The 57,671-nt window shown below is 36.2% G+C and carries 60 protein-coding genes (1 of these 60 cut by a window edge); 45 read left to right on the plus strand and 15 right to left on the minus strand.

The features are described 5' to 3' along the window. From AB8P06_RS14060 to apaG, 6 genes are all read left to right on the plus strand, one after another. Positions 1-491: the 3' portion of a glucose-1-phosphate adenylyltransferase gene (locus AB8P06_RS14060; protein WP_369842682.1), read on the plus strand. It extends 778 nt beyond the left edge of the window; only the last 491 of its 1,269 coding nucleotides appear in the window; its start codon lies beyond the left edge, outside the window; it ends in the stop codon at positions 489-491. A gap of 257 nt (positions 492-748) precedes the next feature. Then, positions 749-1,906 (plus strand): hypothetical protein, encoded by a 1,158-nt coding sequence (locus AB8P06_RS14065; RefSeq protein WP_369842684.1) that lies wholly within the window; start codon positions 749-751, stop codon positions 1,904-1,906. A gap of 60 nt (positions 1,907-1,966) precedes the next feature. Next, complete coding sequence (locus tag AB8P06_RS14070; RefSeq protein WP_369842686.1) at positions 1,967-3,007, plus strand: SRPBCC family protein; 1,041 nt, start codon at positions 1,967-1,969, stop codon at positions 3,005-3,007. Between the two features lie 123 nt (positions 3,008-3,130). After that, positions 3,131-5,947 (plus strand): 2-oxoglutarate dehydrogenase E1 component, encoded by a 2,817-nt coding sequence (locus AB8P06_RS14075; protein ID WP_369842687.1) that lies wholly within the window; start codon positions 3,131-3,133, stop codon positions 5,945-5,947. A gap of 40 nt (positions 5,948-5,987) precedes the next feature. Continuing rightward, on the plus strand, positions 5,988-7,247 hold the full coding sequence (gene odhB / locus AB8P06_RS14080; RefSeq protein ID WP_369842689.1) for a 2-oxoglutarate dehydrogenase complex dihydrolipoyllysine-residue succinyltransferase: 1,260 nt from the start codon (positions 5,988-5,990) through the stop codon (positions 7,245-7,247). Positions 7,248-7,329: 82 nt separating this feature from the next. Further along, positions 7,330-7,719, plus strand: coding sequence for a Co2+/Mg2+ efflux facilitator ApaG/CorD (apaG, locus tag AB8P06_RS14085; RefSeq protein ID WP_369842691.1), 390 nt, complete (start codon positions 7,330-7,332; stop codon positions 7,717-7,719). Positions 7,720-7,770: 51 nt separating this feature from the next. Here the strand turns inward: apaG and AB8P06_RS14090 are convergent, their stop codons facing one another. From AB8P06_RS14090 to AB8P06_RS14100, 3 genes are all read right to left on the minus strand, one after another. Next, positions 7,771-8,325 (minus strand): 3'-5' exonuclease, encoded by a 555-nt coding sequence (locus AB8P06_RS14090; protein ID WP_369842692.1) that lies wholly within the window; start codon positions 8,323-8,325, stop codon positions 7,771-7,773. Positions 8,326-8,480: 155 nt separating this feature from the next. Next, a complete protein-coding gene (locus AB8P06_RS14095; protein ID WP_369842693.1) occupies positions 8,481-9,461 on the minus strand; it encodes a glycosyltransferase family 2 protein in 981 nt (326 codons plus the stop codon). Between the two features lie 4 nt (positions 9,462-9,465). Beyond that, the gene (locus AB8P06_RS14100) at positions 9,466-10,353 is read right to left on the minus strand and encodes a lysophospholipid acyltransferase family protein (protein ID WP_369842694.1); all 888 of its coding nucleotides are present in this window, start codon (positions 10,351-10,353) and stop codon (positions 9,466-9,468) included. Between the two features lie 79 nt (positions 10,354-10,432). Here AB8P06_RS14100 and AB8P06_RS14105 point away from each other — a divergent pair, with 79 nt between their 5' ends. After that, entirely contained in the window at positions 10,433-11,005 is a 573-nt protein-coding gene (locus tag AB8P06_RS14105) for a thioredoxin family protein (RefSeq protein WP_369842696.1), read from the plus strand. 30 nt (positions 11,006-11,035) lie between these two features. On the opposite strand, the gene AB8P06_RS14110 is transcribed toward AB8P06_RS14105, so the two are convergent. From AB8P06_RS14110 to AB8P06_RS14130, 5 genes are all read right to left on the minus strand, one after another. After that, positions 11,036-12,397, minus strand: coding sequence for an aldehyde dehydrogenase (locus tag AB8P06_RS14110; RefSeq protein WP_369842697.1), 1,362 nt, complete (start codon positions 12,395-12,397; stop codon positions 11,036-11,038). Between the two features lie 42 nt (positions 12,398-12,439). Further along, positions 12,440-13,570, minus strand: a complete 1,131-nt coding sequence (locus tag AB8P06_RS14115) for an MFS transporter (RefSeq protein ID WP_369842699.1) — start codon at positions 13,568-13,570, stop codon at positions 12,440-12,442. Continuing rightward, on the minus strand, positions 13,552-14,001 hold the full coding sequence (locus AB8P06_RS14120) for a hypothetical protein (protein WP_369842701.1): 450 nt from the start codon (positions 13,999-14,001) through the stop codon (positions 13,552-13,554). The genes AB8P06_RS14115 and AB8P06_RS14120 overlap by 19 nt, the downstream gene beginning before the upstream one ends. A gap of 165 nt (positions 14,002-14,166) precedes the next feature. Then, positions 14,167-15,216 carry an HlyD family secretion protein gene (locus AB8P06_RS14125; RefSeq protein WP_369842703.1) on the minus strand — a complete coding sequence of 350 codons (1,050 nt, stop codon included), beginning with the start codon at positions 15,214-15,216 and terminating at the stop codon, positions 14,167-14,169. A gap of 5 nt (positions 15,217-15,221) precedes the next feature. Continuing rightward, positions 15,222-16,559, minus strand: coding sequence for a TolC family protein (locus tag AB8P06_RS14130; protein WP_369842705.1), 1,338 nt, complete (start codon positions 16,557-16,559; stop codon positions 15,222-15,224). A gap of 74 nt (positions 16,560-16,633) precedes the next feature. Between AB8P06_RS14130 and AB8P06_RS14135 the strand changes: the two genes are divergently transcribed. Continuing rightward, complete coding sequence (locus AB8P06_RS14135; RefSeq protein WP_369842707.1) at positions 16,634-17,359, plus strand: AraC family transcriptional regulator; 726 nt, start codon at positions 16,634-16,636, stop codon at positions 17,357-17,359. A gap of 38 nt (positions 17,360-17,397) precedes the next feature. Next, positions 17,398-17,493 carry a hypothetical protein gene (locus tag AB8P06_RS14140; protein ID WP_369842831.1) on the plus strand — a complete coding sequence of 32 codons (96 nt, stop codon included), beginning with the start codon at positions 17,398-17,400 and terminating at the stop codon, positions 17,491-17,493. A gap of 268 nt (positions 17,494-17,761) precedes the next feature. On the opposite strand, the gene rplI is transcribed toward AB8P06_RS14140, so the two are convergent. From rplI to AB8P06_RS14170, 6 genes are all read right to left on the minus strand, one after another. Beyond that, positions 17,762-18,271: a 50S ribosomal protein L9 gene (rplI, locus tag AB8P06_RS14145; protein ID WP_369842709.1), complete on the minus strand. Its 510-nt coding sequence runs from the start codon at positions 18,269-18,271 to the stop codon at positions 17,762-17,764. 163 nt (positions 18,272-18,434) lie between these two features. Continuing rightward, positions 18,435-18,737 carry a 30S ribosomal protein S18 gene (gene rpsR, locus AB8P06_RS14150; RefSeq protein WP_007844708.1) on the minus strand — a complete coding sequence of 101 codons (303 nt, stop codon included), beginning with the start codon at positions 18,735-18,737 and terminating at the stop codon, positions 18,435-18,437. A gap of 31 nt (positions 18,738-18,768) precedes the next feature. Continuing rightward, the gene (gene rpsF / locus AB8P06_RS14155; RefSeq protein WP_007844709.1) at positions 18,769-19,110 is read right to left on the minus strand and encodes a 30S ribosomal protein S6; all 342 of its coding nucleotides are present in this window, start codon (positions 19,108-19,110) and stop codon (positions 18,769-18,771) included. 137 nt (positions 19,111-19,247) lie between these two features. Continuing rightward, positions 19,248-20,612, minus strand: coding sequence for a chloride channel protein (locus tag AB8P06_RS14160; RefSeq protein WP_369842711.1), 1,365 nt, complete (start codon positions 20,610-20,612; stop codon positions 19,248-19,250). A gap of 282 nt (positions 20,613-20,894) precedes the next feature. Next, entirely contained in the window at positions 20,895-22,202 is a 1,308-nt protein-coding gene (locus AB8P06_RS14165; protein ID WP_369842712.1) for a dihydrolipoamide acetyltransferase family protein, read from the minus strand. A gap of 63 nt (positions 22,203-22,265) precedes the next feature. Beyond that, a complete protein-coding gene (locus AB8P06_RS14170) occupies positions 22,266-23,093 on the minus strand; it encodes an SAM hydrolase/SAM-dependent halogenase family protein (protein ID WP_007844713.1) in 828 nt (275 codons plus the stop codon). A 131-nt stretch (positions 23,094-23,224) separates the two neighbouring features. Here AB8P06_RS14170 and AB8P06_RS14175 point away from each other — a divergent pair, with 131 nt between their 5' ends. The 4 genes from AB8P06_RS14175 to AB8P06_RS14190 all read left to right on the plus strand — a co-directional run bounded on the left by AB8P06_RS14175 (position 23,225) and on the right by AB8P06_RS14190 (position 26,572). Then, the gene (locus AB8P06_RS14175; RefSeq protein WP_369842713.1) at positions 23,225-24,181 is read left to right on the plus strand and encodes a PhoH family protein; all 957 of its coding nucleotides are present in this window, start codon (positions 23,225-23,227) and stop codon (positions 24,179-24,181) included. Between the two features lie 222 nt (positions 24,182-24,403). Beyond that, complete coding sequence (locus tag AB8P06_RS14180; RefSeq protein ID WP_369842715.1) at positions 24,404-24,901, plus strand: hypothetical protein; 498 nt, start codon at positions 24,404-24,406, stop codon at positions 24,899-24,901. A gap of 210 nt (positions 24,902-25,111) precedes the next feature. Then, positions 25,112-25,717 (plus strand): outer membrane beta-barrel protein, encoded by a 606-nt coding sequence (locus AB8P06_RS14185; RefSeq protein ID WP_369842717.1) that lies wholly within the window; start codon positions 25,112-25,114, stop codon positions 25,715-25,717. Between the two features lie 219 nt (positions 25,718-25,936). Further along, positions 25,937-26,572: an OmpW family outer membrane protein gene (locus AB8P06_RS14190; RefSeq protein ID WP_369842719.1), complete on the plus strand. Its 636-nt coding sequence runs from the start codon at positions 25,937-25,939 to the stop codon at positions 26,570-26,572. Between the two features lie 79 nt (positions 26,573-26,651). On the opposite strand, the gene ffh is transcribed toward AB8P06_RS14190, so the two are convergent. Further along, on the minus strand, positions 26,652-28,013 hold the full coding sequence (gene ffh / locus AB8P06_RS14195) for a signal recognition particle protein (RefSeq protein ID WP_369842721.1): 1,362 nt from the start codon (positions 28,011-28,013) through the stop codon (positions 26,652-26,654). A gap of 469 nt (positions 28,014-28,482) precedes the next feature. On the opposite strand from ffh, the gene atpB reads away from it, so the two are divergent. The 32 genes from atpB (at position 28,483) to AB8P06_RS14355 (ending at position 57,510) form a co-directional block, all read left to right on the plus strand. Continuing rightward, complete coding sequence (gene atpB, locus AB8P06_RS14200) at positions 28,483-29,613, plus strand: F0F1 ATP synthase subunit A (RefSeq protein WP_007844724.1); 1,131 nt, start codon at positions 28,483-28,485, stop codon at positions 29,611-29,613. A gap of 50 nt (positions 29,614-29,663) precedes the next feature. Beyond that, positions 29,664-29,882, plus strand: coding sequence for an ATP synthase F0 subunit C (locus AB8P06_RS14205; protein ID WP_007844726.1), 219 nt, complete (start codon positions 29,664-29,666; stop codon positions 29,880-29,882). A gap of 100 nt (positions 29,883-29,982) precedes the next feature. Then, positions 29,983-30,477 carry a F0F1 ATP synthase subunit B gene (locus tag AB8P06_RS14210; protein WP_007844728.1) on the plus strand — a complete coding sequence of 165 codons (495 nt, stop codon included), beginning with the start codon at positions 29,983-29,985 and terminating at the stop codon, positions 30,475-30,477. Between the two features lie 2 nt (positions 30,478-30,479). Then, positions 30,480-31,019, plus strand: coding sequence for an ATP synthase F1 subunit delta (atpH, locus tag AB8P06_RS14215; RefSeq protein ID WP_369842724.1), 540 nt, complete (start codon positions 30,480-30,482; stop codon positions 31,017-31,019). An 18-nt stretch (positions 31,020-31,037) separates the two neighbouring features. Beyond that, positions 31,038-32,615, plus strand: a complete 1,578-nt coding sequence (gene atpA / locus AB8P06_RS14220; protein ID WP_369842726.1) for a F0F1 ATP synthase subunit alpha — start codon at positions 31,038-31,040, stop codon at positions 32,613-32,615. A gap of 68 nt (positions 32,616-32,683) precedes the next feature. Further along, positions 32,684-33,547, plus strand: a complete 864-nt coding sequence (gene atpG, locus AB8P06_RS14225) for an ATP synthase F1 subunit gamma (protein WP_369842728.1) — start codon at positions 32,684-32,686, stop codon at positions 33,545-33,547. Between the two features lie 102 nt (positions 33,548-33,649). Continuing rightward, positions 33,650-35,005, plus strand: a complete 1,356-nt coding sequence (locus AB8P06_RS14230; protein ID WP_369842730.1) for a hemolysin family protein — start codon at positions 33,650-33,652, stop codon at positions 35,003-35,005. 10 nt (positions 35,006-35,015) lie between these two features. Further along, complete coding sequence (locus AB8P06_RS14235) at positions 35,016-35,321, plus strand: ATP-dependent Clp protease adaptor ClpS (protein ID WP_369842732.1); 306 nt, start codon at positions 35,016-35,018, stop codon at positions 35,319-35,321. A gap of 120 nt (positions 35,322-35,441) precedes the next feature. Further along, on the plus strand, positions 35,442-37,286 hold the full coding sequence (locus tag AB8P06_RS14240) for a T9SS type A sorting domain-containing protein (RefSeq protein ID WP_369842734.1): 1,845 nt from the start codon (positions 35,442-35,444) through the stop codon (positions 37,284-37,286). Between the two features lie 131 nt (positions 37,287-37,417). Beyond that, positions 37,418-38,032, plus strand: coding sequence for a uridine kinase (gene udk / locus AB8P06_RS14245; RefSeq protein WP_369842736.1), 615 nt, complete (start codon positions 37,418-37,420; stop codon positions 38,030-38,032). A gap of 1 nt (position 38,033) precedes the next feature. Further along, positions 38,034-38,387, plus strand: coding sequence for an FtsB family cell division protein (locus AB8P06_RS14250; protein WP_369842738.1), 354 nt, complete (start codon positions 38,034-38,036; stop codon positions 38,385-38,387). 112 nt (positions 38,388-38,499) lie between these two features. Continuing rightward, positions 38,500-39,663 (plus strand): methylmalonyl-CoA mutase family protein, encoded by a 1,164-nt coding sequence (locus AB8P06_RS14255; protein WP_369842739.1) that lies wholly within the window; start codon positions 38,500-38,502, stop codon positions 39,661-39,663. Positions 39,664-39,670: 7 nt separating this feature from the next. After that, positions 39,671-40,120, plus strand: a complete 450-nt coding sequence (locus AB8P06_RS14260; RefSeq protein ID WP_369842740.1) for a hypothetical protein — start codon at positions 39,671-39,673, stop codon at positions 40,118-40,120. Positions 40,121-40,129: 9 nt separating this feature from the next. Beyond that, positions 40,130-40,570: a DinB family protein gene (locus AB8P06_RS14265; protein ID WP_369842742.1), complete on the plus strand. Its 441-nt coding sequence runs from the start codon at positions 40,130-40,132 to the stop codon at positions 40,568-40,570. Between the two features lie 128 nt (positions 40,571-40,698). Further along, entirely contained in the window at positions 40,699-40,905 is a 207-nt protein-coding gene (locus AB8P06_RS14270; RefSeq protein ID WP_369842744.1) for a GxxExxY protein, read from the plus strand. A gap of 97 nt (positions 40,906-41,002) precedes the next feature. After that, positions 41,003-42,151, plus strand: a complete 1,149-nt coding sequence (locus tag AB8P06_RS14275) for a class I SAM-dependent methyltransferase (RefSeq protein WP_369842746.1) — start codon at positions 41,003-41,005, stop codon at positions 42,149-42,151. A 55-nt stretch (positions 42,152-42,206) separates the two neighbouring features. Then, positions 42,207-42,485: a hypothetical protein gene (locus tag AB8P06_RS14280; RefSeq protein WP_369842748.1), complete on the plus strand. Its 279-nt coding sequence runs from the start codon at positions 42,207-42,209 to the stop codon at positions 42,483-42,485. A 152-nt stretch (positions 42,486-42,637) separates the two neighbouring features. Further along, complete coding sequence (locus AB8P06_RS14285; RefSeq protein WP_369842749.1) at positions 42,638-44,017, plus strand: dipeptidase; 1,380 nt, start codon at positions 42,638-42,640, stop codon at positions 44,015-44,017. 111 nt (positions 44,018-44,128) lie between these two features. Next, on the plus strand, positions 44,129-45,001 hold the full coding sequence (locus AB8P06_RS14290; protein WP_369842751.1) for a T9SS type A sorting domain-containing protein: 873 nt from the start codon (positions 44,129-44,131) through the stop codon (positions 44,999-45,001). Positions 45,002-45,076: 75 nt separating this feature from the next. Then, positions 45,077-45,781, plus strand: coding sequence for an SDR family oxidoreductase (locus tag AB8P06_RS14295; RefSeq protein WP_369842753.1), 705 nt, complete (start codon positions 45,077-45,079; stop codon positions 45,779-45,781). Positions 45,782-46,129: 348 nt separating this feature from the next. Then, positions 46,130-47,137, plus strand: coding sequence for a T9SS type A sorting domain-containing protein (locus AB8P06_RS14300; RefSeq protein ID WP_369842755.1), 1,008 nt, complete (start codon positions 46,130-46,132; stop codon positions 47,135-47,137). Between the two features lie 242 nt (positions 47,138-47,379). Beyond that, the gene (locus AB8P06_RS14305; protein WP_007844777.1) at positions 47,380-48,126 is read left to right on the plus strand and encodes an electron transfer flavoprotein subunit beta/FixA family protein; all 747 of its coding nucleotides are present in this window, start codon (positions 47,380-47,382) and stop codon (positions 48,124-48,126) included. 99 nt (positions 48,127-48,225) lie between these two features. Further along, entirely contained in the window at positions 48,226-49,173 is a 948-nt protein-coding gene (locus AB8P06_RS14310; protein WP_369842757.1) for an electron transfer flavoprotein subunit alpha/FixB family protein, read from the plus strand. A 176-nt stretch (positions 49,174-49,349) separates the two neighbouring features. After that, complete coding sequence (locus AB8P06_RS14315) at positions 49,350-49,949, plus strand: bifunctional nuclease family protein (RefSeq protein WP_369842759.1); 600 nt, start codon at positions 49,350-49,352, stop codon at positions 49,947-49,949. Between the two features lie 16 nt (positions 49,950-49,965). Further along, entirely contained in the window at positions 49,966-51,348 is a 1,383-nt protein-coding gene (locus tag AB8P06_RS14320; RefSeq protein ID WP_369842760.1) for a nucleoside permease, read from the plus strand. A gap of 112 nt (positions 51,349-51,460) precedes the next feature. Then, positions 51,461-52,015 (plus strand): RNA polymerase sigma factor, encoded by a 555-nt coding sequence (locus AB8P06_RS14325; protein ID WP_369842762.1) that lies wholly within the window; start codon positions 51,461-51,463, stop codon positions 52,013-52,015. Next, entirely contained in the window at positions 51,981-52,721 is a 741-nt protein-coding gene (locus AB8P06_RS14330) for a hypothetical protein (RefSeq protein WP_369842764.1), read from the plus strand. Before AB8P06_RS14325 ends, AB8P06_RS14330 begins: the two co-directional genes overlap by 35 nt. 78 nt (positions 52,722-52,799) lie before the next feature. After that, complete coding sequence (locus tag AB8P06_RS14335) at positions 52,800-53,861, plus strand: hypothetical protein (RefSeq protein WP_369842765.1); 1,062 nt, start codon at positions 52,800-52,802, stop codon at positions 53,859-53,861. 76 nt (positions 53,862-53,937) lie between these two features. Continuing rightward, positions 53,938-54,324: a hypothetical protein gene (locus AB8P06_RS14340; RefSeq protein WP_369842767.1), complete on the plus strand. Its 387-nt coding sequence runs from the start codon at positions 53,938-53,940 to the stop codon at positions 54,322-54,324. After that, positions 54,321-54,740 (plus strand): hypothetical protein, encoded by a 420-nt coding sequence (locus AB8P06_RS14345; protein WP_369842769.1) that lies wholly within the window; start codon positions 54,321-54,323, stop codon positions 54,738-54,740. Before AB8P06_RS14340 ends, AB8P06_RS14345 begins: the two co-directional genes overlap by 4 nt. Positions 54,741-54,762: 22 nt before the next feature. Then, positions 54,763-55,944, plus strand: coding sequence for an acetyl-CoA C-acyltransferase (locus AB8P06_RS14350; RefSeq protein WP_369842771.1), 1,182 nt, complete (start codon positions 54,763-54,765; stop codon positions 55,942-55,944). A 75-nt stretch (positions 55,945-56,019) separates the two neighbouring features. After that, positions 56,020-57,510 carry an MFS transporter gene (locus AB8P06_RS14355; protein WP_369842772.1) on the plus strand — a complete coding sequence of 497 codons (1,491 nt, stop codon included), beginning with the start codon at positions 56,020-56,022 and terminating at the stop codon, positions 57,508-57,510. The last annotated feature ends 161 nt before the right edge of the window (positions 57,511-57,671 follow it).

Here is a 57,671-nt window from a genome sequence, read left to right on the forward strand (position 1 = left end):
CTTTTTACGAAGCCAATTTAGATTTGTGCCAGGATTTCCCGCAGTTTAATTTATTCTCTTCATCACCCATTTATACGAGAGCAAGAATGCTTCCCCCATCAAAAATCAATGGCTCTTATGTAAGTAAAGCCGTTTTTGGAGATGGCTGCATCATTATGGCAGATAAAATTGAAAACTCTGTGATTGGAAACAGAACAAGAATAGACAAAGGAAGCACCATCGTCAACTCCTATGTGATGGGTGCGGATTTCTACCAGAATACTACCGAAATTGTGCTGAATGACAGAAACGGTCGTCCTAATATGGGAATCGGGAAATACTGTTATATAGAAAAAGCGATTCTCGATAAAAACTGCTACATCGGGGACAATGTAAGAATCATTGGCGGAAAACACCTGCCGGATGGTGATTTCGGAACCCATTCCGTACAGGATGGTATTGTAGTGGTGAAGAAAGGTGCCGTGCTGCCTCCGGGAACTCATATCGGGTAAAATGAAGATATAGTTTTATTCTATATCCTTATTCTTAAAAAAATAGCTCATTGAGATTTTAAGAACATCAACAATTTTCATGAGATAAAAAAATAGAAAGAGGTATCAATACTTCTTTCTATTTTTTGTGATTTGAGAAATTTATATATCTACGATAATGGCAAGTTCTTTTTGTGTAACACTCCTTTGCCGGCACTAGTTCCTGAAGTCTGTTTACAAAACAATAAAATAAAGTCTCTATAAGGAGGCTTGTCTAAATGATGAAACAAATATTATTTTTTTCAGTTTTTATATCTGTTCATTTTAATTCTCAGGCTATTAAAGATTCAATTTTTGGTAAGTCTAAATTAGTGAAAGAATATGTAGTTTTTCTGAATAATTCTGGTCCATTTACTTTTATGGAAGGTGATGATGAGTACGGGCATGCCACAATTATGAAACCTGAAAATTTAAGAAAAAGTATGGCCGGTTCTTGGTTTGAAACAGACTTTTGTCGATATATAAACAATGAAACATATTATAATAAAAATCGAAATATTATAAAAGAAACCTGGTACTACAAATCCGGAAAAATTGTTGATGACTATGTTTATACATATGATAATTTGAATAGATTGATTACAAAAAAATCTAAAAATGATTATTCAGAAAGTACTTATCGTTTTTTTTATGATAAGAATAGTGGAATAGTAAAGTTTCGCGAATATTATTCTAAATGGAAAGATGAACACATGAAAAAATATGTGAATAATTCTGAAAGTTTTAAACCTTTATTCGTTACAGAATTTGATACAATTACAAAGACAGACAGTATTTTTGCAATTACAAACAATATTTGGAAAAAAATAGGTAATGGCTATAGTGAAGGTAAAGACTCTATTTATCATAAGAAATTAAGTATGATAAAAGTATATGATAATCTGTATAGAGTAATTGAAGAGAAATATTTTAATTATAAGGATGATTATCAAAATAAAAAAATATATTTAAGCAGACATCTTAAATATGAGTATGATAACTCTGGAAATGTGACACGGCAAACTGACTTTAAAGATGGGAAAATCTCCTCTTATGTTATATATGAAAATGGTAAAATAATCAAAGAAGAAAGTATTGATGATGATGGAAAAAAAAATTATACTATTTATACATATACTAAAGATCAAAAATTACAGCAAAGAACAATTTATTATAAGGGAAAAGTTTGGCATGATGTAAAGTTCGAATATAAAGATAATTATATAAGCAAATTGTATTATTTGGACAAATTTGGACGACAGGAACAAAAGGTAGAACCAACAATAATCACTTTCAAATATATCTTTGACAAACAAAAAAACTGGAAAGAAGTTATTAAGAATGTAAACGGAAAAGATTTGTATAAGTGGGTCAGAGAAATCGAATATTATAAATAAATTACCTATCAAAGTGACCAACATATTGGTCACTTTTTTTATTTGTATTACTTTTGTGCGATGCGTTTTTTTAAAATCATAGCCGTAATTATTCTCTTACTGGTAGGTGCCTATGCACTTTCCATGTATTATTTTGTGGAAGAAAGCAAAAATTTTAAAATAGAAAAAGAGATAGATTATCCCGTGGATAAAGTCTTTTCCCAATTTAATAATTTGCAGAATTTCACACGCTGGAATAATTTTTTTAAGAGCTCCCAGTCGATAGATATCGATTATTATACCCCGTATGAAGGGCAGGGAAGTGCCATAAGCTATGTTGATTCCAAAAAAGATACCAATGGCGAAATGTTTATCCGCTACGAAAACCCAAATGCTACCCTAAGATACCAGCTTTTTGAAGACAGAAATGAAAATCCGACTTTGGTGGATGTAAAATTCAAAGCTTTGTCTGCAGAAAAAACGAAAATCACCTGGTATGTGCATACCCCAAAATTATCAGTATTAAGAAGAGTGGAAAACTTCTGGACGGAAGACCGGTTTGCTGAGAATATAGATAAAAGCATGGTAAACCTGAAGAATGTTTTAGGAAATAAAGTGGAGAAAGACAACCAGATGGCTGCAATTAAATACGACAGTCTGATGGTGGAAAATGAAGAAGAAAAATTACTGCTGGGAATCAATGTAAGCACCTCCAACAAGAAAGATGCATTGTATAAGAACATTGTGATGAATTACAATAAAGTGTACAACTATGTAACGATGGATCTTGGCAAAAAAGATGACGAATTCGGTTTTCCGGTAATGATTACGGATGCTGACAATTATAAGGATAAAGAAGTGTCTTATTTCCTTGGAATTCCTTTATCTAAAAAGTTCGGCGTTACCGATAATAATTTTAATTTCAGATCGGTAAATCCTACCCAGAATTACGTAATGTATTACAAAGGAAGCTACGAAGGAAGAGTGAAAGCAATTCAGCAGCTGATCCAAAAAGCTAAGAAAGATGAAATGCGTTTCGGGGATATCCGCCAGACTTTTATTGAGCGCCCGATGGAAGATCAGAATGTGAATGTGAAGCTCTCTTTATCCGTCTTTAAGTAAATTCTTGGAAATTATTTCTTTTGGCTTTTTTTTAATAGTTTGAGACTGTCCCAAGTCGGTTTTTTTTATTAAATTTGAAGATTAATTCTACAAACAAAATTTAATAATAGATAAACTGTAATAATGGACAGATTTTCATTCCTAAACGCAGCTCATTCTCAGTTAATTGAGGATTTATACCAACAGTACTTAAAATTCCCGGATTCTTTAGAACCATCATGGAAAGCCTTCTTTCAAGGCTTCGATTTTGCTTTGGAGAACTACGGGGATGATGATAACATCCAATATATCCAAGCTCCGGCTAATTCTGCCCCGGCAGTACAGCAAATATCTCAGGCGGTATCAAACGGTGAGGTTCCTGAGCATATCAAGAAAGAATTTAAGGTAGTAAACCTTATCGAAGCCTACAGAACGAGAGGGCACCTGTTTACAAAAACAAACCCGGTAAGAGAAAGAAGACATTATACGCCGACTTTAGACATCGAAAACTTCGGTCTTAGTAACGAAGATTTAAATACGAAATTCAACTGTGCCGTTGAAACAGGTATGAAAGAGCCTGCAACGCTGAAGGATCTTATCACTCACCTGGAAAACATCTACTGTGATTCTATCGGGGTAGAATATACCTATATCAACAATGTTGAAGAAAAAGACTTCATCAAAAAATGGTTACAGGTAAACGAAAACCATCCGAGCCTTTCCGCTAATGAAAAAACTGAAATCTTATTGAAGTTGAATCAGGCGGTAGCTTTTGAAAACTATCTTCACACAAAATTTGTGGGACAAAAAAGATTCTCGCTGGAAGGAGGGGAAACATTAATTCCTGCTTTGGATCAGCTGATTTCAAGATCTTCCCAACTGGGAGTGAATGAAGTGGTTTTAGGGATGGCACACAGAGGAAGGCTGAATGTATTGTCAAATATTTTCGGGAAATCTTACAAACAGATCTTCTCGGAATTTGAAGGAAAAGAATTCGAAGAAGATGTATTTTCCGGTGACGTTAAATATCACCTGGGATCTTCTAAAAAAATACAGACTGCTTCCGGAGAAGAGGTTGCTATCAACCTTACTCCGAACCCGTCTCACCTTGAAACAGTAGCTGCCTTAGTAGAAGGAATCTGCCGTGCAAAAGTAGATGATAAATATAAAGGAGATTACTCTAAAATTTTACCGATCGTGATTCACGGTGACGGTGCCATTGCAGGGCAGGGTATTGCTTATGAAGTGGCACAGATGATGACCCTGGAAGGATACAGAACAGGAGGAACTGTTCATATCGTGGTAAACAACCAGGTTTCATTTACCACCAACTACGCAGATGCGAGATCTTCAACATACTGTACAGACATTGCAAAAGTTACGGAATCTCCTGTAATGCACGTAAATGCAGACGATGCTGAAGCAGTGGTACACGCTATTCACTTTGCTGCTGATTTCAGAGCGAAATTCGGAAAAGATGTTTATATCGATCTGTTAGGATACAGAAAATATGGTCATAACGAAGGAGATGAACCAAGATTTACGCAGCCTAACCTATACAAACTGATCTCAAAACACCCGAATCCAAGAGAGATTTATAAAGATAAATTAATCAACGACAGCGTAGTTTCTAACGATATCCTTAAAAAAATGGAAACAGATTTCAAAGCTCTTTTAGATAAAGACTTTGATGCTTCCAAAGAAATCGAGAAAAACGTAATGGATCTGTTTATGGCGGAAGACTGGACGAATTATCCCATCGGAAAGAGAGGAGCAGTTCAGCTACCGGTAGATACAAAATATGATGCAGCAAAACTGAAAGAGCTGGCAATTAAAATGTCAACACTTCCGGCTGATAAAAAATTCATCAATAAAATTACAAGGCTTTTCGAAAACCGTATCAAGGCAATCGAAGGAAATTCATTAGACTGGGCTTTAGGAGAATGGCTGGCTTATGCTACATTGCTTACTGAAGGGCACAACATCAGAATTTCCGGAGAGGATGTGGAAAGAGGTACATTCTCTCACAGACATGCTGTGGTAAAAACAGAAGATACGGAAGAAGAATATATCCCGTTAAGACACGTTTCAGAAAGCAGATTTGATGTGTTCAACTCTCACCTTTCAGAATACGGGGTTTTAGGATTTGATTACGGATACGCAATGGCTTCTCCCAATACATTAACCATCTGGGAAGCTCAGTTCGGTGACTTTGTAAACGGAGCTCAGATCATTGTTGACCAATACCTGGCTGCGGCAGAAGAAAAATGGAAAATCCAGGACGGATTGGTAATGCTGTTGCCTCACGGTTCGGAAGGACAGGGAGCAGAGCACTCTTCAGCAAGACTGGAAAGATTCTTAACACTTTGTGCCAATGAAAATATGGTAGTAGCCAATATCACTTCGCCTGCCAACTATTTCCACTTACTAAGAAGACAGTTGAAATGGACGTTCAGAAAACCGTTGGTTGTCATGAGTCCGAAATCTTTATTAAGACATCCGAAAGTAGTTTCTCCACTGGAAGATTTCTCAAACGGAGGTTTCCAGCCGATCTTGGACGATCCTACTGCAGATCCTAAAAAAGTAGAAAAATTAGTTCTTTGTTCAGGTAAATTATACTTCGAGTTATTAGCGAAAAAAGAAGAATTAAACTGTGAAAATATTGCATTGGTAAGATTCGAGCAGCTATATCCGCTTCAGGCAGATGCTATAGAAGCGATCTTCAGCAAATACGAAAACAGAAAACAACTGGTGTGGGCTCAGGAAGAGCCTGAAAACATGGGAGCTTGGTCTTTCATCTTAAGAAACTTCAGAGATACGGGAATCCAGGTGATTGCTCCTGTACCAAGCGGTGCTCCGGCTCCGGGAAGTCATAAAATGTTTGAGAAAAACCAGAATGCGGTAATCAACAGAGTTTTTGACAGAGATGATGCTCCTGCAAAAAGACCTGTAACAGCTTAATTATAAATAATATTCAATTAAAAAATAAAAAATACTCAATATGTCAATTTTAGAAATGAAAGTTCCTTCACCGGGCGAATCAATTACAGAAGTTGAAATTGCAACTTGGCTTGTAAAAGATGGTGATTATGTAGAAAAAGATCAACCTATCGCTGAGGTAGACTCAGACAAAGCAACTCTTGAATTGCCTGCAGAACAAAGTGGTGTTATCACTTTAAAAGCAGAAGAAGGTGATGTGGTACAAGTAGGCCAGGTAGTTTGTTTAATTGATATGGATGCTGCCAGACCGGAAGGTGCGGCTGCTCCTGCTGCTGAAGCTCCTAAACAAGAAGAGGCTCCCAAAGCTGCCGAACCGGCAAAACAGGAAGCTCCAAAACCTGCGGCACAACCGGCTGCAGCTACTCAAACCTATGCAACCGGAGCTCCGTCTCCTGCAGCTAAGAAAATCCTTGATGAAAAAGGAATTGAATCAGGGCAGGTTTCAGGATCAGGAAGAGATGGCAGAATTACTAAAACAGATGCAGAATTGGCTGCAGTTCCTGCATTGGGAGGAAGCCCGTTCACCGCAACAGGTGCAAGATCTACCACTACGACTAAACTTTCAGTTTTAAGAAGAAAAATTGCTCAGAGATTAGTTTCTGTAAAGAACGAAACAGCAATGTTGACGACTTTCAACGAAGTTGATATGTCTGAAATCTTCAGATTAAGAAAGCAATATAAAGAAGAATTTGCTCAAAAGCACGGAGTTGGACTTGGTTTCATGTCTTTCTTTACAAAAGCAGTTACAAGAGCATTACAAATGTATCCTGATGTAAATGCATCAATCGATGGAGATTTCAAAATTAACTATGATTTCTGCGATATTTCAATTGCAGTTTCAGGCCCTAAAGGATTAATGGTTCCGGTATTGAGAAATGCTGAAAACATGTCTTTTAGCGGAATTGAAGCTAATATTAAAGATCTTGCCACAAAAGTAAGAGACGGTAAAATCACAGTTGACGAAATGACCGGCGGTACTTTCACAATTACAAACGGAGGTACATTCGGATCTATGATGTCTACACCGATCATCAACCCGCCACAATCTGCGATCTTAGGAATGCACAATATCATCCAGAGACCGGTTGCCGTGGACGGACAGGTGGTAATCAGACCAATGATGTACGTAGCAATGTCTTACGACCACAGAATTATCGACGGTAAAGAATCTGTAGGATTCCTTGTTGCGGTAAAAGAAGGTATCGATAATCCTGTTGAAATATTAATGGGAGGTGATGAAAGAAAAGGTCTTGGATTATAAGTTTTTAATAAAATTATAATATAAATGTACAATCTCGCCTCTAAAAAGGCGAGATTTTTGTATATATTTAAGAAATACTAAGATGATGTTCTCAAAAATAACTTCCAATATCAGAGTTTCAGTGATTCCTGAATATGATAGTAAAAACAGTTACCCATCAGAAAATCGTTACGTTTTTAAATACAACATCACGATTGAAAATGACGGTGATTTTCCCATAAAAGTGTTGAAAAGAAAATGGCTGATTTTTGACGTCGGATTCGGATACACAGAGATTATAGGCGACGGAGTAATCGGTCTAACTCCCGAAATTCAGAAAAGCGAAAATTTTGCTTATTTTTCCAATGTAATGCTTCGTTCCGGAGTAGGGAATATGAGCGGAAAATACCTTGTAAAAAACATGGATACCCAGGAAAATTTTGAGATTGATATCCCGAAATTCAACCTGTTGTCTGAAGTTTTAAGCAATTAAATTATTGTACAAAGTAAAATGTACAATGTATTCATGACGTGGGATTAAACTTTAAAGTTTTTTAATCTTTAGTTTCATTACATCCGAAATTTCTTCATTGCTGCTGAGGAATAGTTTTTCAAAAGCCAGTAGAGAAATTTTGGCACATACTTCTGCATCATCACCGGCTCTGTGATGGTTGAATTTGATCTGATGATATTCAGCCAGATGTTTCAATCCGTATTTAGGAAGGTAATTCCATGATTTTTTAGCCAGTTGAATGCTGCACAGGTAATCAATTTTTGGAGTAAACATTCCATAATGATCCAGGCAGCCCTTTAAAACCCCGGCATCAAAACTGGCGTTATGGGCAATCATTAAAGTTCCGTACATCATGTCTTCTATCTCATACCAGATTTCATCGAAAGTAGGAGCATCCTTTACATCTTCAGGTAAAATACCATGAACATCGATATTATACTGACTGAAAAAAGGAAAACTGGGCGGTTTGATCAGCCAGGTTTTCGTTTCCACAATCACAGAATTCTGCACAACACAGACTCCAACCTCACAAGCTGAGCTTCTTGCGTTGGTTGCCGTTTCAAAATCTATTGCACAGAAATCCATTTTTTTAATAAGTTATGAGTTAAATTATGAGTTATAAGTTTTGAATTATGAGTGATGAGTTTGGAATTAAGAAGTTTAATGTAAGAAACTTTATTTAATTTCAGAAATACTATCCTAATCCCTAATCCCTAATCCCTAAATCCTAAATCCTTGTCCTAATTCCTGCCACCTAAAAAATGCCTGAAAATAAGCCATTTCGATTGGTAAAACCGATTCTTCTGATGTTTCTGACGAAGCTTCAAAGTTCCCGGAAGCTGGCCATAAAAACCAAAATGTGCTCTTACCACTGCCCAGAGATGTGGAAACCCGTTTTTTACTCCGAAATAAATTCCTGCTACACCGTCTAAGCAAAGCCTGAAAAAGATAAGCCAGATCAGTTGTGGAAAAGGAAGGTTCTTCAGCATCATCGAAAGATTATTCCGGATGTTTAAATACGTTTTTTGAGGACTTTGCTTATTTAAAGTTCCGCCGCCTACATGATATACCCTGGATTTTCCGGTATAATAAATCTTTTTTCCTGTATTGATCAGTCGCCAGCACAGATCTATTTCTTCCTGATGGGCAAAAAATCTTTCATCAAAACCGTTTTGTTCACAAAAATCTTTTGAACGGATAAAAAAGCAACATCCCGAAGCCCAGAAAATTTCTGTCTCATCATCATACTGCCCATGATCTTCTTCAAGGTCATCAAACACACGGCCCCTGCAATACGGGTATCCCAGATTGTCAATCAAACCGCCACCGGCTCCTGCAAATTCAAAGAAATTTGGATTATGGTAAGATAATATTTTGGGTTGGATTGCTAAAATTTCCGGATCTTTTTCAAATAAATCCAAAACCGGTTCTATCCAGTTTTCCGTTACTTCAACATCAGAATTTAAAAGACAATAGTATTCTGCCTCAATATGCTTTAAGCCTTCATTATATCCTCCTGCAAAACCGTAGTTTTTATTATTTCTTACTGTTTTCACAGATGGAAAGTGAGCATTCAGGTATGCTACAGAATCATCAGTAGAAAGGTTGTCAATAACGTAAATATCCGCATTCTGAGAAAAACGGATTACATTGGGAAGGAACTTTTCAAGCCAGCTTTTACCATTCCAGTTTAATATGACAACTGCTAATTTTTTTGACATGGAATCATCTGTTTTTTTCTGAATCATATGATTTTATGGAATCCTGATATTTCCATTTTCTGTGTGACCAAAGATAATTGTCGGGGTGTTTGTGCAAAGTATTTTCCAGTAACTTATGGAATTTTTTTACGACTTCATTTTCCACAAATTTTTCACCATCCGGATAGATTCTGTGATAATTGACCTGGTAAAACCCGCGCTTTACTTTTTTCATTTCACAATAAATAAAAATCAGATCCATGCGGGTCGCCAGTTTATCATAACCAATAAAAACAGGAGTCCTCTGATTAAGAAATTCCAACCCATAATTTACGTGTGAGACATGAGGCGTCTGATCTGCAACAAACATATAAACAGAATCTCCGTTGTTTTTATTTCTGAAAATATTAAGGATTACTTCATTAGCTTCCAATGCTTCATTCCCGAATTTATTCCGCACTTTTTTCATCTGGTTTTCCCAGAACTCACTGTTTACTTTTCTATAGACCGGATGACAGTGATCCTGAGGGATAATTTTTGCCAAAGCATTGATCCATTCCCAATTAAAAACATGGCCTGCCAGTAAAATGATATTTTTGCCTTCTTTTTTAGCTTCGTGAAACAGTTCCTGATTAATGTGCTGCATCCTTACTCTTGATTCCGTTTCGGAAATGCTGAAAGATTTTACGGTTTCCACAAGATAATCCGAGAAATTAAGATAGAATTTTTTGGTAATTGCCCTGATTTCCTTATCAGATTTTTCAGGGAATGAGTTGCGTAAGTTTTGCGTAATTACATTCTTTCTGTAGCCGACGATATAATAATTCAAAAAGAAAATAATATCCGAGAAAATATATAATATTTTGAGCGGAAGCTTAGAAATCAGGTATAGTATTTTGATCAGAAAATTCATAAAACAGGCAAATTTAGTGATAAAAAAAATATGGTTTCATTTTTGTAGACAATAACTAATATTTTTTTAATTTTATAGTATGAAAAAATTATCAATTTTAGCTTTCCTGGCATTAGGAACGGTTGTTTTTTCGCAAGAAGTGAAAAGAGCTCCTGAAGATAAAAACTCCGGAGATAAAGCGTTGCTTGTAAAAACCGATGCTGCAGAATTGGAAGCGAAAAAGAAAGCTGCTGAGGAAAAGACTAAACTACCGAAACCTTATGATCCTAAAGCAGACGCGCAGAAAGATATCAATGATTTAATAGCTAAGGCTAAGAAGGAAAATAAAAACATTCTTATTCAGGCCGGCGGAAACTGGTGTATCTGGTGTCTGAGATTCAACCAGTTTGTACAGACAACTCCTGAATTAAAAGATATTGTTGACAAGAATTATTTGTATTATCATTTGAATTATTCTCCGGATAATAAAAATGAGAAAATTTTTGCCCAATATGGAAATCCGGGAGATAAGTTTGGGTATCCTGTTTTTATCCTGTTGGATAAGAATGGTAAAATGATTCACGTTCAGCAAAGTGATGTGCTCGAAGAAGGTAAAGGTTACAGTAAAGAAAAAGTAAAAGAATTTTTCAACAGCTGGACTCCAAAATCATAAATTAAAACCGGGAAATTCCCGGTTTATTTTTTATAGAAATCTTTTAATCCAATGTAGTTTTTTTTCAGAATAAGGCGGATATTTAATATTCGGTTCTCCCCATGTTGCTTTTTCTAAAACAGGTTTCTGATGTGAAAAGGTTTCAAAACCGAATTTCCCGTGATAATTTCCGATCCCTGAATTTCCAATGCCACCAAAAGGGAGGTTTTCATTTCCCAAATGCATCACAACATCATTGATACAACCGCCACCGAAGGAAAGTTTTTGGGTGAAAGCTTCCTTTTCCTCAGAATTATTGGTAAACAGATAAGCGGAAAGCGGTTTTTCAAGTTCCAGCAAAGTGTTTAAAATATGATTAAAACTGACGTATGAAATCACAGGCAGGATAGGACCGAAAATTTCTTCCTTCATGACATCGTTTTCCCAGTCGATCTGGGTTAGAATTGTCGGCTCAATATATAATTGTTCCTGATCATAGTTTCCACCGAAATAAATGTTATCCTTGTTAATGAGTGCGATAAGCCGCTGAAAGTTCTTTTGGTTGATAATCCGTGTATAATTTTCGGAACCGGGTTCATATTTAAAGTCTTTGATGTATTTTCTTAGAGTCTCTAAAAACTGTTCCTGAACCGATTCTTCGATCAAGACATAATCGGGAGCCACACAGGTCTGGCCAGCATTCAGGAATTTTCCCCAGACAATCCGTTTGGCAGCTACATCCAGATTGGCATCTTTTGTAACAATAGCAGGGGATTTTCCGCCCAATTCCAATGTGACAGGGGTAAGATTTTGCGCTGCAGCCTGATAAACAATTTTACCGACCTTTGTGCTTCCCGTGAAAAATATTTTATCAAACCTCAGTTGTAAAAGCTCAGTTGTTTCATCAATTCCACCTTCGAAAACATACAGATATTCCGATGGAAAATTTTCATTGATGAGCTTTGACATTATTTTCATTGTATTTTCTGCAATTTCGCTGGGCTTTACAATACAGCAGTTTCCTGCGGCTAATGCAGCGATCATTGGCGAAAGAGATAGCTGATAAGGATAATTCCAGGCACCGATCACGAGTACGCAGCCTAAAGGTTCAGAATAAATCTTACTCTTTCCGATCTGATTGACGAGATTGGTTCTTACTTTTTTAGGTTTCGCAAGGGCTTTTAAATTATTCAGATAATACCTGATATCATTTAAAATAAAGGAAATCTCAGTGGTGAATGTATCGAATTCAGATTTACCGAAATCTTTATGAATGGCTTCATTTAATAAGCTTTGATTTTCAGTGATAAGATCTCTCAGTTTTTCAAGATACATTTTCCGGAACTTAAGGTTCTTTGTTTTCTGTGTTTTGAAAAACTCTTTCTGCCTGAACAGAACTTCCTGGATATTCATAAAACTAAATTTCAGAAAACACAGCAAATCTTTTGCCTAAAATCACATAATATTTCTTACAGCAATTCTTACAGGATGATAGAGTAATAAAAGTAAGGCCGTAATCAAAGCAAGCCAGAATAATCCGGTGAAAATTTCCATATTCGAAAGCAGGATCGACTGTGCCGAAATTTTTGCTTTAAATGCTCCTGTAGTGATAGATAAGGATTCATTAACCGGTAATTTGGCAATATTGGCTCCGAAAATCTGGTTCCATTGTGAATAAAAAACAGGATTGGTATCGGTAAACCGGGAGCTTAAAGTATCTGAATGTTTTAATGTTAAGAATAAGATCAGATTCTGCATCAATGCATATCCTATGGCGGTTGTCCAGAAACGGGTTGTGGTTCCCAAAGCGGTGGCATTGGCCACATATTCTTCAGGCATTCCGGAGATCAGGAAGAAAACCAGAGGAGTAAATAATAATCCCTGTGCAATCCCCTGTAAAAACAAAGGCGGACAAATTGTTGAAAGCGTGGTGTCCGGATAAAAAGTATAGGTGAACCAGGCACAGTCTACAGCCAGTAGTAAAAATCCGGTGAAGAAAACAATTCTTGAGGAAACACCTTTTACCAGACAGATTCCGGATAAAAAGACTCCTATAAGCGTTCCTGCAACATTCCAGTACTGAATATTGACAATATAATCCCATGGCCATTTCCAGACGGTTGCCATCACGCTGTAAACATTATTTAAACCGGAACGGATGAGATAGAAAATAAAGAATAAGAACATTCCGACAATGACATTTTTTGAACTGAAAACCTCAAAGTGGAAAAGTGGCCTCTTGGAATTTCTCTGTTTCAGCATAAATAAACCACCCGAAATAAGGAAAATAAATAAACACAGAATAATAACATCCGATTCAAACCACATCAGCCGTTTTCCGTAAATAATTGCATATCCTCCGGACTGCAGGCAAGCCCACAATAGAAACCAGCTTGGTATATCCAGCTGATACAATGGTTTTTTAGGGAAGAATCTGTTTCTGTTGAAAATAGCAATACCAATGATCAGAACAAAAATGTGGAAATAAACGATCATTAAAATCATATGCTGAAAATCATAATCTTCTATGCTTGATTTCAGGAAAGAGGTTGTAACGGTTCCTCCTGTCAGCATAATCGTGTACATAAAAGATAGGCAATTACCTTGGCGTGTTTTGTTTTTAATTCTGCAATAATTAAAGGCAGGAAAATAGCGCCTTCCAATAACCCGAAAATCCCTTCCAGAAAGCGGATCACCAGAATAACGTGATAGTCATGAGTGACCGATAAGATATAGAGAATAATAACGGAGACCGATGACATGAGCAGAACATAATACTTCACGCTGAAATAGGCCATAAATCTCTGTAAAACCAAAAGGGTAACCACAAAGGTCCCATACATCAAAATCATTAAGTATTGGATGTCATCTGAATCTACATCCATAAAAGAAGATGTGAAGGCGCTGTTTGAATGAAAGAGCGACAACAGCATCAGGTGGGGAAACAATGCCAATACAAGAAGCGGCAGTTTCAGCCATTGTGGTACCCATTTATGATATATTGTGTTATGTTGCATCTTTGACGAGTTATGAGTTATGAATTATGAGTTATGAATTATGAGTTATGAATTATGAATTGAAGGTTGAAGTTGAGAGTTGACGGTTTAGAGTTTGTGGTTTAAAGTTTTAGCATGTTTAGCACCTAACTAATAACTCATAATTCATAACTCATAATTCATAACTCATAATCTCTTTTTCGCGCTTACCAGAACATTCATCCCGGAGAGCAGTTTTTCATTGTCCTGTTGGTTGTTCAGAATAATCTTCACTGGAAATCTCTGTTCGATTTTCACGAAATTACCCGTTGCATTATCCGGTTTTACTAAAGAAAACTGAGATCCTGAAGCCGGTGAAACGGAGACAATTTTTCCTTTAAATTCAATATCCGGAAAGGCGTCGGCGGTAATGGTTACTTCCTGCTCCTGATCGATTTGGCCTAATTGAGTTTCCTTATAATTGGCAATGATCCATTTTTCTTTGCTTACCATCTGAACCAGGGCCTGACCTTCTTTGATCAATTGCCCTTCCTGAATCGTCTTTTTCCCGACCCAACCGTCGTAAGGCGCTGTTACGATAGTGTAGGAAAGGAAAAGCTTAGCGTTATTCAGGTTGGCAGAACTTTGCTGAATCTGGCTTTTTGCAGGGGCAACTTTTGTTTCCTGCTCGTTGGCACCGGCTCTCACCGCGTTTTTCTGTTGTTCCAGAGCTAAAAGATTGGCTTTAGCCTGGTCATAGGATGCTTTTACATTTTCAAACTGTTGTTCGGTAGCGGCATCTTCAGCCACCAGGTTTTTATATCTCTTATAATCCTGCTCGGTTCTCCAGATGTCAATCCGGGCAGAAGCGATTTTAGCATCAATTATCTTTGTGTCACTTTCTTTGGTATTTACTCCGCTTTGGATGGTTGTAATGTTTTCAGAATTGGCATTAAGACTGGCTTCAGCCATTTTAACCTGATTTACAAATTCTCTGTTATCAATGATGATCAGGGTATCTCCTTTGTGAACAAACTGGTTTTCATTGAACCGTATGGTTTTAATAAATCCTGAAACCTTACTCGAAACCGGAGTAATATATTGCTCGATCTGCGCATCATTGGTTGTGACATTTTTTCTCGAAAAAAGATAAAAGCTTATCATCCCTGTGATCCCTGTGATAATAAGGATCCAGGCCAATAAAGTAATCGTTTTGTTGATTCTTTTCTCCTTTTGTGTCAGTTGTTTCTGTGCCATAGTTTTTAGAGATTTCCAATAGTGTATTGGAGCTGATAATATTTTAGTTGTCGGTTTATTTTTACGGAAATAAGATTGGATTGTGCCTCCAGATATGCATTATCTGCATCAATAAGCTCTGTGATCAGACTTAATTTATTGATATATTTCGTTCTTACAATACGGTAATTTTCTTTAGCCTGGTTAATGGCTTCCTCTGCGATTTTCACCTTCTGGTCGGTTTCTTCAAACTTCTTGTATGCTTCATAAACATTGTGTCTTACATTTTCTTCATTCTCTTCGATCTGTAGCTTTGCAAGATCAATATTTTCCCTGGCTTCCTGCATTTTATATTTGTTTTTATAAAGACTTTCGATGGGATAGGTAAGGTTTACGCCAATCATTCCCAAACGGTAAGCATAAGGTTCAGGCGGGAAAAACATCATATTCGGATATTTCAGGAAATATTCTCCGCCGGCGGTTATTTTTGGGAGATAATTCGCTTTTGTAATTTTCTGATCCAACTCCTTTAATGAAAGGTTTTTCTGGGTAATTTCTACAGATTCATTCTTATCCAAGGCGGTTTTTGTTAGTTCATCCACATATGGGATTTCTGCTCTATCAGAGACAAGATCTTCGGTGTCAACGTGCATTTCCTGATTTTCCGGAAGTGAAAGAATGGTCTTAAGCTTGTGTTCGGCAATCTGAATATCATTATCAAGTTCAGTCCAGCTCATCGTATGGTTTGAAAGCTGTAAAGAGGTTCTTAGAACTTCATTTACGGTTACCACACCGTTGGCTTTTAAAGATTTCACCTGTTTAATATTTACCGAATCTTCCTTCATCTTTTCATTAATGAGGTTCTGCTGTTCTTTCAGGTGATGGATCTGGAGAAATGCAGTAATAATTTCCATGGTAAGAAGTCTTTCATCCTGATGGGTTTTTAATGTTGAAATTTCAGTGTCAATAGATGCTTTTTTCTCCGTGTTTTTAATTTTTCCACCCATATACACAGGAATTGAAGCTGAAAGTGTAAAATCATACATTCCGTTGATCACATCATATTTTGTGGCTTTTCCGAATACGCCGTTTTCATGCTGAAAAAGATTGGAAACCTGATTGTAGCTGGTATGAAATTCAATATCCGGAAGCTTTTCCATTTTGAGATCTTTCTCTTTGGTTTCGGACATGGTTTGTTTTAAATGGCTTATCTGAATATTCCTGTTGTTCTTTAGCCCCAGCGCTATAGCCTGCTGAAGGCCCAGATGCTGATAATCTGTCACTTGTGACTGTAAAAGATGGCTCATCAGTAATAAGCACAACGCAATGCACTGATATCTACATGCGTTAAATATCATATTCATAATTTAATTAAAGGTTTTTTGATAAAATGATTTTGATGTGGCAAAGTTACGATGGCTAAGGGAGGACACGATTTATGAAAGAAGAAAAAGATTTGCTCATTTACGCCAGATTGAAATTTTCTGCTTACCTTTATTTGATGAATGACAGCCACTTTAAAGCAGTAGAGGAAGAAGATGCGGAATTTTATGTATATCACGTACTCACAGGAAACATAAAAACGGATATCCATAATCACAGTTCTGCACAATTGGTCTATGCAGAAGGCGGTATCGTACATATTTTTACTGAACTTAAGCACTGGTATCTTCCTGCAAGATGCTTCATGTGGATCCCTGCAGGAATTCCGCATTATATTTTCACTTCAAGTGCCAAAGTGGATTTATACAATTTTTATTTTAAAAAAGAAGCGGAAGAAAATGGCTTTTTTGATGAAATTAATATCTATTCGGTAAGTCATCTGCTCCGGGAGATGATTTTATATACAAAAGAATGGGATGGGAAAATCACAAAAAATGATGGCGCTAAATATTATTTCCTCAAAGCATTGAAAGGAATTCTTCCTGAAAAAAGAGATAAGAAAATGGCTTTTCCCGTTCAGCATCCTTTTCCGAAAGATGAAACCCTGTTGAAAATTGCCCAGTATATCCATGCCAATCTTGAAAAACCGCTTACGATTGAATCTACGGCGAAAGAATTCGGAATGAGTACAAGAACCTTATCCAGAAAATTTAAAGAGACTTTAGGAATGAATTACGTTCGCTTTCTCCGTGCTTTGAGAATAACACGCTCCTGGAACTAATGCTGGAAGGAAAGTACAATATGTATGAAATTGCCATGATGGTAGGCTACAACAGTCTTTCTTCCTTCAGTAATATCTTTAAAAAAGTGATTGGGATACCGCCGACGGAATATCAGCATAGGTTGAAAGGGTAGGAGTTATGAGTTATGAGTTATGAGTTATGAGTTGTGGGTTGCGGGTTGAGAGGAGGAGTTTGTAGTTTATTAAACATAATATTGGATGAACAGTGGTGAATTCCCCTTCCCTGAAGGGGTGGGTTTTGCAAATCAAAAAGACGGGGTAGTTAAAAATTCTTTAAGTAAAAATATATTTCAGACTTAAATTTTATCTTTGAAACGGCAGTTTAGAGCCAAAAAAACCACTTCGGTTTGAAGTGGTTAATGTATGGTGAGAAAATATCTCTTAAGCTTCTTCTTCAGATTTAGCTTCTTCCTTTTTTGCAGGAGCAGCAGGAGCTACAACCGGTGCGTCAGATACGATGTCGAATTCAAAGTTGTACTCAACATTTCTGTGTAATCTGATTACAGCAGTTACTTTACCTGTTCTCTTGATTGTATTACCAGGAATTTTGATATATTTCTTCTCTACTTCAACACCTGCTTTAGCAAGAGCTGCAGAAAGGTCTGCATTGTTGATAGATCCGAATAATTTATCACCTGATCCTACTTTAGCCGGGATAGAGATTGTTGTTTTCTTTAATTGATCTACTACAGCATTAGCAGCAGCGATTAATTTAGCTTCTTCTTCTTTTCTTGCTTCTAAAGTAGCTTCTAAAGCTGCTTTGTTTTTAGGTGTAGCTAAAAGAGCAATTCCTTGAGGAATTAAGAAGTTTCTTGCATAACCGGGCTTTACGCTTACTGTGTCGAATTCAAGACCTAAGTTTTCTACGTCTTTTTTTAGGATAATGTCCATTGTTGTTGTCCTTTTTTTAGAGTTTAGAGTTTAAAAACCAGAATTTGGAGAATGTTTATGCTCTGAAAGTCTGAGATCTTTATCTAAAATCAAGTTAGAATTAATGATTTTATTCAGCAACAAAAGAAGAAGGCAAGCCTTCTCCTTTTATTTATTTTTTGTCTTATTTTAATAAGTCAGCTACGTACGGCATTAAAGCAAGGTGTCTTGCTCTTTTGATCGCAGCAGAAACTTTTCTTTGGTATTTTAAAGAAGTTCCTGTGTATCTTCTTGGTAAAATTTTACCCTGCTCGTTCACAAATTGTAATAAGAAATCAGCATCTTTGTAATCAACGTGCTTAATTCCGAATTTTTTGAATCTACAATATTTCTTTTCAGATTTTGTATTGATATCAAGCGGAGTTAAGAATTTTACTTCTGATTCTCCTCCAGCTGAGGCTTGTTTAGCCATTTCATCTATTGCCATGTCTTGTCGTTTTAAAAAATTGGGTTAATAATTAAGCTCTAGCTGCTTTTACTTTAGATCTTCTTGTGATAGCATAATCAATAGCATGCTTATCAAGTTTTGTCGTAAGGTAACGGATTACTCTTTCGTCACGTTTGAATGCTAATTCTAAATCAGCAACGATAGTTCCTTCTCCTTTAAACTCGATTAAAGTGTAGAATCCGTTCTTTTTTAATTGGATCGGATAAGCTAATTTTTTTAATCCCCAGTTTTCTTTAGCAACGATTTCGCAGTTCTTTTCTTTTAAAAGATCTTCAAATTTTTTCACTGCTTCCTCCACCTGAGCATCAGATAGAACGGGAGTTAAAATGAAAACAGTTTCGTAATTGTTCATAATGTTAAATGAATTTGTTAATTATTTCGAGGTGCAAAATTAATGAAAGTATTTTAAGTATGCAATAGGTGGAGAAGATTTGTTGAGAGTTATAAGTGAGAAGTTATGAGCTGAATGCTATCAATACTATTTTTAAATTAATTCATTTTATCCTCTTCGCTCCTGATTTCTTTCAGAAAATTCATCTTAATTACATCATACAGTGAATGGCGGCTTACGAGGATAGAAGCAATAGAAGAAACCATTCCCGCCAGCATCAGATGGAAAATAAGCGAATGTCTGTCCGTCATTTCCAGAACGATAATGGCTGACGTAAACGGAGCTCTCGTAATTCCTGTAAGAAAAGCTACCATTCCTGCTAAAATCACTACATTGGTTTCATTTTGCGTTAAATGAATAGCACCTGAAATTACAGAACCGATACTTGCTCCGGCAGTCAATGCAGGGGCAAATATCCCGCCGGCCCCACCGGAAGTGAATGAAAGGGCAGGCCCCACCATCCTGAGAATAGGGATATACCAGTCTTCATGTTTGTCTTTGGTAAAAAGTACCCGTTCCATGATTTCTTTACCGGAACCAAGAATTTCGCGGCTGATGAAATAGGCAATAGAAGCTATAAAAAGTGAACAGATAACCAGAAATAGTACATTTGCCCTGTCTGTAGTGAGCTTTTTCTTTTTCCATTCATTCATTTTAAGCATGCTTACAGAAAGTTGACTTGCTAAAATTCCGGCAATACCCGCTACTAAAATAATCGGGAACATCACCATTAAAGATACATCATTGGTTTTCGGGTAGCCTAGATAAAGGTAGGATCCGGCCAGTGTCTGAGCGGTTAAACCTGCGATAATAACAGCCGTAAACAATGCCGTTTTAAAGTAATTGATATGGGTTTTTGAAAGTTCTTCAACAGCAAATACGATTCCACCCAATGGCGTGTTAAACGCAGCAGCAAGCCCTGCAGCCGCACCTGTCATAATCATATTTTTCTTGGAGATTTTAGGCCACCATTCCGGCAGGTACTCATTCACTTTCCTGAAAATTGAGCCTGCAATCTGTATGGTAGGCCCTTCACGGCCGACAGCACCGCCACCAATAACCAGAATAACGGATGAAATGATTTTAAAGACAAAAATTTTAAGACTTAATAAACTCCTTATTTTCTTATGCTCTTTAGGGTTGGCAAGTTCTACGGCAGCCATCACCTGCGGAATTCCGCTTCCTTTGGCATTAGGAGCAAATTCTTTTACCAGCCACCATGAAATGACAAAACCAATCGGAGCGATGATAAAGATCATCCATGCATGCCAGTCAAGAATAAAATTTAAGAGGTTTTCTCCCCAGGCAAATATTTTAGCATACATCACTGCAAAAAATCCGGTAATCACTGAGCCAATCCAGAAAGGAATCGCCTGAAGAAGGTTATATTTCAGTTGCTCATTCCGGATATTGTCAAAAGATTTTTTTAAGCCTTTTCGCAGGAGAATGAAAATTTTCAGCATCAGTATTTAATTAAATAATAGGGAAATGGTGAGATAAATTCTTTTGTTTATGGATTTTCGAACAACTAAGGTTTAAAATAACCTGCTCTTTTTTATAATTATATAATTATATAATTATATAATTTCATCATTTAAAGTTTGTTTTAAAATTAATATTATTTGGGAGAACCACAACAATAAAAAACCTCCGATAAAATCGAAGGCCTTATATTTTATGATAATCAATAATATCGTTTATGACTACTTATCACTCATCACTCATTACTTATAATTAAGTATTACTTATATTTCTGTGTTCAGATCCCAATTCTGAAGATAGTCATGAACATGTTTCAGCATCATTCCGCCAAGAGACCCGTCAACTACTCTGTGATCGTAAGAGTGAGACATAAACATCAGGTTTCTGATGGCAATCACATCGCCGTCTTTAGTTTCAAGAACTGCTGGCTTTTTAACGATAGCTCCGATCGCTAAAATAGCAACCTGTGGCTGAGGAATAATCGGTGTTCCCATTAGGTTTCCGAAGCTTCCTACGTTAGAAATGGTATATGTAGCTCCCTGAGTATCTTCAGGTCTTAATTTTTTGTTTCTGGCTCTGTAAGCAAGATCGTTGATTGCTTTTGCAAGCCCTGAAAGAGACAGCTGATCAGCATTTTTGATTACAGGAACGATAAGATTTCCGTCCGGTAAAGCAGTTGCCATACCGATATTGATGTTTTTCTTTTTAATGATGTTTTCCCCATTGATGGAAACGTTAATCATCGGGTAATCCTGAATTGCTTTTACAACAGCTTTTACGAAGATCGGCATGAAAGTTAATTTTTCACCTTCACGTTTTTCAAATATATCTTTGTGCTGGTTTCTCCATTTTACAACGTTGGTAACGTCAGTTTCGATGAAAGAAGTAACGTGTGGAGCAATCTGTTTTGCTTTCACCATGTTTTCTGCGATAAGCTTTCTCATTCTGTCCATCGGAATGATCTCATCACCTGCAGCAACAGGAACTGTAGTCGCTGGTGCAGAAGTAGCAACCGGATGTGGAGTAGAAACAGCTTGTTGAGCTGCAGCAACTTGAGGCTGGCTTCCTCTGTTGCTTACATAAGCTAAAATATCTTCTTTAGTAATTCTTCCTTCCAAACCGCTTCCTTTGATAGATTTCAGTTCGGTTTCAGAAATATTTTCCTGTTGTGCGATTGATTTTACAAGCGGAGATAGATAAAGGTCTCCTGAAAACTCTACATTGGAAGATGCAGAAGTCTTTAAAGGCTCTTCAATCGTTTTTAAAGTTTCGGTATCTGGTGCCGGAGTTTCAGTTTTAATTTCTTCTGAAGCAGTGTTTCCGCCTTCTCCTTCAATTTCTAAAATAGCAATGGCTTCACCTACTTTGGCAACTTCATCTTTTTGCTTTAAGATTTTCACAATTTTCCCCGAAACCGGTGTTGGAACATCTGAATCAACCTTATCCGTTGCGATTTCTACTACGGAATCATCTTCTTTTACCGTATCACCTTCATTGAATAACCAAGTGATAATAGTAGCTTCCATAACGCCTTCTCCCATGGAAGGAAGCAATAATTTGTACTCTGCCATTTTTATTTTTTAGATTTTGACAAATATATAAAAAAAATCGGTTTTTTTATGAAATGTATAATTTTATGAAAATTCAATGTAAATATTCTCACCAACATTCAACCCGAATAAAGTTTTTGCGCCGTTTTTTTTGCTCCCTTTGTAAATGGTAAGTTCCAAAAGCTGGCTATCATTGAAAATTGCTGCCGACTGACCATGAAATTCAGTTTCTCTTTCCCAATTTGAAACCACTTCCGTATGGCTGGAAAATATCTTTGAAAGGCTTAAATTTCTGAACTTAATCGTGAAATTTTCATATCCTTTACCTGTGTTTTCAAAAAATTCTTTGTGGATATTTGAAATTATATTTCCGAAATTATCAATATACATGACTTCCCCGATGATCATTTTTTCAGCCTCATTATGAACGGGTTTCGGAAACAAAAGCTGTTTTACGGATTTTACTTTTCTTCCGATAACTTCCGGAAGCCCGCCATTCGCCAGATGCACTGCTGCCGGTACGAAAACATCAGTTGATGTAAAACTCACCACATCATCAAACCTGTTGTTCAGGGTGATCTCATAGATTGCTTCAGGTTTGATATCAAAGAAGATAAGGCTTAATAAACCATTATCTGCTGCCAGAAAATAAGATCCATCGGCTTTGTAAAGAATATTTTTTCTTGATTTATGAAAAAAGCTGTCTACAGACAGAATGTGAATGGTACCTTTAGGAAAATGTTTGTAAGCATTTCTTACGATATATGAGGTCTGAATCAGGTTATAAGCCTGGATATCATGGGTAATATCAATAATATTAACCTCAGGGTTTAAGGAAAGAATTTTGCCTTTCACAGCCGAAGCTCTGTAATCTAAATTTCCGAAATCCGAAGTAAGGGTAATAATTGGCATTGGCAATTTATAGAATGATAGAACTGCAAATTTATCTAAAATAAAAAGAAAGCCCTAAATATTGTGGATAAGAATTTGAGATTAATTTGAAAAAAAACTTTAAATTTAAAATCTAAATAAAATGTATTTGCATGTTTGAATTAACATATGATTTGGAAGATATTGATGCAAAAATCTTCTATGGCGTTAATAACCAATATTTCAATCTGATAAAATCAAGCTTTCCGACCCTTAAAATTACAGGAAGAGATCACTATATTCTTGCAAAAGGAAATCAGGAAACTCTGGATATACTTAAACAAAAACTGAATGATATTGTAAGTTTTATTTCGAAAAACAATTCGATTGAGCTTAAAGATGTTGAAAATGTTCTCAATATCAAAGACGAAAATGAAAAACAATTGGTTTTTGACCAGGATATTATTGTAAAAGGAGTAAACGGTAAAATTATTAAAGCCAAGACCACCAATCTTAAAAAACTGGTAAAAGAAACTGAGAAAAAAGATATGGTCTTTGCGATCGGGCCTGCCGGAACCGGTAAAACTTATACGAGTGTGGCTTTGGCAGCAAGAGCTTTGCGGGATAAGGAGGTTAAAAGAATTATCCTGACAAGACCGGCTGTTGAGGCAGGGGAAAGTTTAGGATTCCTTCCCGGTGACCTTAAAGAGAAGCTGGACCCTTATTTACAGCCTTTATATGATGCGCTTCGTGATATGATCCCGCATGAGAAACTGGAAGGCTTTATTGAGAAAAAAGTGATTGAGGTGGCTCCGTTGGCTTTTATGAGGGGAAGAACGCTTGATGACGCGTTTGTAATCCTTGATGAAGCTCAAAATACGACCCATTCTCAGATGAAAATGTTTTTAACCAGGATGGGGATGAATGCCAAGTTCATTATTACCGGAGATCCGAGCCAGGTAGATTTACCGCCAAAACAGCAATCCGGATTGAAGGAAGCGATGAGAATTCTGCACGGCGTTAACGAAATCGGATTTGTACATCTTACGGAAGAGGATGTGGTGAGGCATCCGGTGGTAAGGAAAATCATATTGGCGTACAATGATGAGGAGAAAAGATTAAGAGATTAGTTAGGTGTCAGGTAGCAGGGATTAGGATTTAGGGCTTAGGGAATAGGATTAATACTATGAACTTTTAGCTGTCAACTCTCAACTTACATACTCAACAAAAGCGCGAAACCGGCTTTGCCGGCTTCGCGCTTTTGTTGAGTATGGAGAATGTCATGCATAAATTTGATTTAGATGAGAAAAATAATTAGTAATTTTGAGTAGAAAAGTATAAAATTATTAAAAATGAAAAAACTATTATTATTAGGTGCTTTTGCATTTCTAGGAGGAGCTGTTCAGGCTCAGGAAGGTTTTAAACTAGGTGGTCACATCGGTATTCCCGTAGCGGATGCAAGTGATGCTTCATCATTTACTTTAGGGATTGATGCTGCATATATGTGGAACATTACAAAAGGATTGGACCTGGGAGTTGCGACAGGTTATTCTCACTTCTTCGGTAAAGATAATTTTGACGATTTCGGATTCATTCCGGTAGCGGTTTCAGGAAAATACAGATTTTCAGGAGCTCCTATTTTTGTAGGACTGGATCTTGGATACGGAATTTCTACGAAAGATGGGGTAGACGGCGGTTTTTATGCCTATCCTAAGTTTGGATACCAAATGTCTAAAGGTGAATTGTATATTGGATATCAGTCTATCAGCAATAAGCGTGATTGGGGATGGTATACAGCTAACTGGTCAGTGGGTGCAGTGAATATAGGATATAATTTCTTCCTTAAATAAAGATATTATAAAATGAATGTTTTTCGGCTCCAATTGCATAATTGGAGCCTTTTTTGTTAAAAAATTGATAATAAAATATAAACAAACGTTTGATGTAATTTTTGTTAGAAATCACCAATATTTTTGGATGATATTAATCACATTAACAAATTTTAATATTAAATGGGTCAGATGTAAATTTGCTCTCAGAAAGTATTAAAATTTTTTAAAATGAAAAAATTATTATTAGCGAGTGCTATTGCACTTTTCGGTTTATCTAATGCTCAGATTGCAAAAGGAACTACTTATTTGTCAGGACAAGTAAACTATACTTCAACTCAAGATAACAATACTGATGCTAAAACAGAAGACTTCAAAATCGTTCCTACTGTAGGATATTTTGTTGGAACTAACTTAGCTGTAGGTTTAGGTGTAGGTTATGTTAACGGATCTAAAACTGCAACTGTACTAGATTCAAAAGTTAAAACAACTACTGATGCTTTTGTAGTAGCTCCTTTCGTTAGAAAATACTGGACTATCGGAGAAAAATTATATTTCTTCGGTCAGTTAGAAGTGCCAATGGCATTTGGTAAAGACAAGTTAGAAGCAGATGCTGCAAACATTTCTACTGAAAACAAATTCACTTCAATCGGTGTTAACGTTAAACCAGGTTTAGATTATTTCTTAAGCAAAAACTGGTCTATCGAAGCTACAATCGGTGAATTCGGTTACAACAACTTCAAGTACAAAGATCTTGATAAAAGCACTGACAACTATAACTTCGGATTAAACTTATCTTCAGTTACATTCGGTGTTAAATATGTTTTTGCAAAATAATAAACGAAGCATATAAAAAATTAAAGTCCTGGGTCTGATCTCAGGACTTTTTTTTATGTTTAATATCAGGGAGGATTTTTTTGTTCAGGCTTAAATAAAATGTGTCATTAATAATAAATTTATGTTAAATTTGCCGGCTGAAACTTTTGTCAGATACGATCAATAAAAGGAGTTCTATTCTGATAGAACTATTTATATATAATTAAAATTTTAATAACTATGAAAAAATTATTACTAGCTGGTGCAGTTGCACTTTTTGGATTGTCAAATGCTCAAATGACTAAAGGAGACTGGGTAATCAGTGGAAACACAACTTTAGGTTTCAACAACGTGAGCACAACGATTAAAGCAGGTGGAGAATCTGTAGACGGACCTAAAGTAAACACGTTTTCAGCAACTCCGTCTGTAGGATACTTTGTAATCGACAAATTAGCAGTTGGGATTGATCTTGGTTTCACTACGGCAACTACAAAATTTGAAGGGCTAAAAGCTACGACTACAAGCTTCTCTGTAATGCCTACAGGTACTTATTATTTTGTGAATGACAGTAAATTCGTTCCTTTCTTAGGTGCAGGAATTGGTTATGCTTCTGTTAAAAACAAAGGAACCGGAGATTTTATGGGTGTTCCAACTTCTAATGAAACGACTACGGATGGTCTGGCATGGAAAGTAAAAGGAGGAGTAACTTACATGGCGACTCAGTCATTAGGGGTTAATTTAGGTGTTTCTTATGACCAGTTTTCGAACAAAAAAACGTACATGAATACTGATGTAAAAACCAATGTTAAAACTTTCGGGGTAAATGTAGGTTTCTCTTATTTCATCAAAGCAAAAGCACAGAAATCTGATAAATAATCAGCTGATTCAGATCATAAAAAATAATAAACCCGGCTCAAAAAGAGCCGGGTTTATTTATGGTAAAGATATTGTCTTTTTATTTTCCGAACATTCCGCCCATTCCAGGCATGTTTGGCATTTTGCTCATCATCTGCATCATTTGTTTTCCCTGAGGCCCCTGCATCATCTTCATCATTTTACCCATCTGCTCAAACTGCTTCATCAGCTGGTTTACATCTTCAATTTTTCTTCCTGCTCCTCTGGCAATTCTTTGCTTTCTCTGTGTATTGATAATAGAAGGTCTTCTTCTTTCATCCGGAGTCATCGAATAAATGATCGCTTCAATATGTTTAAAGGCATCATCGCTGATTTCCACATCTTTGATCGCTTTTCCAACCCCGGGAATCATCCCCATCAGGTCTTTCATATTACCCATCTTCTTGATCTGGTTGATCTGCTTCAGGAAATCATCAAAACCGAATTCGTTTTTAGCAATTTTTTTGTGAAGCTTTTTCGCTTCTTCTTCGTCAAATTGTTCCTGGGCTCTTTCTACCAGGGAAACAACGTCTCCCATTCCCAAGATTCTGTCAGCCATCCTTTCAGGGTAGAAAAGATCTAAAGCCTCCATTTTCTCACCGGTAGAGATAAATTTGATCGGCTTTTCCACAACGGAACGGATCGTTAAAGCAGCACCTCCTCTTGTATCACCGTCTAATTTGGTAAGAACAACACCGTCAAAATTTAAAGCTTCGTTGAATGCTTTTGCCGTGTTTACAGCATCCTGACCTGTCATGGAGTCTACAACGAATAAAGTTTCATCAGGCTTAATGAAATAATGTACCGATTTAATCTCGTTCATCATTTGCTCATCAATCGCCAAACGGCCTGCTGTATCGACGATGACAACGTCGTGGTTATTTTGTTTTGCAAAATTAATTGCGTTTTCAGCAATAGTAGAAGGGTTTGTAGAGCCTTCTTCAGTAAAAACAGGAACACCGATCTGGCCTCCCAAAACTTTTAGCTGATCAATCGCTGCCGGGCGGTAAACGTCACACGCAACCAATAATGGTTTTTTATTTCTTTTTGTTTTTAAGTAATTGGCAAGTTTTCCGGAAAATGTAGTCTTACCGGAACCCTGAAGACCTGCAATAAGAATGACCGCCGGTTTCCCTGAAAGACTGATCCCTTCCTGAGAACCTCCCATTAAATCTACTAATTCATCATGAACAATTTTAGTCATCAATTGTCCCGGAGTAAGGGAAGTAAGAACGTTTTGTCCCAAAGCCTTATCCTGAACTCTTTTAGTAAGATCTTTTGCTACTTTATAGTTAACGTCGGCATCTACCAATGCTCTACGAATTTCTTTTACGGTTTCGGCAACATTGATTTCCGTAATTTTTCCACGTCCGGAAATATTATGAAGCGCTTTGTCTAATTTATCCTGTAAACTATTAAACATATGTATTGTAAATTATAGGTCTGCAAAAATAAGCAATTTTTAATAATATATATTATATATGATATATAAGATGTTGAGATTTGTCTTCTTTCCGGATTATAATTTTATTTTTACAAAATGAATTTCACGGATTGCTGCATCATTGTTTTATTACTCGTTATCTTTAATTGTATTGTATATATGATATTCAAAAGATATTTATATACGAAGCCGGATGCGGGAATGAAATTTCTTACGGTAAATATTATTAAAGATATTATATGGCTTGTTATTTCTCTGATGATCATTGATAAAACGAAAGAGAATTTTCTCTTTATTGTGATATGCTTTATTGTGGCATCATTATTCATCTATACAGCTATAATAAAACAGATTAACAAATCCTGATTTTTTTGATGATAAAAATCAATTTTTAATATTGGTAAAGTTTAATAAAATCGATATATTTGCACACGATTAAAAAAGAGATATGAACAGAAAAATTTCTTCGTTATTTTTCGCATTTTTGTTTGTGTTTATTAGCGGTTTAGCTACTGCACAACACGAATCTGAGGGTGAGAAGTCAGCTGAAAAAGTAGAGCACACAGAGGCAGGAGAGAGCTTCAATGCTACCAAAATGATCATGGAACACATTGGTGATTCAAACGAATGGCATTTATGGACTACAAAAGATGAGAACGGTGAAGAGCATCACGTTTCTGTTCCTCTTCCTGTGATTATTAAAGATAATACAGGATGGCATACTTTCCTTTCAAGCGAAATGGCTCACGGTCATGAACATGAAGGATATACTTTAGAAGAAGGGCAGGTAGTTTCTACAAAAGGAATTGAAAAAGCAACATTATTTTCAATGATCAGTGGAAAACAAAAATCAGACAAAGTTTTCTTTGATCTTTCGATCACTAAGAATGCAGCATCAATGTTTTTATCTGTGATCTTTATGCTGATTGTTTTCATCGGAATGGCAAGAGGTTACAAAAAATCTCAGCTTCCGAAAGGAATCGGAAAAGTAATGGAACCTGTTATTGTATTCATCAGAGACGAAGTGGCAATACCAAATATCGGGTCTGTAAAATATAAGAGATACATGCCTTATCTTTTAACAGCATTCTTCTTTATCTGGTTTAATAACCTTTTCGGACTGATTCCTTTCTTTCCAGGAGGATCAAACCTTACCGGAAACATCGCCATTACCGCTGTTTTAGCAATCATTACTTTATTAATTACATTATTCAGTGCAAATAAAGATTATTGGAAACACATCTTTATGCCGCCGGTTCCGATCTTATTGTACCCAATTATGGTTCCAATCGAGATTATCGGGATCTTTACAAAGCCGTTTGCTTTGATGATGCGACTTTTCGCTAACATTACTGCAGGGCACATTATGATCTTAGCTATTATATCTTTGATCTTTATCTTTAAATCTCCGTTCTTAGGATTTGCATCAGTACCATTAGCGTTATTCGTTTCCGTATTGGAATTATTGGTAGCTGCATTACAGGCTTACATCTTTACCGTATTATCAGCATTGTTTATCGGTATCGCTGTAGCAGAACATGAGCATGAGCATGGTCACCATGAAGAGCACGCACACTAAGAACTGAAATTAAAACTTTAAAATAATTTTTAACTAAATATTTATTTATTATGGATTTATCAACTGGAGCAGGATTAATTTACGTAGGTATCGGATTAGCAGTATTAGGAGTAGGTCTTGGTATTGGTAAAATCGGTGGTCACGCAATGGATGCTATCGCTAGACAACCAGAACAAGCTGGTAAGATTCAGGGAGCTATGCTTATTGCTGCTGGTCTTATTGAAGGTGCTGGTCTTATCGCGATCATCTTTGGTGCTTTCATCAAGTAATTATCCTCAAAAAAACATTCTTAGCAGTGAAGCGGTTGGCTGCTGCTAAGAATTTTAAAACAATCCATAAAATTACACCTTAAAAAAAGAATTTACAGATATGGGAATTATTGAACCTGGAATTGGACTTTTGTTTTGGATGACTCTTACTTTTGTTATCCTGTTGTTTCTTTTAGCAAAATTCGCTTGGAAACCAATTGTAAATGCAGTGAATGACAGAGAAACTTCTATCGTTGATGCATTGAATCAAGCTAAATTGGCTAAAAAAGAAATGGAAGATCTTAAAGCTGACAACGAAAGAATCATTCGTGAAGCTAAAATCGAAAGAGATGCTATTCTGAAAGAAGCAAGAGAAATTAAAGACAGAATCGTAGGAGAGGCTAAAGATGTTGCTAAGACAGAAGCCGACAAATTAATCGAATCTGCAAAACAAACAATCGAATCTGAGAAAAATGCTGCCATGGCAGACATCAAAACTCAAATCGGTGCTTTATCTGTAAACATTGCAGAATCTATTCTAAAGCAAAAATTAGAAAACAACGAAGCTCAGAACGAGTTGGTTCAAAATTATTTAAACAAATCTAATCTTAACTAAGAATGCTTACATCTAAAGTAGCTAAAAGATACGCACAAGGTTTACTGGATTTTACAAATGAATCCGGCCAAACAGCTACTGTATTTTCTGAAATGAAAGATGTGGTAAAGATTATGTCTGAATCAAAAGATTTAAACAAATTTTTCCTTACACCCTACATTGATTCTAAAAAGAAAATAGAAGTAGCAAAAGAGATTTTTAAAGGTTTATCGGTTTCTTCTCAGAATTTAATCACTTTGGTGATCAAGCAGGGCCGTGAAAACCAACTGAGAAATATTGCTCAGGAATTTATCAATAAAGTGGAAGATATCAACGGAGTACAGAGAATAACTCTTACAACGGCGACACAGCTTTCAAATTCAAATATTGAAGAGATCCTGAAATCTACAAACCTGGTAAACGGTAACTCAAACTTCGATTTGAAAGTCAATGTAAACCCTGCTATTTTAGGAGGATACATCTTAAGAGTAGGAGACCAGCAGGTAGATGCATCTGTGAAAAGTAAACTTAATCAGGTTAAAAAAGATTTTCAATTAAATTAAGACAAAAACAACCATACAATGGCAGAAATAAATCCGGCAGAAGTATCTGCGATCTTAAAACAACAATTGGCCAACTTCGACACTCAATCCAACGTTGAGGAAGTAGGTACAGTTTTAACCATCGGTGATGGTATTGCTCGTGTATACGGGTTAGAAAACGTACAATACGGAGAGTTGGTGAAATTTTCTAGTGATGTAGAAGGTATTGTACTTAACCTTGAAGAAGACAACGTGGGTGTTGCTCTTTTAGGAGAAAGTAAATTAGTAAAAGAAGGTGATACCGTAAGAAGAACAAACAGAATCTCTTCTATCAAAGTAGGAGAAGGTATGCTTGGAAGAGTAGTAGATACTCTTGGTAACCCTATCGATGGTAAAGGTCCTATTACCGGGGATTTATACGAAATGCCATTGGAAAGAAAAGCTCCCGGAGTTATCTACAGACAGCCGGTAACTGAGCCTTTACAAACAGGTATCGTAGCGATTGACTCTATGATCCCTGTAGGAAGAGGACAAAGAGAGCTTATCATTGGTGACAGACAGACTGGTAAAACTACTGTTGCGATTGATACGATCATCAACCAAAAAGAATTTTTTGACGCAGGGAAACCTGTATATTGTATATATGTTGCTATCGGACAGAAAGCTTCTACAGTAGCTCAAATCGTTAAAACTCTTTCTGATAAAGGAGCTTTGGCATATACTGTAATTGTTGCTGCTAATGCATCAGATCCGGTTCCAATGCAGGTATACTCTGCAATGGCTGGAGCATCTATCGGTGAGTTCTTCAGAGACTCTGGTAGACCGGCATTGATCGTTTATGATGATTTATCCAAACAAGCGGTTGCTTACCGTGAGCTTTCCCTTCTATTAAGAAGACCACCGGGCCGTGAAGCATATCCTGGAGACGTTTTCTATCTTCACTCAAGATTATTGGAAAGAGCTGCAAAAGTAATTGCTGATGACAATATCGCGAGCCAGATGAACGACTTACCTGAATCTCTTAAGCCAATCGTAAAAGGTGGTGGTTCTTTAACTGCACTTCCGATTATCGAAACTCAGGCTGGTGACGTTTCTGCGTATATTCCAACTAACGTAATCTCTATTACAGACGGACAGATCTTCCTGGAGTCTGACTTGTTCAACTCAGGGGTTCGTCCTGCAATCAACGTAGGGATCTCTGTATCCAGAGTTGGAGGTAACGCTCAGATCAAATCAATGAAGAAAGTTTCCGGTACATTAAAATTAGACCAGGCTCAATATAAAGAATTGGAAGCGTTTGCTAAATTCGGTTCAGACCTTGATGCTTCTACGTTAGCTGTAATCTCTAAAGGAGAAAGAAACGTGGAAATCCTTAAGCAGCCGGTAAACTCTCCACTTCCTGTAGACAGCCAGGTAGCTATGATCTATGCCGGAACTGAGAACTTACTTAGAAATGTTCCTATCAGAAAAGTAAAAGAATTCCAGATTGAATATATCGCTTTCTTAAGATCTAAGCACCCTGAAACAATGGCTGCGATCAAAGCTGGGAAAATCGATAATGATATTACAGACGTTCTTAAGCAGGCAGCTAACGATTTAGCTTCTAAATATAATTAAAAATTCAATGTTTAAGGTTTGAAATTCAATGTTTTAAACCTTAAACCTTAAACTTTGAACTCAAATTAATGGCAAACTTAAAAGAAATACGAGGAAGGATCACTTCAATTTCATCTACGATGCAAATCACACGTGCTATGAAAATGGTTTCCGCTGCGAAACTTAAAAAAGCACAGGATGCTATTGTGATGTTAAGACCTTATTCTGAAAAACTACAAGAAATCATCCAGAATGTAAATTCTAGTTCAGATCCTGATCAGGTTTCCGTGTATGCTCAGAAAAGAGAGGTTAAAAGAATACTTTTCATCGCTGTAACTTCAAACAGAGGTCTTGCAGGTGCCTTTAACTCATCCATCGTAAAAGAGCTTAATACCCAGTTTCAGAATAATTCTCAATACGAGATTGAAGTTCTTACCATCGGTAAAAAAGCTTACGATGCCGTAAGAAGAAGCCGTGCCGTGTATGCAAATGCAAGTGCCGTTTATGATAATTTAAACTTTGATGCGGTTTCTCACTCTACAGAAGCTGTAATGAATAGCTTTAAAGAAGGTAAATTTGATGAAGTTTATATCATTTATAACAAATTCATCAATGCTGCTACCCAAGAAGTGACCAAAGAACAGTTACTTCCTATCGTGATGCCTGAAACAACAGAGCCTCAGGTAGAAACAGATTATATCTTTGAACCGAACAAAAATGAAATTTTGGATAATTTAATTCCGAAATCTATCAAAACTCAGGTTTTCAAAGCTGTTTTAGATTCAGTAGCATCTGAGCACGGAGCAAGGATGACAGCAATGCACAAAGCAACAGACAATGCCCAGGCTTTGAAGAACGATTTAGTAATCTTCTACAACAAAGCAAGACAGGCTGCCATTACAAACGAAATCTTAGAGATCGTTTCCGGAGCAGAAGCTTTGAAAAATTCTTAAAGAATTATTTTAACACAATATTAAAGCATCGGGTATCTCGATGCTTTTTTTGTTATTTTTATTTTGTATATCTTTGTAAAAATAAATTTTATAATTTTCTAAATGGACTCGGACATAGTCAGGCTTTTGCTAGCCTTGTTTCTTGTATTACTTAATGGCTTTTTCGTAGCCGCAGAATTTTCAATTGTTAAAGTTCGTTACTCACAAATCCAGCTAAAAGCCGCAGAAGGAAACTCTATGGCAAAACAGGCAGAGCACATTATCAAGCATCTTGATGAGTATTTATCTGCTACACAGCTTGGTATTACATTGGCATCCCTTGCATTAGGTTGGGTGGGTGAAAGTGCTTTGCACCACGTGGTTGAAAGTATTTTTCATTCTTTGAACATAGATTTCACTCAAACAACGATTACCACTATTTCAGTGGTGACAAGTTTTGTACTGATTACCGTGATGCACATCGTATTTGGAGAGCTTATCCCTAAATCAATAGCAATCAGGAAATCAGAAGCGACTACAATGGCTACAGCAGTTCCATTGAGAGTTTTTTACACGGTTTTCAAACCATTTATCTGGTTGATGAACCTGATGTCAAACACATTCCTGAGATTGATAAAAATACATCCGGCCTCAGAACAGGAAATTCACTCTACAGAAGAGCTTCAGTTGCTGGTAAAGCAGAGTGCGGATAGTGGAGAAATTGAAGAAGAGAACTATGAGATCATCAAAAATGCGTTTGATTTTACAGATCATTCCGCAAAGCAGATCATGGTTCCTCGACAGAATATCACTTCAATAGACTTTGAAGAAGATATCAATGAGATTATCAATATGATCATGGAAAGCGGTTATTCCCGTATTCCGGTTTATATCAATTCCATAGATAACATTATCGGTATTTTTTATACCAAAGAAATTATCAGGGAATATATCAAAGGAAAAGGTGAGCTTAACCATGATGATCTTAAAGATTTGATGCGTGATGCATTCTTTGTGGTTGGAAGCAAGAAGATCTCAGACTTATTGAAAATTTTCCAGCAGAAAAAACAGCATCTTGCGATTGTTATTGATGAATTCGGAGGTACTGAAGGAATCATTACCCTGGAAGATATTCTGGAAGAGCTGGTAGGGGAAATTCAGGATGAAGAGGATGATGAAGACAAACTGGTAGATAAAATAGCAGATAATACCTATTGGGTTCAGGCAACACAGCCGCTTGATGAGATCAATGAACATCTACCCAAGAAATTGCCGCTTTCAGAAGAAAGTGAATACAATTCATTAGCAGGTTTTATTCTTCACGAACTTGAAGATATCCCGGAAGAAAACCAGGAGTTTGATCTGGAAAATTATCATTTCAAGATTTTGAAAATGAATAATAAAAGCGTTGAGCTGGTAGAATTAGTCTATGAAGGGCCAAATATCATTAATGATCTGACAGACAAATTAGAAATCTAAACCAAGTAAAATGATTTTTTATAACAGTATAAAAGATTACGAAAATCCGAAACGTCAGTATGAAGAAGAAGTGCTTGTTTTGGATGATACTGATGATGTTTATAAACTAATCTTACATAATGATGATATTCATACGTTCGATTATGTAATTGATTCTTTGATCGAAATTTGTAAACATACCTTAGAACAGGCTGAGCAATGTACAATACTGGTACATTATAAAGGTAAATGCACCGTAAAAACAGGTTCAATGGATCTTTTGAAACCGATGCATGAAAAATTAATCTCAAGAGAATTAACAAGCGAAATAATTTAATAAAATCCTAACTTATTGTTAGGGTTTTTTATTGTTTTATATTTTTTATCTCATGTGTGTGAAAAATAAATGATATTTCAATAATGTTTTTTAAATTAGCAGCAATTATAAAAAACCTATATGAAATTTAAAATTAACTCGTTAATTCTGGGCTGTATATTATCCTGTTCAGGTTTATCAGCTCAGGAATCATCATTTGAAACTTCTGCAAAAAAATGGATGAATGAAAACTCCAGAAATTTAGGAATTCAAAATTTCACCCAACTTAAATTAAACTTTGTAAAAAAAGGAAATTCCGGAGAAACACTGCGTTTTCAGCAGATGATTAAAGAAGTACCGGTTTTCCAGTCCGAAATTGTATTACACTTCAATAAGGAAGGAAAAATTACCTATACTTCCACTGAAAGCTTTAAAAGAAATGTAACAGAAATAAACACCATACCTTCTGTTCAGGCATCTGAAGCGCTTCAAAAAGCCCATATGGCCTCAAAAACGAAGGGCAGGGTAACTCTTGAAGAAACCGGGCTGTTTGTTTATCTTACAGAATCAGGAGAAACAAAGCTGGTGTACAGAGTTCGTACAAACTCTCATGACCATCCGGGAAGCTGGGAAACCATTGTAGATGCACAAAACGGAAATATAATCAGTGTGAAGGATGTTGCATTGTATCATCACGATAACAATGACGATCCAAAACCTAAGAAAAAAAATACAGGGACAGCAACCGGCAATAAGAAAACACCTGTAGCCGGCTCCGGATATATTTTCAACCCCGATCCGCTTTCCAAGATGCAGGCAACTTACGGAGGTCAGTATGTGGACGGAAATGATGCTACCAATGCGAGCTTGGATGCAGCAAGAACTTTGGTTACCATTCCTGAACTGGATCTGACGGCAGGAGTATATAAGTTAAAAGGTTCTTACGCAGAAATTAAAGAACTGGAAACTCCTTCTACAGGACTTTTCACCCAGGCTACCAATCAGTTTTTATTTAACAGAAATGATCAGGGATTTGAAGCGGTAAATGTGTATTGGCATGTAGATAACAGCTTACGCTATATCAATGAAACATTAAACATTTTATGTAAACCATTAACCAATGAAGGAATTTTATGGTTTGATCCGCACGGAGTAGACGGAGATGATAATTCTTATTACAATGATGGAATGCTGGTCTTTGGAGAAGGCTGTGTAGATGATGCTGAGGATGCTGACGTTATTTTGCATGAATTAGGACATGGAATACACGATTGGCTAACCAACGGGAATCTATCCCAGGTTCAGGGGCTAAGCGAAGGATGTGGGGACTATTGGGCCCAGTCATACAGCAGAAGTTTAAATCAATGGCCTTCATCGGCTCCACAATACAACTGGATGTTCAGCTGGGACGGGCATAATCCATGTTGGGCAGGAAGAGTTACCAATTACACGGTTTTATATCCCGGAAGTGGTCCTATTCATACAAGAGGACAGATATGGGCATCTGCATTGATGAGAATTTATGATCAGATCGGAAAAGAAAAAACAGACCGGGCTTTCCTTGAAGGATTATCAATGACCGGTTCAGCTACAACCCAACAGGATGCGGCAATTGCCGTAAGACAGGCTGCTATCGATATGATAGGACAATTTGGGTTCACTTGCAGTGATGTAAGCATAATGACGCAGGAATTTACGGCAGCAGGCTATACTTTACCGGCTTATAACTGCTTGCTGAGTACAGATGATGTTTCTAAAAAAGAAAACATTGCCATCTATCCGAATCCGGTTGCTGATGCTTTACATATTTCCCTTAAAACAGGAAAAGAAGAAAAAGTGGAAATCTATAACATGGAAGGCAGAAAAGTTTTGGAAACCAGTGTTGTTAATGGTAAAAATACAATAAATGTTTCCGGTCTTCAGACAGGAGATTATATTTTAAACATAAAAGGAATAAATTTGTCAACTAAATTTATTAAGAAATAAAACTTAAAACAAAACTAAAATCCGGTGTGAATAGCATCGGATTTTTTATTAAATAAATTCACTACTCATTATTTTATTTGCATTCAACTAAAATAGTATATTTGTAAAAACTATATAGAAACTAAAAAATAATGCTTGTAATAGGAATTGCAGGAGGTACAGGGTCCGGCAAAACTACAGTTGTTGATAAGATACTTCAGCAGCTTGATATCGAAGGAATGAACATCCTTTCTCAGGATAATTATTATCACGATAATCAAAATCTGACATTAACGGAACGGGAAGCTTTAAATTATGATCATCCCAAGTCTATAGATTTTGAATTGATGTTGAAACATGTAAAAGCTTTAAAAAACAACGAGCCTATTGAACAGCCGATTTACAGCTTTGTTACTCATTCCCGAACCGGAGACCACGTTACTGTAGAACCTAAAAATGTATTGGTAGTAGAAGGTATTTTGGTACTGACGAATAAAGAATTACTTAAAGAATTTGATCTGAAGGTTTTCGTTCATGCAGATTCTGACGAAAGACTAATCAGGAGGATCAGGAGAGATACACAGGAGAGAGGAAGAGACCTGGGTGAAGTATTACACCGTTACCAAACCACTTTGAAGCCGATGCATCAGGAATTTATAGAGCCGTCTAAAAATGAAGCGGATCTTATCATCCCTAACATGAAACAAAATTCCGTTGCGATTGATTTTTTAACTACCGTTATTAAAAACTCGTTGAGAAAACACTAAAATGGCAAACAAACTCATTAAAGACATCCAGCCAAAGTCTGAAACATTCAAACTTATTCAGAAATATGTTTTGAATAAATATACCATTACCATCTGTATGTTTCTGGTCTGGATGATTTTCTTTGATAAAACCTCCTTTCTGGTAATCAATGAACTGAATGGCGAAATCAGTAAATATGAAGAGCAGTTGCAGTATTATAAAAAAGAATACGAAAAGAACGATGCTTTCTATAAAAAACTGATGAACAATAAATCTGAAAAAGAAAAATACGCCAGAGAAAACTACTTTATGAAAAAGCCGGATGAAGAAATCTTTATTCTGGTAGTAGACAGCTCAAATATTGCTAAAAAATAATAAAAGTCAATTGTTAATTTTGCTTTGCAACTGAATGGTCAGATTAAAAAATTGACAGCGAAGTTAATTCACTATTGATCATTCACATAATAATCCTATACCTTTCAACTCAATGTCAAATACAGATATACTTCCGGATTGGGAAAATTTAGTAAAAAAACAACTTAAAACAGAAGATATTTACACGATTCTGAAAAAGGAAAATTTAGAAGGAATTGATGTTAAACCTTTCTATAACACCGTGCAGAAACCATTGGCAAACCTGCCGAAAGTTGAAGAAAGTACCCATCTGGTAGCTACCTACCATGAAAGTCTGGAAGAGGACGTTTATGCATTTCTGTTAAATCATAACGTAGAAAACCTTGAGGAGAAAACTATTTTTGTCAATAATAAAGACCTGGCAGAACATATCAGTCCTAAAGATGAAGACCAGTACTTCTCATTAATTGATGTTTTTGACGAAAAGGAAGCTGTAATTAATGACCAGCTGGTTAAAGAACTGCTTGCAAAAGATTTTAAAAGAAACATCTGTGTAGATGTATCCCTGCACCAAAATGCAGGTGCTGCAATCTATCAGCAGTTGGGAATTGCTTTATCAAAAACTAAAGAACTTGTTGAAGCTTACGGGCCGGAAATCTTAAATAAACTGATATTCAGAATAGCCGTTGGAGGAAATTATTTCTTTGAAATGGCTAAAATAAGAGCTTTTAAACTGGTTTTTAATCAGCTTTCAAAAGAATACAACCAGGATGAAATTCCATACATTTTTGCCGAAACCTCTTTAAGAAACAAATCCATTTCAGACCGCGAAAATAATCTTATCAGATCTACACTGGAGCTTGCTTCCGCTATGATCAGTGGTGCTGATGCTGTTTTCAGCAGCAATTATCTTGTTGAGAAGAGTACGGAAAACTCAGAAGAAATATCCTTTAAACAGCAGATTGTTCTGGCATATGAAAGTATTATCAATGTATTTGAAGATGCTTCCAACGGGAGTTATTATGTTGAAGATATTACCCTACAGATAGCAGAAAAATCCTGGGATCTCTTTGTTGAGATTGAAGAAGCGGGAGGCTACCTGGAATTATTAAAACAGGGAGTGGTTCAGAAAAAGATCTATGATCATGCAGTAGAAGAGCAGAAGTGGGTGGAAGAAGGCAAGATAAAGCTGATCGGGGTGAATCTTTATCCAAAACTGGAAGCTAAAAAATCTATTGACGATCTATATAACGAAAAAGAGATCAGGGCTGTCCGTTGGGCAGAAATGTTTGAATAATAATACGATGCGAAAATTTTTATTTTTTCTTTCTGTTCTGTTTTTTGGAATGTGTTTCTCACAAACGGCTGAAAACCTATACGGAAAATGGAGCGGAACAGATTCCGGTAAGAAAGGATCTTTTACCTTTTTTCCTGATGGTTATGCAAATGTTGAACTTGAAGGAATGATTATTGACGGCAGAAACTTTATAATTCCCGGTGGTCCGAACAAAGGCAAAACAGGGCACGTAAAATATACCGTTGATTTTTCCAAAAAGCCTTTTAAATTCAGTTTGATTGCTTCATACAATGACAACAATAACAAAACTGAAGAAAGTAAATTTTTAAATGGGCTTATTGAATTCACCAAAGAAAATGAAATCGTGTTTTTCATGGATTTTGAAAATGAAGGCAGTACAGATATAGATCCATTATCGCCCAATACCATTACCCTTCATAAAGATTCAAACTTATAATTTTGAATAATGAAAGAAAAACTGATTGACTTATTTGAGTATACTTACCACTATAACCGGGAGATGATTAAACTTATTTCCGAAAACAGCTCAAAAGTAGATGAGAAAACAATCAGTTTGATCAATCATACTCTGAATGCCCAACAAATCTGGAATTCAAGGATTTTAGGTGAAAAGACTTTTGAAGTTTGGCAGATTAATCCTTTCGAAGACCTGGATACCATCAATCATCAGAACTTTCTGAAAAGTACAGGAATTGTTGAAAAATCTGATTTTGACCAAAGAATCGAATACCGGAACTCCAGAGGAACAAAATTTGAAAACAGTATTTTCGAGATGCTTTTTCACGCAGTCAATCACTCCACCTATCATAGAGGCCAGATAAATTCCTTATTAAAACAAAACGGTATACAACCTTTATTGACCGATTACATTTTCTATAAAAGATAATTAAACACAAACATCTGTGCAAATCTGTGAAATCAGCGGTCGAATTTAAAAACTATATTTAAGCACCGATTACACGAATTTTCACATATGATTCTGTAAATTTATATCAACACAAAAACACATATTAAATGAAAGAAAATGAGATAAGTTTTTATGTCAGAAAATCAATATTTTCTGTCTATAATGAGTTAGGGCCTGGCTTAATGGAGAAAGTTTATGAAAAAGTTTTAGCACATGAATTGCAAAATAATGGTTTGAAAACCAAAATTCAGGTTCCTATGAATATTAAATTTAAAGATAAAATTAACAGGATTAAAACTGGGAATCCTTGTTAATTTCAATACAGATTATATTGCTAAAAGCATTTTTAGGAAAATAAACGGGATTATTGATTAATAAATAAAATTAAAGCACAAACATCTGTGCAAATCAGTGGAAAATAAAATAGTAAATAAAGACATTCAAAACTATATCAATGCAAATCTGAATACAGACTTACATGCTTTGTTATTGAAAAAATCCCCGTATCCGGAAGTCTCAATGCTGGAAATTGTGCAGCAGATAAAAGGAAAACAGGTAGCACAGAGAAAATTTCCGTTTTTATTGAAAGAAGGAATCATTTTTCCGCCTCAACTCAGTTTAGAACAGTCGTCCTCAGAGAAAACAGCGGTTTATAAATCTGAAATTTTAAAAGGAAAAAAGTTCATAGATCTTACAAGCGGCTTTGGAATTGACGCTTTTTATCTGTCCAGTAATTTTGAACAGATTACTCTGATAGAACAGAACTCAGAGCTTTTGGAAATTGTAGAGCACAATTGGAATGTTCTGGGAAAACGAGCAAAATTTATCAATCAAAAACTGGAGGATTTTCTGAATGGAAATAAAGAAACCTTTGATGTCATCTATTTAGATCCTGCGAGAAGAGATCAGCATAAAAACAAAGTTTTCCTTTTAGAAGATTTGTCCCCCAATATTCTCGAAACCCGGGAAAAATTGCTTTCCATTTCAAAAGAGGTGGTGATAAAACTCTCTCCGTTGATTGATTTGAAATATCTGGTTTCCGTTTTGCCGGGTATTTTCAGAATTGATATTGTTGCTTTGAAAAATGATGTAAAAGAAGTCATTGTATTTTTGAATAACGAAAATTCAGGGAATATCAGCTGCAATTGTGTGAATCTGGAAAGCGGTGAACAGGATTTTACATTCCGGTTTGGGGATGAAGAAAATGCAAAAACAGAATATTCAGAGCCTGAAAGGTTTATTTATATTCCCAATCATACCATTTTAAAAGCAGGGGTTTTTAATTTAATCTCGGAAAAAACGGGTGTGAAAAAGCTTCATCCGAATACCCATATTTATACCTTGAATGAAAAAATAAGCGATTTTCCAGGAAGGATAATTGAAATGGAAGAGGTTGATAGCAAGCAGATTAAAAAGAAAGAACAGTTTAATATTATTTCAAAAAATTACCCTTTAAAACCTGAAGAAATCAAAAAAAAATATGGTCTTAAAGATGGTGGTGAAAAGTATCTTATTTTTACACAATCCAAAAAAGGTAAAATTATTTTAAAATCCATATAAAAATGTTGCCGTAAAATGCAAGATTTCTTAATTTTGGGCAATCAAAAATTTAAGCATGAGAAAATTAATTATATGTTTAGCCATTGCAACTGTAGCCGTAAGCTGTAAAAAAATACAAGCGGGAGGAAATAAGAATACTCTGAAACTTGAAGAAGGAGTAGAAAGATATTCTGACGATGTACAGGGTGGAGGCGAAGCTCACGGTCATGAAGCAGCAGCAGAGCACAAAGAAGAAGCTGCTACTGCAAAACCTGAAGCAGAAGCTCCTAAAACAGACAGTGCTGCCGCTACAAAACCTGCAGAAGCTGAGAAAGCTCCAAAAGCTGAACACTAATTATTAGTAAACAATATAAAAATGTCCTGCAAAATGTAGGACATTTTTTATTTGCAGGTATTAAAGCTGATTGACAGGAATGCTTAAAATCATTCCTTTTTGTTTGTTCCTGCGATCCATTTTTTCTACTTTTAACAAAATAAATTTTTACAATGCAAGAGACATTAAATTACATCAACGAAAACAAACAGCGTTTCGTGGATGAGTTATTTGAATTACTGAGAATTCCTTCTATTTCTGCAGATCCTGCTTATAAAGATGATGTGTTGAAATGTGCAGACGTATGTGCAACACACCTTAAGAATGCAGGAGCAGATAACGTAGAAGTTTGCCAGACCAAAGGATATCCTATTGTGTTTGGAGAAAAAATTTTAGATAGCAATTTACCGACTGTTCTCGTTTACGGTCACTATGATGTACAGCCGGCAGATCCGTTGGAATTATGGAGAAAGCCACCTTTTGAGCCTTATATTGAAAAAACGGAACTTCACCCGGACGGAGCGATTTTTGCGAGAGGTTCTGCAGATGATAAAGGGCAATTCTTTATGCATTTGAAAGCTTTTGAAGCGATGATGAAAACAAATTCGCTTCCTTGTAATGTTAAATTTATTTTAGAAGGTGAAGAAGAAGTAGGATCTGTAAGCTTAGGAGATTTTGTTAATGAAAACAAGGAGAAACTAGCTTGTGATTGTATTTTAATTTCCGATACCCATATTTACAGCAATGAGCAGCCAACGGTAACTACAGGCTTAAGAGGATTAAGCTATGTAGAAGTAGAAGTGGAAGGACCAAACAGGGATTTGCATTCCGGGTTGTATGGCGGTGCTGTTCCGAATCCTATTCACGTGCTTTCAAGAATGATTGCACAACTGATTGATGACGACGGGCATATTACCATTGATGGATTCTACGATAATGTAGACGTAGTTTCTGATGCTGAAAGAGCTGAAATGAATAAGTTGAAAGATAATCCGGAAGAATTTAAAAAATCAATCGGATTAAGCAATGTAGAAGGGGAGAAAGGCTATACAACACTGGAAAGAACATCAATCCGTCCTACATTGGATTGTAATGGAATTTGGGGTGGTTACACAGGTGAAGGTGCTAAAACGGTGATTCCTTCCAAAGCTTCTGCCAAAATTTCAATGCGTTTGGTTCCTTACCAGACTCCTGAAGAAATTACAGAAAAGTTCACTAAATATTTTGAGAAAATAGCTCCCGATACGGTAAAAGTAAAGGTTACGCCACATCACGGCGGAATGCCTTATGTATTACCGACAGATACAAAAGAGTTTTCAGCGGCTAAACAGGCTATGGAAACAGCGTTTAATAAAGAAGTCCTTCCTTACAGAGGCGGAGGCAGTATTCCGATTACAGCGATGTTTGAAAAAGTACTGGGAGCCAAATCAGTATTAATGGGCTTTGGCTTAGACTCTGACGCAATACATTCTCCTAACGAACACTACGGATTGTTCAATTTTTATAAAGGAATAGAGAGTATTCCCTTGTTTTTCGAAAACTATTCAAAATAGTAAATACCAATCCTTAAGTGAAAAATCTTAAGGATTTTTTATTTTTTTATGATTATTTTTTTTATTTCAAATAAAATTTTAAATTTACATTGTTAACAAAAAAATAATATCATGAGAAAAATTTTTACATCTTTAGCTGTTGCACTAGTAGCCGGTACAGGCTTTGCACAGGTAATAAGTCAGAACGCAACACCTAATACTGTATCAGCAACGGGATCTGTAGCATGTGGTAACTCAGCACAAGGTTACACTGCGGATAATTCATACTACAGAGTATTTAAATTATCTGATTATGGGATCAACTACAATTATAATGTTACCAACATTGCATTTGGAGTACAAACGGCTAACACAACTTTTCCGGTAGAAGTTAATTTATATACTTTTGTTGGAACATTCCCAACGGGTACACCTACGCTTCTTGGAACTGCAAATGTAACAGTAGCTCCGGCAAATGTTGGTTTAATGGTAAATACCGGAACTACTTTGAATAAAGTTGTTCCTGCAGGTTCTACTTTTGTCGTTGAGGTATTCCATGATGGTTCTACTGCCACTCCGGTACAGTCTTTCTATATGGGAACTAACCCGGGCGCTCAGACAGGACCTTCTTATTTATCATCAGAAACATGTGGTATCCTTACTCCAATTGCTACGGGAACAGGAGCTTTAGCTGCATTTGGTGCAGCAAGATGGGTAATGACGGTTACCGGTCAAAACGTTTTAGGGGTTACGGAAGTAATCAATTCAAGAGATTTACAGATTTTCCCAAATCCTGTTAAAGATGTTTTGAGATTCAAGTTCAGCAACGGATTAAAATCTGAATCAATAGAGATTTATGACATGAATGGTAGAGTGGTAACTTCAATCAGCAATAACAAAAATGTTAATGAAGTTAATATGTCAAGCTTTACAAAAGGAAATTACATCTTAAAAGTTAAAGCTAGCGATGAGAAAGTGTATATTCAAAAAATCATCAAAGAATAATACGGATAAATCTTAGCACATATAAACGCTCCAATTGGAGCGTTTTTTTTATTTTAGAATATTAAAAATATAGTTATGTTGGAAAATAAAGTAGCTTATATAACAGGTGGAACCAAAGGTATTGGTTTCGGGATTGCAAAAATTCTGCTTGAAAATGGAATTTCTGTCGCGTTTTCAGGAAGAAAAAAAGAAGATGTAATGGAAGCTGAGAAAGTTTTACAACAGTATTCGGAACATGTTTTAGGAATTGTATCTGATGTAAGAAACCTGGAAAGCGAAGAGGAAGCCGTAAAATATACAGTAGAGAAATTCGGAAAAGTAGATTTCGTAATCGCCAATGCAGGATTGGGGATATTTAAGCCTGTAGACGAGTTATCCGCAGAGGAATGGAATGCTATGATTGAAACGAATTTAACCGGTGTTTTTTATACTTTAAAAGCATCACTGGATGAATTAAAGAAGTCAGAAGGATATTATATTACCATTTCCAGCTTAGCCGGTGCTAATTTCTTTGAAAAGGGTACAGGTTACAATGCATCAAAATTCGGTGTTGTAGGCTTTACGCAGGCAGCAATGATTGATTTAAGAAAATACAATATCAAGTCAACAGTGATTATGCCGGGGTCAGTAGCTTCAAATTTCAACGGAAATGTGGTCTCTGAAAAGGATGAGTGGAAAATCCAGCCGGAAGATATGGGAAATCTGGTCTTGGATATTTTAAAAATGAATCCGAGGGTTTTACCAAGTAAGATAGAGTTTAGGGCGACTAAACCTGCATGATCAAAAGATATATTATTTCTCTTTATTGAGAATTATTTAAAATGAATTAAAAATAATCATTTTAAAAGCGATAACATCAAATTATAGAATATTCACATTTTAATGAATTGATAACGAGTTTGATACATTTTGCTTGTCTCAAACTTTTTATAAAAAATTCAGGCCATTTTATAAGATATTGATCAAAAAGGCTTTTTTTATTCAACATTTGAGTAACATTATATTATAATTTTTCACTTCTCAGGCAACGATTTTTAATTCTTGCAGTCATATAAATAGAAATTGACTCGTAGAAAAAATTTAACCAGGAAATGGAAAAAATATATAATATCAAATTCTAAATATGTTATGAAAAAAGCTTTATCAAATGCAGCATTTTTATTTGTTTTATTCAACACAATAAATGCACAGACTTTACAAAATGATAATTTTAATTCCTATACGATAGGAAACGTAGGAACGGACATCACCTCAACAACACCCGGACAAGGTGGATTTTACACGCTTTTTACCGGCGGGGCTAATTCAGATGCACAGATTGTAAATGTAGATGCTTCTCATGGCAACTCATTGCAGCTTACCGGAAGTGCCACGGCAACAGGACAAAAATATATGTGGAAGGATGGACTCGTTGCAGCATGGGCTGCAAGAACTCCGGGAAACAATATCATCAAATTAAATTTTAATTTATATACCGGAAGCGTTACGGGTGGTGTTGGTCGAGGAGCAGCTATGATTTATGATACAACAACCCATAAAACCCTGGTTGGAATAGGATATAATTATGCAACAAAAAAAATTATAGGTATAGGCCGCTATACAGACAATACAACAGGCCAAACTGCGAATTTTGGGTTTAATTTAGGAGCCACTACATATCCCGCTAATACCTGGATTCCGTTAAGCTGTACATTTGATAAAACCACAGGAGTTGCTACGTGGACAACCCCGGAAAATAGTTACGACGCCGGCCCGGGCTATACACCGGCAGCTGTAGGTGAAGATCCTTTTGAAATGGATTTTGTCTCAGCTGTTGAGGCAGGAAATACAGTGGCTCATATCACCTCTTTTGATGATTACACGCTAATGGCTACCAATACGGCAGTATTAGGAACAAAAGAGGCCGTTGCAGAAGAAAATAGCATTTTAGTGTACCCTAATCCCGCAACCGATTTCATTAATGTAGAATCTAAATTACCCATTACTAAAATTGAAATTTTTGATACAGCGGGAAGAAAGGTAAATGCTGAACTTGATCATGATAAAATAGATGTAAGGAGCCTTATTCCGGGAACTTATATCATTACTATTGAAGCCAAAGGAAGCCAATTTTCCAGGAAATTCATTAAAAAATAATCTGATAATTTTTCTCAATAATAATAAAAAACGCTTTACATTAGAGCGTTTTTATTATTTTTAATGCGCTGAATAACATATTATGCATGCATAATATATTTTTTATTTATATTTACAGAAATTAATCAAACAAAATCTCAGCATAAAGTTGTGTGACATTTTTTTGCGACAAAGGGAAAAATAAATAGTACACATGAAACCTTAGGGTTGCATATGACCAATAAAAAAATTAAGAACAACATATGAAAATATTAGTTTGTATTAGTAGTGTTCCGGATACTACTTCCAAAATTAACTTTACAGCAGATAAATCTGCTTTCGACAAAAACGGGATTCAGTGGGTAATCAACCCGTTAGATGAATTTGCATTGACAAAAGCAGTTAAACTTCAGGAATCTCAGGGAGCTACGGTAACAGTGATCAATGTAGGAGATGCAGGTACAGAACCGGTAATCAGAAAAGCATTGGCTATTGGAGCTAATGATGCGGTAAGAGTAAACCTTGACCCGAAAGACAGCTATTCTACAGCTAAAGAAATTGCTGCTGTTGCTCAGAATGGAGGGTATGACCTTATTCTTTGCGGTAAAGAATCTATTGATTATAACGGTGGTTCTGTTCCGGGAATGGTGGCTCAGTTGCTGAATCAGCCTTTCGTAAATGCATCTGTAGGCTTAGATGTAAACGGAAGTGAAGCTACTGCTGTAAGAGAAATTGAAGGCGGTAAAGAAACAATATCAGTAAAACTTCCTGCTGTAATTGCCGGTCAGAAAGGATTGGTAGATGAAAAAGATTTGATTATCCCGAATATGAGAGGAATTATGTCTGCAAGAACCAAGCCTTTACAAGTGGTAGAGCCTGCTTCTTCAGAAGTGAAAGTTCAGGGTGTTACTTATGACAGTGTTCCGCCGAGAGCTGCAGTAAAAATGGTTTCTCCGGATAACCTGGATGAATTGGTGAGATTACTTCACGAAGAAGCTAAAGTAATCTAATAAAGAGAACGGGTCTCAGATAAGAGGTAATACTTCAGTCTTCACTTTTTAACCTGATGATTCCTAAAACCTAATCACTACAACCTAAAAATTAAAAAAATGGCAGTATTCGTATACGCAGAAAATATAAACGGAGTTTACAAAAAAGCAGCTTTTGAAGCAGTAGCTTACGCGAAAGCAATTGCAGACCAGTCAGGGGACAGCGTTACCGCAATCTCTGTAAACCCTACAGATTCTTCAGATTTATTATACAAATATGGAGCATCAAACGTAATCAATATCAAAGACGAAGGTCTTAAAAGTTTCTCGGCAAAAGCATATGCACAGGCAGTAAATGAAGTGTTTGACGGAAATACTATTGTTTTCCCGCACACTACAGATGCATCTTCAGTAGCTCCGATGTTAGCCATAATGAAGAACTATTCTTTAATTACCAATGCTTTGGCAGCTCCTGAAAGCCTTTCTCCGTTCCAGGTGAAAAGAAAAGCTTTCTCAGGAAAAGGATTTATGCATGCAAAAGCAGAAGGCAACGGCGTAATTGTAACCGTTTCTCAAAATGCTTTCGGTGTTAAAGAAAATGCAGCATCAGGTTCTGAAGAAGTGAAAAACTTATCAGTAGCCAATGAAGATACTAAAGTGATTTCTCATGAGCAAAGCTCAGGAAAATTAGATCTTAAAGAAGCTGAAATCGTAGTTTCTGCAGGTAGAGGGATGAAAGGTCCTGAAAACTGGGGAATGATCGAAGAGTTGGCAAACGTTTTAGGTGCTGCTACAGCTTGTTCCAAACCGGTTTCAGATATCGGTTGGAGACCTCACACAGAACACGTAGGGCAAACCGGTAAAGCGATTTCCCCGAACCTTTATATCGCTGTAGGTATTTCAGGAGCAATCCAGCATTTAGCCGGAGTTAACTCTTCCAAAACAATCGTTGTCATCAATAATGATGCTGAAGCTCCGTTCTTCAAATCAGCAGATTACGGAGTGGTGGGAGATGCTTTCCAGATTATTCCTGCATTAACTGAAAAGATTAAAGCTTTAAAAGGATAAAAATAGCGTCAATTGTGAATTTTGCTATCCAGGTCAATAGTGAATTTTAAGCTTTGACTAAAGAAATTAATTCACGATTCACATTTCACATAAAAATAAAAGTTCGGGCTTTCCGGGCTTTTATTTTTGTCTAAAAAGTAAAACCTACAATAAAAAATTAATTTATATTTGTAGTTATGGATTATAAGCAGCTAATTATTCGCGGAATATCGTACAGCCAGACCCAATCAGGCGCATACGCTTTGTTATTGGAACATGAAGAAACACATATAAAATTACCTGTTGTTATAGGAAATTTCGAGGCACAATCCATCTCTCTTGGTCTGGAAAAAGATATACATCCACCTCGTCCTCTTACTCATGATTTATTCACAAAATTTATAGTTACAGCAAATTATGAATTGGTCTCAGTTATTATTTATCAGATTGTAGACGGAGTTTTCTTCTCCAATATCAATTTTAAAAATAAAAGTACCGATGAAGAAATGATTTTGGACGCCAGAACTTCCGATGCCGTTGCAATGGCCGTAAGATTTGATGCCCCTATTTTCACCACTCAGCAGGTACTTAATGAAGCCGGAATTCTTCTGGAACTGGAAGATGTTTCCAAGGAAGAACAGGCCTTCTCTGAAACGGTAAAAACAGAAGACAATTTAAAATCTCTTTCTATGGAAGAACTTCAGAAATTACTGGAAGATGCTGTGAAAGAAGAAGATTATGATACCGCTCTTGAAATTCAGGAAGAAATCAAGAGAAGGAAAAAGAAAATCGATTAAGATATTTAAACTAACTATGAATTTAAAATTACGACTTACCATCCTCAGCTTTCTGCAGTTTTTTGTTTGGGGAGCATGGCTGATTACGATGGCTAATTTTTGGTTCGGTACAAAACATTGGGACGGAACTCAGTTTGGAGCCGTTTTCGGAACAATGGGGATAGCTTCTATCTTTATGCCTACCATCACCGGAATTATTGCCGACCGCTGGGTTAATGCGGAACGGATTTTTTCGGCCCTACAGATTCTTTACGGAATTGTTTTATTCATTTTACCACATACAGGAGATCCTGATTCCTTCTTTTATGTAATGCTTGTTGCCATGTGCTTCTACATGCCGACTATTGCCCTTGCCAATTCCATTTCCTATACTATTTTAAAGAATAGTGATCTGGATGTGGTGAAAGACTTTCCTCCTATTCGTGTCTGGGGAACCATAGGGTTTATCGTAGCGATGTGGATCACCAATCTTACGGGAAATAAAGCAACGGAAGGTCAGTTTTATATTGGTGGTATAGTAGCCATTTTACTGGGAATATATGCGCTCACATTACCTAAGTGCCCACCGCAAAAACTGATTGATAAAAGTGCACCTTTATCAGAACAGCTTGGATTAAATGCATTTAAGCTTTTCGGAAACTATAAAATGGCATTATTCTTCCTGTTTTCGATGCTTTTAGGAGCTGCATTGCAATTAACAAACGCTTATGGAGACGTTTTCCTGAGTGAATTTGCCCATTTTCCAAAATATGCAGATTCATTTGTGGTACAGAGATCAACCATTATCATGTCTATCTCTCAGGTTTCCGAAACCTTATTTATCCTTGCTATTCCTTTCTTTCTGAAAAAATTCGGGATTAAAAAAGTAATGCTGATGTCAATGCTGGCATGGGTTTTAAGATTCGGGTTCTTTGCTTATGGTATTCCTGATGGATATGGTTTGGCATTGATCGTCCTTTCCTGTATTGTTTACGGGATGGCTTTCGATTTCTTTAACATATCAGGTTCTCTATTCGTAGAAACCACTACCGATAAAAAGATCCGTTCTTCTGCACAGGGATTGTTTATGATGATGACCAATGGTTTCGGAGCTGTTTTCGGAAGTTATATGGCAGGCTGGGCTATTGATAAATTTTTTACCCATAAATTTACAAGTGCTTCAGAATTATCCGCTTATCTGGAAACGACACCCGATAATCCTACATTTTTAGAAATTCTTAAAAATTCTTTCAATGCAGCAGTCAATCCTGACGGAACACTGTCTTCGATTGTAATGGTGAAAGACTGGCATCAGATCTGGTTGTCTTTTGCGGCCTATGCTCTGATACTTGCCATTTTATTTGCCCTTTTGTTTAAACATAAGCATGATCCTAAAGAAGTTGCGAATGTAAAGCATTAATTTATAATCTGATTATCAATACATTAAAATACACTTTGAAATAAAGTGTATTTTTTTTATTTTACAGGCAACCTTTTATTATTTCTGCCGTCTTATATACAGAAACCAATACATGAATAATTTAGAAAAGAATTTTACCCTTGCTAAGAAACATGACAGGCTCGCCCAGAAAGCTCTTTACGAAGCGTTTTCAGGCAGAATGCTTGCTGTAGCAAATTCTTATACTAATAATATTTATGATGCTGAAGATATCTTATCAAATGCTTTCCTTAAATGTTTTACAAAGCTGGAAGACTGTAAAGACTGGAAAAGCTTTCCTTTCTGGCTCCGTAAAATTGTGGTGAATGATTCCATCAGTTTTATACGGAAGAACAAAAACATTATGTATGTAGATGCTGAGGTAGCAGAAGAGTTTTCCGATGAAGATTTTGAGGAAGAGCTTGAAGGGATTAATCTTGAAGATATATTTTCTCAGATGCCGATAGGCTACAGGCTGGTTTTTAACCTGTATGTTTTTGAAGAAAAAAAACATCAGGAGATTGCGAAAATCCTTAATATTTCTGAAGGAACGAGCAAAAGTCAGCTGAACAAAGCTAAAAAATGGCTTGTAGAATTTTTTAAAACAAAAGAAAATGAAAAAAGAAATACTGAAACAGTTAAGAACTGATTACGAAGACCGCGAAATAAGGCCTTCCTCAGATCTTTGGGATAAGATAGAAGGTGAATTGGAAAAAGCTTCTGATTTGTCCGTAAAACAGCCTTTTCAGTGGTGGAAATATGCAGCTGCTGTCTTGCTTTTGTTTTTCATGGGAGCTCTTGTTTATTTTAATACAAATAAAACCGGAATTGAAAATACAATAACCCAAAACAAATTACCTGAAAAAGCAGAAACACATTCAGAAGCCGTACAACAAAATGATATCAATCAAGAGACAATGCCGTCTTCTTCTTTTGCTGTTGAAAACAATGTTTCAAAAGAAAATATCGTTGATAAAGAGGAAAATATCAATACTCAGGTTCGACCTCAAAAAAACAATTTATCAGCACAAAAAACGACAAAAATACAAAGCGCAGATATCTTTAAAAACCTTCCTGAAATTGCGTCTGCCGATCAGATAAAAGCTCCGGATATTATAAAACCGGACGATGAAAAAGTAATTATTAATCAATTACCGGTTTCACCTGAAATATCTGAAAAGAAACCTTCAAAATACATACAGGCATCCGATCTTCTGGCCGGAAGAGAATATGATAAAGCAGAAGGAAATAAGCATAAAGGATCTTATATAAGAATAGATTTAGACAAATTAAAACCTCATTTTTCACAGGTGGTAACCCTGGGCGTTACCGTACGTTCAAGCACAGGCGAATAAATAAAAATTTAAATATAAACACACTATTCAATTGGGATACAGTTGAACAGCCCGAATAATAACTAAAAATAACAAACAATGAACAATAAAGCTTTATTTTCTGCTGTTATGCTGACTGCTTCGGTAATGGCTTTTTCACAGGAGAAATCCGGAAATTATTATGACTCCCGTTCCAAAGAAACACTGTTGCAAAAAATAAGTCATTATACCAAGAAAATCGACAGTATCGTAACTTCGGAAAGAACAAAGATGAATGATGAACTGGATATTGTTGATAAAGATTTCAAAGACGGCAAAATGTCTGCAGCCGATAGACAAAAACTGAATGATGAAATAGCATCGAAATACGAAAACACTATCAATGAGAAAGTAGATGGTGAAAAAGAAAGCTTTGAAGAGATCACAAAAGAAAGAGTAAGAAAATCCGTATTGGGGAAAAGTGTTGATGAGAAAAAGAATGATATGAAGAACCTTTTAAATAATTCAGGAATTCTCATTGGTGGTGGATTTTTAAACCTTACCAACAACTCGGCCCCACTTAATTTCTTTAATAAATCTGATGAGATCCGGCAATCAGCATCTCTTTCCTATCAGTTTAGATTTGAAGTGCAGGTAGGCAAGTATTCGAGCCCGACATTCCTGAACTTTGGTCTCGGCTTAAGAGCTGATACGTATTATCTGGAGAAATCAAAAATTTTTGCACAGGCTGACGGAAAACTTTTTCAGACGGAATTTGCACCACAAGGCATAAAATATTCACAGTTAAAAGCAGAATATCTTGAAGTTCCTTTGGAAATGCAGTTTGTGCTTAATCCTAAATATGTATTCTACGATGGTGAGAAATTTATTGATGATAACAAGCCACAGTTAAGGATCGGAGTCGGAATTTACGGAGGAGTGAAAATTGGAGGCAAAATAAAATACAAGTATGAGAATGAGGTGTCGGGTAGAAACATCTTCAAACAAAGAGTGGAAAACGGGATGAATAACTTTCTGTTCGGAACAAAATTAAGTGTCGGTTACAGAGGGATCAGTTTGTATGTGAAAAAAGATCTGACATCTGTTTTTAATGATGATGCCATAATGAATAACAAAAACAGTTTACAGATAGGAATTGAGATTTTCAATTTAACGTTCTGATTAATAATTGAATGCGTTCGTTTCAAACACACTTTCCGGAGTGTGTTTTTTTTTGTATTTTGGCACTTTAGGAAATATGAAGAATATTCAGTTAATAGGATTATTATTAGTGATCATCGGAAGCTTTTTACCGTTGGTTCACGTTCCTGTCATAGGGAATTGGAACTATTGGAAGCTGGATCATTATTTAGCCGTTATATGTTGGATTCTGTCCGCGTGTGCACTTTTTGGAATTGTGAATAATCAACTTAAAACAGTGAGAGTTTCCGGAATTTTCCTGGTTGTTTTATTCATCTTTACCCTGATTGCCATCAAGTTTCAGGCATTGGATTATTTCAGTTTTTTACCTTTTAAATCATGGCGGGAAACTTTTGCAGGGGTCGTGAAATTAAAATGGGGCTGGTTTATTGAATTCCTTGGAGCATTTATACTGGTGATAACCAAAAGAAAAACCGCAGGATGAAAGGATCAAACATTGTTTTAATAATATTGTTGTTTCTGGGGTTTTCTGAATTAAAATCCCAGGAAAATATCTTTTTAAGCGCAGATCAGCCTGCAAAATGTGAAAAAATGAAGCAGGGTAAATTTCTGCGTGTAGGATATCCCATTGAAACCTGGTTTATGACGATAAAAGACAATATTCAGACTGAATATTACAATGACGGAAAAGACTATATAAAATCACGGTTGGAATTTGTTGACGACTGTAATTATAAAGTGGTCATTACAGAAAAATCAGACGAAAGCCATCCGATAAAGCTGGGCGAAGTTCTGGTCAACAGAATCCTTGAAACAGATCACAACTTTATAAAAATAAGATCAGAATACAATAACGATACCTATGAGTTTGTATTCGATAAAGTAGAAGAAAACAACTAAAATATAAATATAAAAAATAAAAATGAAAGAAGTATTTATCGTTTCCGCAGTAAGAACGCCAATGGGGAGTTTTATGGGAAGTTTATCAACTGTTCCGGCTACAAAACTGGGTTCTGTTGCAGTAAAAGGAGCATTAGACAAAATTGGTCTTGATCCCGCAAAGGTTCAGGAAATTTACATGGGGAACGTATTACAGGCTGGAGAAGGACAGGCGCCGGCTCGTCAGGTAGCATTGGGAGCAGGTCTTTCTATTGAAACACCATCTACTACAGTAAATAAGGTGTGTGCTTCAGGAATGAAAGCTGTAACAATGGCTGCACAGGCGATAAAAGCCGGAGATGCAGAAGTAATCGTTGCAGGAGGTATGGAAAACATGTCTTCAGTTCCTCATTACTACAATGCAAGACTGGCTACAAAACTGGGTGATGTAAAAATGCAGGACGGAATGGTTTTAGACGGTCTTACAGATGTTTACAACAAAGTGCATATGGGAGTTTGTGCAGAAAAATGTGCGACAGACTACAGCATTTCAAGAGAAGATCAGGATCAGTTCGCTATCGAATCATATAAAAGATCTGCAAAAGCATGGAGCGAAGGGAAATTTGCTGAAGAAGTAGTACCCGTTGAAATTCCTCAGAGAAAAGGAGAGCCCGTAATCTTTGCTGAAGACGAAGAATATAAAGCTGTAAATTTCGACAGATTACCAACACTTCCTACTGTGTTCAAAAAAGAAGCAGGTACGGTAACCGCAGCGAATGCATCTACTTTAAACGATGGTGCATCTGCTTTGATTCTGGTTTCTAAAGAAAAAATGGAAGAATTGGGCCTTAAGCCATTGGCAAGAATCGTTTCTTATGCTGATGCGGCTCAGGAGCCTGAAAACTTTACAACATCTCCTGCAAAAGCATTACCTATTGCCCTTAAAAAAGCAGGTTTGGCACTTACAGACATCGATTTCTTTGAATTCAACGAAGCTTTCTCTGTAGTAGGATTAGCCAATAACAAAATCTTAGGATTAGATGCTGCTAAAGTAAATGTAAACGGTGGAGCAGTAGCTTTAGGACATCCGCTTGGAAGCTCAGGCTCAAGAATCATTGTTACACTGATCAATGTTTTAAAACAAAACAATGCAAAATACGGTGCTGCAGCGATCTGTAATGGTGGTGGCGGTGCTTCGGCAATTGTTATTGAAAATATACAATAAAGATATTTTAATTAATAAAAAAAACCGCTGAATATTCAGCGGTTTTTCTATTTTTGTGCATCTAATATATTTGAAATGTCTGAAACAGAGAATCAACAATCACAAAATATTAAGAATAATCCGAAGATAATGAAAGCTTGGGCGGTTTATGACTGGGCCAATTCCGTATATTCTTTGGTTATTACTTCTACTATTTTCCCAATTTATTATTCTATTCTTACCACAGCTTATGAGAAGAAAGAATATGTGGCAGAAACAAAACAGTGGATTGATGTTCCCGTAAGGCATTTAATCAAAATCTTTGGAAAAGAATACCAGCCGGATGCAGTATACGGATATTCATTAACGATATCATTCTTTATTGTCGTTTTATTGTCTCCGTTTTTATCATCTTTGGCTGACACGATCGGAAATAAAAAATCATTTCTACAGTTTTTCTGCTATCTGGGAGCTACATCCTGTATGGGACTGGCCATGTTTACCGGAATGCACAACGTCTTTCTGGGATTGCTTTTCAGTATTACGGCCAGTGTAGGGTTCTGGGGAAGTTTGGTATTTTATAATTCATTCCTGCCGGATATTGCGACCCGTGATAAGCAGGATGCTCTTTCAGCAAAAGGATATGTTTACGGATATATTGGTTCTGTGGTTTTGGTAGTGATCTGTCTGGTATTGATTCAGGTATTTGCAAAAGGCGCTGCCCAGCAGTTATTGTTCACAAGGATCAGTTTCTTGTTGACCGGTGCCTGGTGGTTTGGTTTCTCACAATACACCTTTAAGCATTTGCCTCAGTTTGGAAATGTTAAAGATAAACTTCCTAAAGACCTCGTTTTATTGAACTATAAAAACTTATTTAAAAAGCATGAAGAGCAAGGTGGCTTCTTTGAGGTTTTTAAAGACAATATGAGCTTTTATAAAGACATTGCAAAGGAAAGTTTCCATGAATTATTTAAAGTGGGAAATGAGCTGTTTAAAGATAAAAACCTGAAATTTTTCCTTTCCAGTTTTTTCTTCTACAGTGTAGGAATGCAGACTATTTTCCTGATGGCTACCTTATTCGGGAAAAGTGAAATCAACCTGGCTCAGGATAAATTGATTGCAACGCTTTTGGTGATCCAGATTGAAGCTATTATCGGAGCTGTTATATTCTCAAGATTATCCAGAAAAATAGGAAACAAAAACGTAATTTCCATCGCCATTGTATTATGGATCATTGCCTGTTTATGGGCATATTTCCTGAATAAAGAAAATCCGACGGTAGAATACCAGTTTTATGGTGTTGCAGCAGTGGTAGGATTAGTGATGGGTGGTCTTCAGGCGATGTCGAGATCTACCTATTCAAAACTCTTACCGGAAGATTCTATGGAGAACACCACATTCTTCAGCTTCTATGATGTATTGGAAAAAATAGCCATTATCATAGGAACATTCATCTTTGCTACGCTTATCGAGCATTTTAATAATATGCGTATTGCGGCGCTCTCCATGACCCTGTTTTTCGCGGCAGGATTGATACTGATCCGATTTCTGAAAGTCAAAGCTTTGAAAGAAAAAGATACTTTATAAAACTAAAAAGACGTTATTTTTAACGTCTTTTTGTATTTTAATACTAAACATATCAATTAATATTTTTAATGAATTAATAACTATTGAAGTAAATTTTTAATAGTTATTGGTTTTTATGAATGATAATGTTTAAATGTTGTAAAAAATTTCAACATTTAATC

This window comes from Chryseobacterium tongliaonense, from assembly GCF_041224435.1.
GTDB classification, from domain to species: Bacteria; Bacteroidota; Bacteroidia; order Flavobacteriales; family Weeksellaceae; genus Chryseobacterium; species Chryseobacterium tongliaoense.

Coding starts and splice junctions, on each gene's coding strand:
- ffh (WP_369842721.1), bottom strand. CDS start 28,013: ATGTTTAATAGTTTACAGGATAAATTAGACAAAGCGCTTCATAATATT.
- AB8P06_RS14335 (WP_369842765.1), top strand. CDS start 52,800: ATGAACAATAAAGCTTTATTTTCTGCTGTTATGCTGACTGCTTCGGTA.
- AB8P06_RS14340 (WP_369842767.1), top strand. CDS start 53,938: ATGAAGAATATTCAGTTAATAGGATTATTATTAGTGATCATCGGAAGC.
- AB8P06_RS14300 (WP_369842755.1), top strand. CDS start 46,130: ATGAAAAAAGCTTTATCAAATGCAGCATTTTTATTTGTTTTATTCAAC.
- AB8P06_RS14285 (WP_369842749.1), top strand. CDS start 42,638: ATGCAAGAGACATTAAATTACATCAACGAAAACAAACAGCGTTTCGTG.
- udk (WP_369842736.1), top strand. CDS start 37,418: ATGCTTGTAATAGGAATTGCAGGAGGTACAGGGTCCGGCAAAACTACA.
- AB8P06_RS14190 (WP_369842719.1), top strand. CDS start 25,937: ATGAAAAAATTATTACTAGCTGGTGCAGTTGCACTTTTTGGATTGTCA.
- atpG (WP_369842728.1), top strand. CDS start 32,684: ATGGCAAACTTAAAAGAAATACGAGGAAGGATCACTTCAATTTCATCT.
- AB8P06_RS14320 (WP_369842760.1), top strand. CDS start 49,966: ATGAATTTAAAATTACGACTTACCATCCTCAGCTTTCTGCAGTTTTTT.
- AB8P06_RS14230 (WP_369842730.1), top strand. CDS start 33,650: ATGGACTCGGACATAGTCAGGCTTTTGCTAGCCTTGTTTCTTGTATTA.
- AB8P06_RS14205 (WP_007844726.1), top strand. CDS start 29,664: ATGGATTTATCAACTGGAGCAGGATTAATTTACGTAGGTATCGGATTA.
- AB8P06_RS14330 (WP_369842764.1), top strand. CDS start 51,981: ATGAAAAAAGAAATACTGAAACAGTTAAGAACTGATTACGAAGACCGC.
- AB8P06_RS14270 (WP_369842744.1), top strand. CDS start 40,699: ATGAAAGAAAATGAGATAAGTTTTTATGTCAGAAAATCAATATTTTCT.
- odhB (WP_369842689.1), top strand. CDS start 5,988: ATGTCAATTTTAGAAATGAAAGTTCCTTCACCGGGCGAATCAATTACA.
- AB8P06_RS14255 (WP_369842739.1), top strand. CDS start 38,500: ATGTCAAATACAGATATACTTCCGGATTGGGAAAATTTAGTAAAAAAA.
- AB8P06_RS14180 (WP_369842715.1), top strand. CDS start 24,404: ATGAAAAAACTATTATTATTAGGTGCTTTTGCATTTCTAGGAGGAGCT.
- atpA (WP_369842726.1), top strand. CDS start 31,038: ATGGCAGAAATAAATCCGGCAGAAGTATCTGCGATCTTAAAACAACAA.
- rpsR (WP_007844708.1), bottom strand. CDS start 18,737: ATGGCAATAGATGAAATGGCTAAACAAGCCTCAGCTGGAGGAGAATCA.
- AB8P06_RS14105 (WP_369842696.1), top strand. CDS start 10,433: ATGAAAAAATTATCAATTTTAGCTTTCCTGGCATTAGGAACGGTTGTT.
- AB8P06_RS14280 (WP_369842748.1), top strand. CDS start 42,207: ATGAGAAAATTAATTATATGTTTAGCCATTGCAACTGTAGCCGTAAGC.
- AB8P06_RS14075 (WP_369842687.1), top strand. CDS start 3,131: ATGGACAGATTTTCATTCCTAAACGCAGCTCATTCTCAGTTAATTGAG.
- AB8P06_RS14160 (WP_369842711.1), bottom strand. CDS start 20,612: ATGCTGAAAATTTTCATTCTCCTGCGAAAAGGCTTAAAAAAATCTTTT.
- AB8P06_RS14175 (WP_369842713.1), top strand. CDS start 23,225: ATGTTTGAATTAACATATGATTTGGAAGATATTGATGCAAAAATCTTC.
- AB8P06_RS14210 (WP_007844728.1), top strand. CDS start 29,983: ATGGGAATTATTGAACCTGGAATTGGACTTTTGTTTTGGATGACTCTT.
- AB8P06_RS14135 (WP_369842707.1), top strand. CDS start 16,634: ATGAAAGAAGAAAAAGATTTGCTCATTTACGCCAGATTGAAATTTTCT.
- AB8P06_RS14130 (WP_369842705.1), bottom strand. CDS start 16,559: ATGAATATGATATTTAACGCATGTAGATATCAGTGCATTGCGTTGTGC.
- atpH (WP_369842724.1), top strand. CDS start 30,480: ATGCTTACATCTAAAGTAGCTAAAAGATACGCACAAGGTTTACTGGAT.
- AB8P06_RS14260 (WP_369842740.1), top strand. CDS start 39,671: ATGCGAAAATTTTTATTTTTTCTTTCTGTTCTGTTTTTTGGAATGTGT.
- AB8P06_RS14170 (WP_007844713.1), bottom strand. CDS start 23,093: ATGCCAATTATTACCCTTACTTCGGATTTCGGAAATTTAGATTACAGA.
- AB8P06_RS14295 (WP_369842753.1), top strand. CDS start 45,077: ATGTTGGAAAATAAAGTAGCTTATATAACAGGTGGAACCAAAGGTATT.
- atpB (WP_007844724.1), top strand. CDS start 28,483: ATGAACAGAAAAATTTCTTCGTTATTTTTCGCATTTTTGTTTGTGTTT.
- rplI (WP_369842709.1), bottom strand. CDS start 18,271: ATGGACATTATCCTAAAAAAAGACGTAGAAAACTTAGGTCTTGAATTC.
- AB8P06_RS14065 (WP_369842684.1), top strand. CDS start 749: ATGATGAAACAAATATTATTTTTTTCAGTTTTTATATCTGTTCATTTT.
- AB8P06_RS14115 (WP_369842699.1), bottom strand. CDS start 13,570: ATGTACACGATTATGCTGACAGGAGGAACCGTTACAACCTCTTTCCTG.
- AB8P06_RS14095 (WP_369842693.1), bottom strand. CDS start 9,461: ATGTCAAAAAAATTAGCAGTTGTCATATTAAACTGGAATGGTAAAAGC.
- apaG (WP_369842691.1), top strand. CDS start 7,330: ATGATGTTCTCAAAAATAACTTCCAATATCAGAGTTTCAGTGATTCCT.
- AB8P06_RS14265 (WP_369842742.1), top strand. CDS start 40,130: ATGAAAGAAAAACTGATTGACTTATTTGAGTATACTTACCACTATAAC.
- AB8P06_RS14290 (WP_369842751.1), top strand. CDS start 44,129: ATGAGAAAAATTTTTACATCTTTAGCTGTTGCACTAGTAGCCGGTACA.
- AB8P06_RS14185 (WP_369842717.1), top strand. CDS start 25,112: ATGAAAAAATTATTATTAGCGAGTGCTATTGCACTTTTCGGTTTATCT.
- AB8P06_RS14090 (WP_369842692.1), bottom strand. CDS start 8,325: ATGGATTTCTGTGCAATAGATTTTGAAACGGCAACCAACGCAAGAAGC.
- AB8P06_RS14235 (WP_369842732.1), top strand. CDS start 35,016: ATGATTTTTTATAACAGTATAAAAGATTACGAAAATCCGAAACGTCAG.
- AB8P06_RS14120 (WP_369842701.1), bottom strand. CDS start 14,001: ATGCAACATAACACAATATATCATAAATGGGTACCACAATGGCTGAAA.
- AB8P06_RS14165 (WP_369842712.1), bottom strand. CDS start 22,202: ATGGCAGAGTACAAATTATTGCTTCCTTCCATGGGAGAAGGCGTTATG.
- AB8P06_RS14100 (WP_369842694.1), bottom strand. CDS start 10,353: ATGAATTTTCTGATCAAAATACTATACCTGATTTCTAAGCTTCCGCTC.
- AB8P06_RS14140 (WP_369842831.1), top strand. CDS start 17,398: ATGGTAGGCTACAACAGTCTTTCTTCCTTCAGTAATATCTTTAAAAAA.
- AB8P06_RS14325 (WP_369842762.1), top strand. CDS start 51,461: ATGAATAATTTAGAAAAGAATTTTACCCTTGCTAAGAAACATGACAGG.
- AB8P06_RS14355 (WP_369842772.1), top strand. CDS start 56,020: ATGTCTGAAACAGAGAATCAACAATCACAAAATATTAAGAATAATCCG.
- AB8P06_RS14125 (WP_369842703.1), bottom strand. CDS start 15,216: ATGGCACAGAAACAACTGACACAAAAGGAGAAAAGAATCAACAAAACG.
- AB8P06_RS14310 (WP_369842757.1), top strand. CDS start 48,226: ATGGCAGTATTCGTATACGCAGAAAATATAAACGGAGTTTACAAAAAA.
- AB8P06_RS14345 (WP_369842769.1), top strand. CDS start 54,321: ATGAAAGGATCAAACATTGTTTTAATAATATTGTTGTTTCTGGGGTTT.
- AB8P06_RS14315 (WP_369842759.1), top strand. CDS start 49,350: ATGGATTATAAGCAGCTAATTATTCGCGGAATATCGTACAGCCAGACC.
- rpsF (WP_007844709.1), bottom strand. CDS start 19,110: ATGAACAATTACGAAACTGTTTTCATTTTAACTCCCGTTCTATCTGAT.
- AB8P06_RS14110 (WP_369842697.1), bottom strand. CDS start 12,397: ATGAATATCCAGGAAGTTCTGTTCAGGCAGAAAGAGTTTTTCAAAACA.
- AB8P06_RS14250 (WP_369842738.1), top strand. CDS start 38,034: ATGGCAAACAAACTCATTAAAGACATCCAGCCAAAGTCTGAAACATTC.
- AB8P06_RS14350 (WP_369842771.1), top strand. CDS start 54,763: ATGAAAGAAGTATTTATCGTTTCCGCAGTAAGAACGCCAATGGGGAGT.
- AB8P06_RS14070 (WP_369842686.1), top strand. CDS start 1,967: ATGCGTTTTTTTAAAATCATAGCCGTAATTATTCTCTTACTGGTAGGT.
- AB8P06_RS14305 (WP_007844777.1), top strand. CDS start 47,380: ATGAAAATATTAGTTTGTATTAGTAGTGTTCCGGATACTACTTCCAAA.
- AB8P06_RS14240 (WP_369842734.1), top strand. CDS start 35,442: ATGAAATTTAAAATTAACTCGTTAATTCTGGGCTGTATATTATCCTGT.